Genomic DNA, 57,042 nt, shown 5'->3' with positions numbered 1-57,042 from the left:
CCGGCTCCGAGCCGACCATCATGCTCACCGGCCCCGCCCCGGCCACCCGCAAGGCCCTGGCGAAGGCCGGCCTGACCATCGACGACATCGACCTGATCGAGATCAACGAGGCCTTCGCGGGCGTCGTGCTCCGCTTCGTCAAGGACATGGGCGTCTCGCTGGACAAGGTCAACGTGAACGGCGGCGCCATCGCGCTCGGCCACCCGCTCGGTGCCACCGGCGCGATGATCCTGGGAACCGTCATCGACGAACTGGAGCGCCAGGACAAGCGCTACGGGCTCGTCACCCTGTGCGTCGGCGGCGGCATGGGCGTCGCCACCATCGTCGAACGCCTGTAGCCGTGCGGCGCGGCGAACGCCCGACCCGCTCGTAGCGAACGCCCCCGTAGCGAACGCCCTCGCGGCGAACGCCCGACCCCCGCGTAGCGCCCGGGCCGCCCCCGGCCCCTTCCGCCCGGCCCCGCCGAACGAGACTTCCACGGAGAGACCCACCCATGACCGAGACCCGAACCATCCGCTGGGAACAGGACGAGACCGGCGTCGTCACCCTGATCCTCGACGACCCCGACCAGTCCGCCAACACGATGAACCAGGCCTTCAAGGACTCCATCGCAGCGATCGCCGACCGCGCCGAGGCCGAGAAGGACTCCATCCGCGGCATCATCTACACCTCCGCCAAGAAGACCTTCTTCGCGGGCGGCGACCTCAAGGACATGATCCGGCTGGGCGCCGAGCACGCGCAGCTGGCCTTCGACACCGGCACCGCCATCAAGGCCTCGCTGCGCCGCATCGAGACCCTGGGCAAGCCCGTCGTCGCCGCCATCAACGGCGCAGCCCTGGGCGGCGGTTACGAGATCGCCCTCGCCTCCCACCACCGTGTCGCCCTCGACGCCCCCGGCTCCAAGATCGGCCTGCCCGAGGTCACCCTCGGCCTCCTGCCGGCCGGCGGCGGCGTCACCCGCACCGTGCGCCTGATGGGCATCGCCGACGCGCTGCTCAAGGTGCTGCTGCAGGGGACCCAGTACAACCCGAAGCGCGCTCTGGAGAACGGCCTGGTCCATGAACTGGCCGCCACGCGCGAGGAGATGCTCGACAAAGCCCGCGCCTTCATCGACGCGAACCCCGAGTCGAAGCAGCCGTGGGACGTACCGGGCTACCGGATCCCGGGCGGCACGCCGTCCAGCCCCCGGTTCGCCGCGAACCTGCCGGCCTTCCCGGCCAACCTCAAGAAGCAGCTGAACGGAGCCCCGTACCCGGCCCCGCGCAACATCCTGGCCTGCGCCGTCGAGGGCTCCCAGGTGGACTTCGAGACCGCGCTGACCATCGAGGCCCGCTACTTCACCGAGCTGGTCACCGGGCAGACCGCCAAGAACATGATCCAGGCGTTCTTCTTCGACCTCCAGGCCGTCAACGCCGGCCGCAGCCGCCCCCGGGGCGTCGAGCCGCGCCCGGTCCGCAAGGTCGCCGTCCTCGGCGCGGGCATGATGGGCGCGGGCATCGCGTACTCCTGCGCCCGGGCCGGGATCGAGGTGGTCCTCAAGGACGTCACCGCCGAGGCGGCCGCCAAGGGCAAGGCGTACTCCGAGAAGCTGCTCGACAAGGCCCTCTCGCGCGGCCGCACGACCGAGGCCCAGCGCGCGGAGCTGCTCGGCCGGATCACAGCGACCGCCGACGCCGCCGACCTGGCCGGCTGCGACGCCGTCATCGAGGCGGTCTTCGAGGACACCTCCCTCAAGCACAAGGTGTTCCAGGAGATCCAGGACGTCATCGCGCCCGACGCGCTGCTGTGCTCCAACACCTCCACCCTGCCGATCTCAGGGCTCGCGGAGGGCGTGAAGCGGCCCGCGGACTTCATCGGGCTGCACTTCTTCTCGCCCGTGGACAAGATGCCGCTGGTCGAGATCATCAAGGGGGAGCAGACCGGCGACGAGGCCATCGCCCGCGCCTTCGACCTGGTGCGCCAGATCAACAAGACCCCGATCGTCGTCAACGACTCGCGCGGCTTCTTCACCTCGCGCGTGATCGGCCAGTTCATCAACGAGGGCGTGGCGATGGTCGGCGAGGGCATCGAGCCCGCCTCCGTCGAGCAGGCCGCGGCGCAGGCCGGCTACCCGGCCAAGGTGCTGTCGCTGATGGACGAGCTGACGCTCACCCTGCCGCGCAAGATCCGCAACGAGACCCGCAAGGCCTTCGAGGCCGAGGGGCGCACCTGGGCCGAGCACCCGGCGGACACCGTCATCGACCGGATGGTCGACGAGTTCGGGCGGCCCGGCCGCAGCGGCGGCGGCGGCTTCTACGCGTACGACGAGGCGGGCAAGCGCGCCGGCATCTGGCCGGGCCTGCGCGAGCACTTCACCAAGCCCGGGTACGAGATCCCCTTCGAGGACATGAAGGAGCGGATGCTCTTCTCGGAGGCGCTCGACTCGGTCCGCTGCCTCGACGAGGGCGTGCTGACCTCGGTCGCCGACGCCAACATCGGCTCCATCATGGGCATCGGCTTCCCGGCGTGGACGGGCGGCGTGCTCCAGTACGTCAACGGCTACGAGGGCGGCCTGGCGGGCTTCGTGGCCCGCGCCCGCGAGCTGGAGGCGGCGTACGGCGAGCGCTTCGCCCCGCCCGCGTCGCTGGTGGCGAAGGCCGAGCGCGGCGAGACGTACGCGGACTGAGTGCGCGGGTCCGCGGACCGAGTGCGCCGGTCCGCGGGCCGAGTGCGCGGGCCGGCCCGGGACATGCGGCCGGTCAGCGGCCGCCGTCGCCCCTGGCGGGGCCGTCCGCGTCCCGCAGTACGGCGACGGCTCCGCGCAGCTCGGCGCCGTCCGGGGCGGTCCACCGGGCCAGTACCTGTCCGAGGAGGCCGTCCCCGGCGGCGGGGCCGGGGCGCAGCACCCGGGTGAGGCTCAGCGTCAGGGGGGCGGCGTCGGGGTGCCCGGCCGGGCCGACCGCGAGGACCGTGGCGTCGGCGGTGTCGGCCGCGCCGCCGGGCCGCCGGGTCAGGTCCGCGGGTACGCCCGGCCCCTCGGGGCGGGCCTCGACGGTCGGGTCGGGGACGTTGCTCTCCCGCTGGGCCTGGGCCGCCGTCTTGCCTGCCAGCAGGGCGAGCAACTGCCCGACGAGGACCGGGTCGTGGGCCCCGTCGTAGATCCAGCGCGTGCCCAGGACGCCGTGCTCGCTGGTGCCGATCAGGCCCGCCTCGGCGCCGGCCAGCGGGGCGCCCCGGTAGGTGAGCGGCACCAGGTAGGCGACCGGGGTTCCGCCGGACCCGTCGGTGACGGCCATGAACTCGATGCCCACCTCGCCCTCCGGGTCGTCGATCCGGAACCCGCCCGCCGCGGAGAGCTCCGCCGCGGTGAGCTCCGCCGGCCCCCCGGTTCCCTGGTACCAGGAGCGCAAGGGAAGCCAGGCGGCGAGGAGTTCGTGCTTGGTCGGGGTCATGGTGGTGCGGTGGATGACAGCCATGACGGTGAATCTACCCCGGCCCCGCCGGCCCGGGCGGGCGGCCGCCGCCGTAGGAACGATCAGCCCTCTCCGGAGACGAACGCCGCCCGCAGTTCCTCCCTCAGCGACCGCTGGAAGGCCGTGACCAGGGCCTGCACCACCATCGGCTGCATGTGCGCCGACAGCGCCTTCATCGACTCCACCCGCTCGGGGTCGCTCTCGCCTTCGGTGAAGGGCCCCCACACCTCGTCGCGGAACAGCGCCGTCAACTCGTGCGCCGCCGACCTGGTGTGCTCCACCAGCACCCGCCGGGCCGCCAGGATCGTCTCGTGCGCGATCGGCACGTCGAGCAGCGCGACCCCCAGCCGCAGCAGCCCCACGTCCACCCGGAACCCGTCCCCCGAGACGGCGAGTACGTTCATCGCCGTCAGCCGCCGCAGATCGGCGTCCGACAGGCTGCGTCCGGCCCGCTTCTCCAGCTCCGCCCGCGAGGCCTCCCGGGCCGCGTCCGGAGCCCAACTTGCCACCATCGCCCGGTGGATGGCCAGGTCGTGCGCGCTCAGGTCGTCGGGCAGGGCGTCGAGGTACCGCTCGATGGCGGAGAGGGTCATGCCCTGGTGCTGCAACTCCTCGATCAGCGCGAGCCGCGAGAGGTGCTCCGGGCCGTAGTGGCCCACCCGACGAGGCCCGATCACGGGAGGGGGCAAAAGCCCGCGCGTGCTGTAGAACCGTACGGTGCGGACGGTGACGCCCGCCCGGGCCGCCAGCTCGTCCACGGTGAGCATCGGCTCGGGTGCCTGGTCGGCCATCGTCTGCGCCTCGCTCTCTGCTCCACAGCTTGGGTTCAACAGTATTGCTGTCGCACCAACGATGTGAAACGGCCAGGAGCTGCCCATGACCACGAACCTGCGACTGCCCGGACGACCCGAAGAGATCACCGTCCCCGCCCTGCTCGCCCGCAACGCCGCCGCGCACGGATCCCTCCCCGCGCTCTCGTGGCGCACGGGCCCCGACGCCGCCGAGTGGACGACCCTGACCTGGTCCGAGGTCCGCCTCAAGGTCGCCGTCCTCGCCGCCGGGTACGCCGCCTTCGGAGTCGGGCGCGGCGAACACGTCCTGCTGATGATGGGCAACCGCCCCGAGCACTGGCTCAGCGACCTCGCCCTCGTCCACCTCGGCGCCGTGCCCGTCACCGTGTACGGGACCTCCGCGCCCGAGCAGATCGCCCACATCGCCCGCCACAGCGGGGCCAGGCTCGCCGTCGTCGAGGGCGCCCGCGAGCTCGCCCGGTGGGAGCCGCTGCTGTCCGACGCCGACGTGCCCCTGGAGCGCCTGGTGGTCGCCGAGGCCGCCGAGGCCGGCCCGCACGGCACGTACGCCTCCCTGTACGCGTCCGGCGTCCGGCTGCACCGCGCCGACGCCTTCGACAAGGCCTGGCAGGAGACGCGCCCCGAGGACCCGCTGACCGTCGTCTACACCTCCGGGACCACCGGCGACCCCAAGGGGGTCCGGCTGACCCACCGCAACCTGATGCTCCAGGCGATCCGCCTCGACCGCCACGTGGACCTGCCGGAGCACGCCGAGCACATCTGCTACCTGCCCTTCGCGCACATAGCCGAGCGGGTCCTCGGCATCTACCTGCCGCTGCTGCGCGCCGCGCACGTACGGCTGTGCGCGGACCCCACCGCCGTGGCCGGCGCGGTCCGCGAGCTGCGGCCGGTGCAGTTCTTCGGGGTGCCCCGGGTGTGGGAGAAGCTGGCCGCCTCCGTACGGGCCGTACTCGCCCGGCTCCCCGAGGACCAGCGGGCGGCCATCGAGGCCGCGAACGACCTGGCCCGCGCCCGCGCCGCCCACCGGGAGCGCGGCGAACGGGTCCCGGCCGCGCTCGAAGCCTCGTACGCGGCGGCGAAGGAGCGGGTGCTGGACCCGCTGCTGGGCCTGGCGGGGATGGACCGGCTGGTCTGGACGGCCAGCGCCACGGCGCCGATGCCCATCGACGTGGTCCGGTTCTGGGCGGGCTGGGGCATCACGATCATGGACGCCTGGGGGCTCACCGAGACCTCCGGCGTGTGTACGGTCAACAGCCCGGACGCGTTCCGCCTCGGCTCGGTGGGCCGGCCGATCGAGGGACTGGAGCTGCGGCTCGCCGGGGACGGGGAGATCCTCACCCGCGGCGCGACCGTCTTCGGGGGCTACCTGCGGCCCGACGGCTCGCTGGAGGACGCGGCCGACGCGGAGGGCTGGTTCCCCACGGGAGACATCGGCCGGCTCGACGAGGACGGGTTCCTCTGGCTGACCGACCGCAAGAAGGAACTGATCATCACCTCGAACGGCAAGAACGTCTCGCCGGCGCTGGTGGAGAACACCGTCAAGGAGCACCCGCTGATCGGGCAGGCCCTGGTCCACGGCGACGGCCGCTCCTACCTCGTCGCCCTGCTGGTCCTGGACCCCGACCTGGCGCCCGCCTGGGCCGCCGCCCGGGGCATCGAGGCGGCCTCGCCCGCGGACCTGGCCGCGCACCCGGCCGTACGGGAGGAGGTCGACCGGGCGGTGGCCGCGGCAAACGCCCGGCTCAACCGGACCGAGCAGATCAAGCGCTACCGCCTGCTGACGGAGGAGTGGGGGCCCGAGAGCGGTGAGCTCACCCCCTCCCTCAAGCTCCGCCGCCGGGTGATCCGCGAGAAGTACGGCGCACTGATCGACGGGCTGTACGAGGACCCCGCCCCGGCGCCGTAACCCGAACGGCCCCGGTCCGGTGGGCGGCCGCCCGCCCGCCGGACCAAGGCGGTGGAATGTCGACACACATCGCTACCCACCCGCCCTCCGGGTCAGGCCGGGTGACGGCCGATGGGCGTACTGCGTGACAATCCGGAGTTCGCCCTCGACCCGTTGGACCAGCTCAGGCGATCGGCGATGGCTTGCAGGCCCCGCACTGGACGTTGCGAAGTACACTCGTCGCAGGGTCCACGATCAGAGTGACACCGGCTCCGTGCGGGCAGGTGCGGCGGGGCCGCTTCCCAGGTCGGCGGTCCACCCGGAGCCCATCCCAGCGCATTGCCAGATCGCGGTATCGAGGATCTACCCACAAGCGGGCCTCGCCCGTTTCTTCGCTCACTGCAATCTCTTCCTCACGGCTCGTAGTCAACGACTGTAAGGGACTGGGTGCTCAGGTGGCCGGTGGAGCGGCGCATGCCGATCCGCCCTCCGTGCACTCGCTGTGCATGCAGTCGCCGCCGTGCATCTCCGTATCCGCGAGCGCCCCCCACAGGTACGCGTCCGGCTCGTACCCGGCCTCTCGGATCGCCTCCATGGTCCGGTCCAGCGTGTCGGCCGCCCGGCGCAGCGTGTCCGGTCCTTCCGGCCTGTGGTCGACGAACCGCCCGGTGTGCCGGCACAGCTCCCGGTACATGGCCGTGTGGAGGATCAGGGCGTGCCAGCCGATGTCCACCACCCTGGACGGGCGCAGGTGCCGCCCGGTGGCCTGTCCGGCGGCGGCCACGAACTTGAGGGCCTCGTTTACGATCCGGGTGGCGAGGGCCTCGTCGATGCCGTCATTGTCGCGCTGTACGAGGTGCGCCACGCGGTCGAATCCCTCGTCGGACAGCAGCGCTCGGGCGGATGACTGCAGAGCGGTGGGCGTTGCCACGGTGGACCTCTCCTGTCGGGTGAGACGGATGGGTGGGAGTTCAGGTGCCGTTCACGATCGCGTTGAGCGCGAGGGCTGTGGCGGCGATGAACACGGCGGTGACGATCAGGGCTTGCTTCTGCCAGTCGGTCATCGTTCGACCGGCTCATCCGGCCGACGCCACGGACACCGCGCTTTGTGCAGCGTTGCCCCGCCCTCCGGTCCGCCGATCGGGAGCGCCTCGGCGCCGCAGCCACGACATCGGCGGGATTGGGCAGTCCACCGGCCGGTCGGGTACGTAGGCGTCGTCATGCCATGCCGCCGTCCGGCGGGCAGGAGTAGACGTCGTAGTCCAGGGCGTGCGGGCCGTCGTGTACCAAGGCGATCCCGCGGAGTAGGCGGTCAGTGGACAGCTGCCCCCCGCAGGCGACGCAGGCGACCCCCTTGAGCTGCTCCGTCGAGAGCTGGCTGGTGACCGGGACGGGAACGTCCCGGCAGGCGGCCCCCGTGCGGCGGTCGACCTCCACATCGTCACGTGAGCTGGTCATTTCGGGTCTCCTACCGCAGTTCTTCAGCGCGTCATGTGCGCGTAGATGGATGATGGCCGGACACACAGATGGGCAGATAGGCCATCGCGTGGCCATCGGTGGCCACGTGCCGGCCACGGCCGGAGGCAGACGCGATGACACCTCACACTGGAGCGGTTGGCCACCGAAATGACGCGCTTCGGGCAGCCCGGCTCAGGGCCGGGTGGCGCTCAATGCAGTGCGCAGCAGAAGCCGTCAGTCTCTATGGGCAGCGGCTTTTGGACGACCCGCACTTTCACGTGGCGGCCAGAACCTGGCGTCGCTGGGAGGGTGACGTGGGTCAGCGCGGCTGGCCGCCGGAGGCCACCGCGATCGTCCTTCACGATGCCCTCGGCCGCTGGCCTGAGGAGCTCGGGTTCCAGCCGCCAGTCGGCTGGATCCGACCCGAGGCACACCAAGAGGCAGACGTGAACCGCCCGACCTTCGTCAGCGTCACTGCGGCCGCGCTCGTGCCCGGCCCCACCGCCGCGCAACACGTCGATCCCGCGCTGATCAGCTACTTCCAGGAGCAGTTGGAGGGGCACTACCGGGCCGACATGCTGCTCGGGCCGCACGACCTCATCGGTACCGTATCCGCGCAGTACCAGCTCATCGACAAGCTTGTCCGCTCCGCGCAAGGCGAGACCCGCAGCGGGCTGCTCCGCGTCGGCGCCGCGTATGCCGCGCTCGTCGGCTGGCTCTACCAGGACGCTGGCGACCTGGGCGCGGCCAGCTTCTGGCGGGGGATAACGCAGGAGATCGCGGCCCGCTCCCGGGACCGGCACCTCTTCGGCTACAGCCTCGTCAACCTCGCGCAGGTCCGCACCGACCTCGGCGACGGGTACGGAGTCATCGACCTGTGCGAGGCCGCTCTCGTAGACGACCGGCTGTTCCCCAAGGTGAGGGTGATGGCCATGCAACAGCAGGCTCACGGCGCCAGCCTCGTCGGCGACCGCACCGCTGTCGACCGGCTCATCGACGTGGCCGACGACCTGATCTCCCGAGTCGATGACGACCTGCCCTGGGGCAACGCCTGCCGGCGGACACCCGGCTACCTCGAAGTGCAGCGCGCCACCTGCTACGGCCGGCTTGGCCTGGGGCGTGAGGCGGAGTCCCTGTGGTCGCAGGTCCTTGACGCGGTGCCCGCGACCGCCCGCCGGGATCGCGGCGTGTACCTCGCCCGGCACGCTACCGCCGCTGCCGGTGCCCGGGAGCCGGAGCAGGCCGTCGACATCGCGCGGGCGGCCGTCGAGATCGCCGTCGAGACCGGATCCGCCCGCATGCGCCGCGAACTGGGCATCCTGGAGAAGGCTATGCGGCCATGGCACGATGCCCCGGTAGGCCGGGACCTCGCGGGGATCCTGGCGTCGGTGAACGAGGGGAGCTGACATGGGCGTGCCGACGGTGCTGTCCGAAGAGGAGGTCGCGGAGGGCATGGCCGGGCTGCCGGGGTGGGAACGGAAGGGCGATGAGATCACCCGTACCTATCCGATTCGGTATCACGCGGCGGTGGCCGCGATCGTGACGATCGCCGACCGGTCCCGGCGGGTCCAGCATCACGCCGACCTCGACCTCCGCATTGACAGCCTCCGCGCGTCGATCACGACCCACGACGCCGGGCACCGGCTCACCGCGGCCGACTTCGACCTCGCGCACCGCATCGACGCGATCGTCGCCGCGCACCAGGCGCTTCCGCTCGACTGACCCTGGATGAACGGGTGAGCCCCCTTCCTTCCCCGAAGGGCCGGAAGGGGTATCGGGAGGATGCGCCGGGCGTTGTGGGCGGGCGGTCAGCGGCCGATCAGCGGGTAGTGGTCGGAGAGGTTGGTGTAGGTGTAGGACGTGCCCCAGCTGGAGACGGTCCAGGGCGCGGACTGCTCCTTGACCACGTTGTTCTCCCAGCCCGCCGGGCGCGCGTTGCCCTTGCGGTACAGGACGTAGTCCAGGTCCTCGCGCGGGTCCGTCGGGTAGCGGTAGGACGCGATCGAGTTCAGCGCGGTGTCGAAGGAGTACGGGTGCCCGGTGCGGCTGTCGGAGCCGGCCAGGTCGGCGTTGGCGAGCAGGGACGCGTACTCGGGGGTGTGCGAGTCGACGTTCAGGTCACCGGCGACGATGACCTGCTCGTTCGCCGGGATGTTCTTCCCGTCCAGGAACGCGTCGATCGACCGGAACTGGCGGGCGCGCATCTCCGCCGCCTCACCCGCGCCGCAGCCGGGGTCGGTGGACTGCGCGTGCGTGCCGACCACGTGCACCTTGGCGCCGTTGACGTTCAGGACGACGTAGGCGAAGCCCTTGTTCGACCACCAGTCGGCGCCGCAGGCGTCCTTGTAGACCACCTGCTCCTTGCGCACGATGGGCCACTTGCTCAGGACCGTGACGCCGCCGTCCTCCGGGGTGGTGGAGGAGTACGCGCCCCCGGTGGCGTCCCAGCCGCTCTTGCTGCGGCCGATGACCGGGGTCTGGTACGGGTAGCGCGCGGCCGAGTTGGCCTTGATCGCGTCCGAGGCGGCGTTGTCGAAGGCCTCCTGGAGGACGACGACGTCGTGGCCCTGGTAGAAGTCCGCCTTGGGGATCTCCGCAGCCCGGTGGTCCTGGCCCCAGTTCGGGTAGAGGCTCTTGCTCATCAGGAACACGTTGTACGACAGGACGCTGAGCCGCGGGGCGGCGGCGCTCTCCGCGGCCGTGGCGGCCGGCGCGGTGGTGGCGGCCAGCGCACCGGCGGCTATCGCCGCGACGGCCGCGGCGGCGGCCCGGTGGCGGCGGTGGGAGGTGAGCAGCATGAGGTCTCCATCATTCCTGCGGGGGAAGATCGGCTCCGTCATCCAAGCAGCCACGGTTACTTCGGGGTAACACCCGTGACAAGACTTTCTGTCCACAGCGCGACGACGTGGGGGCGCCGGCGGGACCGGAGCCGATCACTCCTCCGCAGAGGTCCGCGTGAAGGACGCGCGGCCCCCCGGCCCGGCAGTACGGGGGCCCCGGCAGAAGCCGCGCGACCCCCGGCATACTGGAAAGACGGCGAGGTCCAGACCCTGGGGGACGCGATCATGAGTACGACGGAACACCCCGCGAAGGGATCGCCTGGCCGGACGGCCGCCGACCGCCGCGCCGACCCCGAGCCGCCGCCTCCCGGCGGTGTGCTGTGGACCATCGCCGGCGACGTCCGCGCCCTGCTGATGCTCCCCGCCGCCTTCACCATGCAGGTCGCCCACCCCGCCATCGGCGCCGGCGTCGACGAGCACTCCGTCTTCCGTACCGACCCCTGGGGCCGCGGCGAGCGCTCGCTGCGCTCGGTCCAGCTGTGGGTGTACGGCGGGCAGGACGCCGCCGAGGAGGGGCGCCGGGTCCGCCGCCTGCACAAGGAGATCCAGGGCACCGACACCCGGGGCCGGCGCTACCACTCCCTCGACCCCGCCTGCTACGCCTGGGTGCACGCCAGCGGCTTCCCGGTCTACCTGTACGCGGGCCGCTACCTGCTGCGCCGCTTCACCCCCGCCCAGGAGCGACAGCTCTACCGCGAGTGGCTCCAGGTGGGCCGCATCCTCGGCCTCCACGACCGGGACATGCCGCAGGGCATCGAGGAGTTCTGGGTCTACTACCGTCGCATGCTGGCCGAGGAGATCGAGCCGACGAAGGTCGCCCGCGAACTGGTCGCCACCGACGTGCCGCTGCCCCGCCCCGAGGGCGGCCCGCTGCCCGTACGGCTGCTGCTGCGGCTCACCTGGCCGGTGCTGCGGACGGCGTTCCTGCGCCTGCGGGCCTTCGTCACCGTCGGGTACATGCCGCCCGACGCGCGCGCCGCGATCGGCCTGGAGTGGACCCCGGCCCAGGAACGCCGCCTGCGGCGGTTCAGCACCGCCGTGCGGATCCTCGTACCGCTCCTGCCCGAGCGGCTTCGCTACCTGCCCGTCGCGCGGGCGGCCCGGGCCCGATGGCACGCCGCCGCCCGCTGACGGACCTCAGCGACCGTGGTCGTGGACCGTGTTCGTCTCCGCGATCTTCTTCCAGGACTTCGGCTCCACCCTCTCCGCCGGGGCGGCCGGGAGCGAGCGGGCCGAGGGGGACTGCGCGGCCTTGGCGGCGGCCGGGTTCAGGGCGGAGACGTCCGGCTTGCCCGGGGTGTAGAGCCAGGTCTCGAACAACTGGGCCAGCGGCTTCTTCGAGATCTTCTCCGCGTACCGGACGAAGTCGCCGACCTTGGCGTTGCCGTGCGCCCGCTCGGTCGGCCAGCCCTTCAGGATCTGGAAGAACGTCTCGTCACCGACCTCGTTGCGCAGCGCCTGCACGGCGATGGCGCCACGGTCGTAGACGGCGCCGTGGAACTGGTTCTCCGGACCCGGGTCACCCGGCTTGACCTGCCAGAACGGGTCCTCGGCCGGGCGGGTGGCGTACGCCCAGTCGGCGAGCTCCTGCGCGGTGCCCTCGCCCTCCTTCTCCGACCACAGCCACTGGCTGTAGCGGGCGAAGCCCTCGTTGATCCAGATGTCCTTCCAGCCCTCGACGGACACGCTGTCGCCGTACCACTGGTGGGCCAGCTCGTGGACGACCACCGAGACGTTCGCGCCGTTCTGGAACTGCCGCGGCCCGTAGAACGGCCGGGTCTGCGTCTCCAGGGCGAAGCCCGCGGTCACGTTCGGCACGTAGCCGCCCAGCGCGTTGAAGGGGTACGGCCCGAAGACCCCCTCCAGCCACTCCGCGACCTCACCGGTGCGCTCCACGCTGGCGCGCGCCGCGCCCGCGTTGTCGCCGAGGTCCTTGCTGTAGGCGTTGAGGATCGGCAGACCGCTCGCCGTCTTGTCGGTGGTGATGTCGAACTTGCCGACCGCGAGGGTGGCCAGGTACGTGGCCTGCGGCTTGTTGGAGCGCCAGTTGAACCGGGTCCAGCCCAGCCGCGAGGTCTGCGACTGGAGCACGCCGTTGCTGATGGCCTGGGTGCCGTCGGGGACGTTGACGGACACGTCGAAGGTGGCCTTGTCCGTGGGGTGGTCGTTGCTCGGGAACCACCAGACCGCCGAGTCCGGCTCCTGCGCGGCCACACCGCCGTCGGGCGTGCGCTGCCACGCCGACCAGCCGTCCACCTTGAACTCGGAGGGCTTTCCCGCGTACTTGACGACGACGGTGACCGAGGTGTTGCGCGCCAGCGGCTTCGCCGGGGTGACCTCCAGCTCGTGGTCGCCGGACGTGGCGAACTTCGCCTTCGTGCCGTTGACCCGGATCTCGCTGACCTTGAGGCCGAAGTCGAGGTTGAAACGGGAGAGGTCCTGCCTGGTGGTGGCCAGGAGGGTGGCCGTGCCCTCCAGGAGGTCCGTCTTCGGCTGGTACCGCAGGCGCAGGTCGTAGTGCGACACGTCGTATCCGCCATTGCCGCTGGCCGGGTAGTAGGGATCGCCGATACCCGGTGCGCCCGGACCGGAACTCGCCGCCGACGCCGGGATCACCAGCAGGAGGGAAGCGGCGAGCACGCTCGGGGCGATGACTTTGCGGTGCACGAAGGGCTCCAAGTGGTAGGGGAGACAGTGCGGTTCAAGGTCTCGTCGTTCGACCGTATTCACCCCTGCCGTCCCACGTCATGTCCATGGCCCCTGCATTCACACGATCGCCATTCGGCCGTCACGCCGGGGCCCGGCGAGCCGGTGCGGCGGGCCGCGCTGCCCGGTGGTACGGGCCACGTGGCGGGTCGGCGCGGGTGCGGCGGGCCCGGGGGAGCGGCGGCCGGGACGGGGGACCGGTCCGGGACCGGGGCCGGTCCGGCTCCGGCTCGGCTCCGGCCCGGCCCGGAGAACGGCCGGAAACGACCGCCCGCGCGGGGTGTCCCGGGCACCGGCGGCCTCACCTGCCCCGGCGGGGTACCCGACATACTGAGCAGTCGGTAACCTGGCCGCCATGACCGTCTCGACGCTTCCCCCGCTCGCCGCCCGGCACGCCTGGCACGGCGCGATCAACCCGATTCACTCCACCGTGTACTTCTCCCCGGACATCACCAGGGAGTTCGCCGCCCTCGGGGTCAAGGACCCGGTCGCCGTCAACCTGGCCCACCGGTCGGCCGCCATGGGAGCGGTCGGAGCGGGCGCCGTGACCGCCGCGTTCTACAACTACCGCCACGACCTCGTCGCCCGGCACCTCCCGGCCGTCTGGGAGACCGTCACGCCCGCCGAGGCCCTGGCCGCACGCCTGCGCGCCGCCGACGCCACCCTGACCCGCCTCCTCGGCGCCGAGACCGTCGAGTCGCCCGAGCTCGCCGAGGCCGCCGACCTGGCGATGCGCGCCACCGAGGCCTGTACCCGGCACGGCCGCGCCCTCTACTCCGCCCACGCCGACCTCCCCGTGCCCCAGGAGCCCCACCTGCGCCTGTGGCACGCCGCCACCCTGCTGCGCGAGCACCGCGGCGACGGCCACCTCGCCGCCCTGCTCGCGGCGGACCTCGACCCGCTGGAGGCCCTGGTCAGCCACACCGCCACCGGCAAGGGCATGGCCCCGAAGTGGCTCAAGGCCATCCGCGGCTGGGAGCAGTCCGACCTGGACGCCGCCACCGACCGGCTGCGCCGCCGCGGGGTCCTCGACGCCGACGGCGCTCTCACCGCGGAGGGCGCCGCGCTGCGCGAACGGCTGGAGGCGGAGACCGACCGGCTGGACGCCGCCCCGTACGAGCACCTCGGCGCGGCCGGCCTGGCCCGCCTGGCGGAACTCGGCGGCGGCCTCGTGATGAAGGCCGTCACCGCCGGGGCCTTCCCGGCGGACCTCCGCGGCTAGGCCGTCCCTTTCCCGGTCGCGCCGGTTCCGGAGCCGCCGTGTGGCGGGCTTGCCCGCCCTTGCGGCGGCCACCTGCCACACTTGGCAGCCTTCCAGTGCAAACGAAGGCAGGCGGGACCCGATCGTGACGACGTCCATCGAATGCAGGATCGCCGAGGAGCTCGGCGTACGGGAACGGCAGGTCAAGGCCGCCGTAGAGCTGCTCGACGGCGGCTCCACCGTGCCGTTCATCGCGCGCTACCGCAAGGAAGCGACCGAGATGCTCGACGACGCCCAGCTGCGCACCCTCGAGGAGCGGCTGCGCTACCTGCGGGAACTGGAGGACCGGCGCGCCGCGATCCTGGACTCCGTACGGGAGCAGGGCAAGCTCGACGCCGAGCTGGAAGCGCGGATCAACGCCGCCGACACCAAGGCCCGGCTGGAGGACATCTACCTGCCCTTCAAGCCCAAGCGGCGCACGAAGGCGCAGATCGCCCGCGAGGCGGGCCTGGAGCCGCTCGCCGACGGCCTGCTGGCCGACCCGTCCGTCGAACCGGCCGTCGCCGCGGCCGCGTTCGTCGACGGGGACAAGGGGGTCGCCGACGCGGCGGCCGCCCTGGAGGGCGCCCGCGCCATCCTCACCGAGAAGTTCGCCGAGGACGCCGACCTGATCGGCGAACTGCGCGAGCGCATGTGGGGCCGCGGCCGGCTCGCCGCGAAGGTCCGCGACGGCAAGGAGGAGGCGGGCGCCAAGTTCGCCGACTACTTCGACTTCGCCGAGCCGTTCACCGCACTGCCCTCCCACCGGGTGCTCGCCATGCTGCGCGGCGAGAAGGAGGACGTCCTCGTCCTCGACCTGGAGCCGGAGGCCCCCGAGGACGCGGACACCCCCGGGCCCTCCACCTACGAGGGCATGATCGCCCGCCGCGCCGGGGTGAACGACCGCGGCCGGCCCGGCGACAAGTGGCTGGCGGACACCGTCCGCTGGGCCTGGCGCACGAAGATCCAGGTGCACCTCGGCATCGACCTGCGCACGCGCCTGCGTCAGGCCGCCGAGGACGAGGCCGTACGGGTCTTCGCGGCCAACCTGCGCGACCTGCTGCTCGCGGCGCCCGCCGGCACCCGGGCCACGCTCGGCCTCGACCCGGGCTTCCGCACCGGTGTCAAGGTCGCCGTCGTGGACGACACCGGCAAGGTCGTCGCCACGGAGGTGATCTACCCGCACGTCCCCGCCAACAAGTGGGACGACTCCCTCGCCAAGCTGGCCCGCCTCGCCAAGGAGCACGCCGTCGAGCTGGTCGCCATCGGCAACGGCACCGCCTCCCGCGAGACCGACAAGCTGGCCGCGGACCTCATCGCCCGCCACCCCGAGCTGCGGCTCACCAAGGTGATGGTCTCGGAGGCGGGCGCCTCCGTGTACTCGGCCTCGGCCTTCGCCTCGCAGGAACTCCCCGACATGGACGTGTCGTTGCGCGGAGCCGTTTCCATCGCCCGCCGACTCCAGGACCCGCTCGCCGAGCTCGTGAAGATCGACCCGAAGTCGATCGGCGTCGGCCAGTACCAGCACGACCTGGCCGAGGTGAAGCTCTCGCGCTCGCTCGACACGGTCGTCGAGGACTGCGTGAACGGCGTCGGCGTGGACGTCAACACCGCCTCCGCGCCCCTGCTCTCCCGTGTGTCGGGCATCAGCGGCGGGCTCGCCGAGAACATCGTCGCCCACCGCGACGCCAACGGCCCCTTCCGCAGCCGCAAGGGGCTCAAGGACGTCGCCCGCCTCGGCCCGAAGGCGTACGAGCAGTGCGCGGGCTTCCTGCGGATCCGCGACGGGGACGACCCGCTGGACTCCTCGGCCGTGCACCCCGAGGCCTACCCGCTGGTCCGGGCCATGGGCAAGACGGCGGGCGGCGAGGTGGCGGCCCTGATCGGCAACACCGGCGTACTGCGCTCGCTGCGGCCGGAGCAGTTCGTCACCGAGGCCTTCGGCCTGCCCACGGTCACGGACATCCTGCGCGAGCTGGAGAAGCCGGGCCGGGACCCGCGCCCCGCCTTCAAGACGGCCACCTTCAAGGAGGGCGTGGAGAAGATCGGCGACCTGGCCCCGGGGATGATCCTGGAGGGCGTGGTCACCAACGTGGCCGCCTTCGGCGCCTTCATCGACATCGGCGTCCACCAGGACGGCCTGGCGCACGTCTCCGCCCTGTCGAAGACCTTCGTCAAGGACCCGCGTGACGTGGTCAAGCCCGGCGACATCGTCCGGGTCAAGGTCATGGAGGTCGACATCCCGCGCAAGCGGATCTCGCTCACGCTGCGCATCGACGACGAGCCCGGCGCGGAGCGGACCCCCGGCGCGCCCCGGCAGCGCGAAGAGCGGCGGGGCGGTGGCGGCCGGCCCCCGCAACAGCGCGGCCAGGGCGGCCAGGGCCAGGGCGGCGGCCAAGGCCAGCGCGGCCAGGCGCCGGCCGGGCAGGACCAGCGCGGACAGGGCCAGCGGAGCCAGGGCCAGGGCCAGCGCGGCCAAGGCGCCGGTCAGGGCCAGAGCGGTGGCGGCCAGGGCCAGCGCGGCCAGGGCCAGCGCCCCGGCGCCTCCGCCGCGGCCCCGGCGAACAGCGCCATGGCCGACGCCCTGCGCCGTGCCGGGCTCACCGGCCCCGACGAGCGCCGCAAGCGGTAGCCGCGCCGTCCGCGGCGTGCCATTGCAGCCACCGCGGCGCGCGCGGCGTCCGTACGGAATGGCCGAATAGCCTCCCCGTCAGGGGACGTGCCTTGCCAACGCCCGTACAAGATCTGTAGGCATGGTGGAACGCCCGTTCGTCACCCGGCGAACGGGCTTCCGCGTTTCCCCCTCAGGACCGTTTTCCCCGAGGCCGCCTTGAAGGCACAGGACGCCATGCCCATGCCCACGCACGCCTACCGACGCTGCCCGAGAAAGGGTCCGAAGAGGGATCACATGCCCCACCGGCAACTCAGCCTGCGCAAGAGGTGCGAGAACATTCTCGGCCATCTGGATCTGACCCGTCCGTTCTCCCTCGACGCGCTGTGCGACCGGATCGCCGAGCAGCGGGGCCGTCCCATCCGGCTCCACCCGCTGCCCAGGGAAGCCGCGGAATCAGGGGTCTGCGGGCTGTGGGTGGGCACCGCCAGCATCGACTACGTCTTCTACGAGGCGCAGACCACCCCGCTGCACCGCGAGCACATCGTCCTCCACGAGCTCGGTCACATCCTCTTCGGCCACCACTCGCTGGAAGGGCAGGAGGCGCAGGCCGACGGCGGCGCCCCCACCGTGCTGGGACGCACCAACTACACCACCCGTCAGGAGCAGGAGGCGGAGATGCTCGCCAGCATGATCCGCATCCGCACGGTGAACGCGGGCCCTCCGTCGGCCGCCCGGCCCGGGGGCACCCTGGGCCGGCTGGAGTCCGCCATGGGGTACGAGCGGGGGAACGATGGCAGCTGACCTGACCGCGTTCGGCGACTGGCTCGCCGTCCCGAGCGTCGTGTGCCTGTGGATCGCGGTCCTGCTGCGCGCCCCCGGCGCCCTGCGCTCCCCGCACCAGCGCGGCCTGTGGCTCGCCGTCGCCACCGCCGCCGCCGCGATGACGTTGAACCTCCCCGCCGTCGTCACCTACGCGATGGGCCGCGACCCCGGCTACGCGCACACCATCGGCCTCGTCCGCAACCTCATCGGGGTGCTGTCGGCGGGCGCCGTGCTCTACTTCGTCGCCGCCACCACCCGCGGCCGCCGGCTCCAACTCGCCTCCGCGGCCGCCACCGTCGCCTGGCTGGCCACCCTCGTCGCCCTGGACACGGCCGCGCCCGGACACGGCACGCACACCATGCCGCCGGTCGGCGACCCGGTGCCCTCCCTGGCGTACTGGCTGGTCCTGATCTGCGCCCACGTGATCGCCAACACCGTCTGCGTGGCCCTGTGCTGGCGCTACAGCCGCCGCACCGAGAGCCGCGGACTGGCGGCCGGGCTGCGGCTGTTCGGCCTCGGCACGGCCCTCGCCGGACTGTTCTGGCTGGCGTACCTGCTCAAGGCCCTGTCCGGCAGCACCTGGGCGATGCCCGCGCTGCCGCTGCTGATGAACCTGCACGGCCTGCTGCGGGCCGCCGCGATCCTGGTGCCGACCCTGTTCACCTTCCGGCGCACCGCCGCCGACGCCGCCACCGCCTGGCGGCTGTGGCCGCTCTGGCGGGACCTGGTGCAGGCGGTCCCGCACGTGGCGCTGAACAAGCCGCGGGCCGGGCGGGTCGTGGAGCTGCTGTGGCCGCCGGTCCCGCGCAACCTGCTCGTCTACCGCAAGGTCATCGAGACGCGCGACGCGATCCTGATCCTGGGGGAGCACGTCGCCCCGGGCGCCCTGGAACTCGCCCGGACCCACGTCGCCGGAGCCGGGGTCCCCGAGCAGCGGCGCACCGCGGCCGCGCTGGCCCGCGTACTGAAGGAGGCCCGGCAGGCCAAGCTGGCCGGGCTGCCCGGGCAGAGCGGCGAGGCGGCGGCGCTGGAACTGCCCGCCGCGATCCAGACCTCCGAGGACGGCGGGGACCTGGAGGACGAGGCCCGGTTCCTCGTCGACGTGGCCCGGGCGTACGCCTCGCCGGCCACCGCCTCCGCCCTCACCCCGTGAACCGCACCACCGCGAGGAAGTGACACCCCTTGACCACCGTACTGATCACCGGTGCCAGCGCCGGCCTGGGCGAGGCCTTCGCCCGGGGCTTCGCCGCCAAGGGCTGCGCCCTGGTTCTCGTGGCCCGCGACAAGGACCGGCTCGACGCCGTCGCCGAGCGCCTCGGCCGGGAGTACGGCGTACCCGCCGAAGTGCTGCCCGCCGACCTGCTGACGGACGGCGGCCTCACCGCGGTCGCGGAGCGGCTCGCCGACCGGGCGGCGCCCGTGGACATCCTCGTCAACAACGCCGGCTTCGGGCTGCCCGCGCCCTTCCCGTACAGCCCGGTGGAGGACGAGGAGCGGATGCTCGACCTGCTGGTCAAGGTCCCGCTGCGACTCACGCACGCCGTGGCGTCGGGCCTGCGCGAGCGGCGCCGGGGCGCGGTGCTGAACGTCTCCTCGGTAGCGGGCCTGCTGCCGACCGGGACGTACGGCGCGGCGAAGGCCTGGGTCACCGCCTTCAGCGAGTCGCTCCGGGTGGACATGGAGCCGTACGGGGTCCGGGTCCTGGCGGTGGTCCCCGGTTTCACCCGCACCGAGTTCCAGGCGCGGGCCGGGATGGACGTCAGCGCCCTGCGCGACGCGGTCTGGCTGGAGCCGGACGCCGTGGTGGCCAAGGCCCTGAGGGACCTCGCCCTGCGCCGCCCGGTCAGCATCACCGGCCGCCGATACCAGGCGTACGCCCTCGCCGCCCGCCACCTCCCGCGCGGTTTCGTGGCCCGCCGGATGGCCCGCACGCGGCGGCCCCCGGCGGACGCCGCGCACTGACGGGTCGGCTGCGCCGCGGCTACAGCTCGGTGACCTTGCCGTCCGCCACCCGCAGGCGGCGGGTCACCTGGACCGCGTCCAGCATCCGGCGGTCGTGGGTGACCAGGAGCAGCGTGCCCTCGTAGGCCTCCAGGGCGGCCTCCAGCTGCTCGATCGCCGGCAGGTCCAGGTGGTTCGTCGGCTCGTCCAGGACCAGCAGGTTCACCCCGCGGCCCTGGAGCAGTGCCAGCGCCGCCCGGGTGCGCTCGCCGGGCGAGAGGGTGGCCGCCGGACGCAGCACGTGGGCCGCCTTCAGCCCGAACTTGGCCAGCAGCGTACGGACTTCGGCCGGCTCGGTGTCCGGGACCGCCGCGCAGAACGCCTCCAGCAGCGGCTCGCCGCCGAGGAACAGCCCGCGCGCCTGGTCGACCTCGCCGACCAGCACGCCGGAGCCGAGCGTCGCCGCCCCCGAGTCCGGCGCCAGCCGGCCCAGCAGGACGGCGAGGAGCGTGGACTTGCCCGCGCCGTTGGCCCCGGTGATCGCCACCCGGTCCGCCCAGTCGATCTGCAGGCTGGCCGGCCCGAAGGCGAAGTCCCCGCGCGTGACGGACGCCTCGCGCAGGGTGGCCACCACCGAGCCGGAGCGCGGAGCCGTCGCGATCTCCATGCGCAGCTCCCACTCCTTGCGCGGCTCCTCGACGACGTCGAGGCGCTCGATCGCGCGCTGCGTCTGGCGGGCCTTCGCGGCCTGCTTCTCGCTGGACTCGCCGCGCAGGTTCTTGCCGATCTTGTCGTTGTCGCTCGACTTGCGGCGGGCGTTGCGCACGCCCTTGTCCATCCAGTTGCGCTGCATCTGCGCCCGGCCCTCCAGGGCCGACTTCTTGCCCGCGTACTCCTCGAACTCCTCGCGGGCGTGGCCACGGGCCCGATCGCGCTCCTCCAGGTAGGAGTCGTAGCCGCCGCCGTAGAGGTTGATCTCCTGCTGGGCCAGGTCGAGTTCGAGGACCTTGGTGACCGTCCGGGTCAGGAACTCGCGGTCGTGGCTGATGACGACCGTGCCCGCGCGCAGCCCCTTCACGAACTGCTCCAGCCGCTCCAGGCCGTCCAGGTCCAGGTCGTTCGTCGGCTCGTCCAGCAGGAACACGTCGTAGCGGGACAGCAGCAGCGAGGCGAGGCCCGCCCGGGCCGCCTGCCCGCCCGAGAGCGCCGTCATCGGCAGGTCCAGGCCGACCGCCAGCCCGAGCGCGTCCGCGACCTCCTGGGCCCGCTCGTCGAGGTCGGCGCCACCGAGGTTCAGCCACTGGTCCAGCGCCGTGGCGTACGCGTCGTCCGCGCCCGGGGTGCCGTCCACCAGGCCCTGGGTCGCCTCGTCCAGCTCCGCCTGCGCCGTGGCCACGCCCGTACGCCGGGCCAGGAACTCCCGTACGGACTCCTCGGGCCGGCGCTCCGGCTCCTGCGGCAGGTGGCCCACCGCCGCGCTCGGCGGGGAGAGCCGCAGCTCACCGGTCTCGGGAGCGTCCAGTCCGGCGAGCATCCGCAGCAGGGTGGACTTCCCGGCGCCGTTGACGCCGACGAGGCCGATGACGTCGCCGGGCGCGACGACGAGGTCGAGATCGGCGAAGAGGGTGCGCTCACCGTGCGCGGCGGTGAGCTTCTTGGCGACGAGGGTTGCAGTCATGATCTGCCGATCCTATCCGGGCCCGGGACTCGGACTCCGACCAGCCGCAGGCCCGCCCACAGCGCGGTCACGGCGCCGACGAGGGCGGCCGCAGTGGTGACCGGGCCGAGGCGGGTGAACTCCCCGAGGGACACCCGGTCGTCGTGCGCGTGCAGGATCCGCCGCCACAGCAGGGTGGCCGGCGAACCGGCGTAGGTCAGGTTCGGGCCGATGTCACGCCGATCGACAGGGCCGGCACCGGACCGGGTCCGGCGGGGGCGGCCCCGGGCGCATGGCAGGAAAGGTGGGGCACCTGTCATTGCGGCCGCCGGACCGGCGTCACACCATGGGTACATGTCGTCGCGAAACGTGCTCGTCGTCCTCTACGACGGGGTGCAGAGCCTGGACGTCACCGGACCGATCGAGGTGTTCGACGGCGTGGCCCGCTTCCCCGGTCTGGCCGGCTACGCGATCCGCACCGTGTCCCCGGGCGGCGCCCCGGTCCGCACCGGCAGCGGCCTGACGCTGCTGCCCGACGGGGACCTGGAGAGCGCCCGGCCGGGACCCGGCACCACGCTGCTGGTGCCCGGCGGCCGGTACACGGCCGACTTCGAACCGAGGCTCACCGACTGGCTGCGCGCCCAGGCAGGCGGCGCGGAGCGGCTGGTGTCGGTGTGCACGGGAGGGCTGCTGCTGGCCGAGGCCGGGCTGCTCGACGGGCGCCGGGCCACCACCCACTGGAACGCGTGCGAGCGGATGGCCCGGGACTATCCGGCCGTCACCGTCGAGCCCGACCCGATCTACGTCCGGGACGGCCCGGTGGCCACCTCGGCCGGGGTCACGGCCGGGATCGACCTGGCCCTGGCCCTCGTGGAGGAGGACCACGGGCGGGACGTGGCCCTGACGATCGCCCGCCACCTGGTGGTGTTCCTGCGCAGGCCGGGCAACCAGGCCCAGTTCAGCGCGCAGCTCGCGGCCCAGACGGCGCGGCGCGAGCCGCTGCGCGAGGTGCAGCACTGGATCACCGAGCACCCGGGCGGTGACCTGAGCGTGGACGCCCTGGCAGCGCGGGCCCGCCTCTCGCCGCGCCACTTCGCCCGCGCCTTCCAGGCGGAGACGGGGGTCACGCCGGGGCGGTACGTGGAGCGGGTGCGCGTGGAGCACGCGCGCAGGCTCCTGGAGGAGGGCGGCGAGGGCATCGGGCAGATCTCCCGGGCCTGCGGGTACGGAACGCCCGAGGCGCTGCGACGGGCCTTCGTGAAGACCCTGGGCCAGCCCCCGGCCGAATACCGCCGCCGCTTCGGCCCCCCGTGACGCCGCGCGGCCCCGCACCCCCGGCCGCGACACCCACCGCGCGCGGCTTGTGACACCCACCGCGCGCGGCTTGTGACGGCCGCGGCGCGCGACCCGTGACGGCCGCGCCGTGACCGCCGTGCCGGGGCACCCGCCCCGCCCAGCGGCATCCGCGGACCGTCGCCCCCAGCACCCGCCCCCAGCACCCGCCCCCTGTACCGACCCCCGTACCGAGTCCCCGTGCCCAGTCGCCGTATCGAGTCCCGCTCCGGAGGAGCCATGCAGATCGCCGTACTGCTCTACGACCGCTTCACCGCCCTCGACGCCATCGGTCCCTTCGACACCCTCGGCCGGCTTCCCGGCGCCGAGACCGTGTTCGTCGCCGAGCGCCCCGGGCCGGTCCGCACCGACAGCGGAGCGCTCGCGCTCGTCGCCGACAAGGCGCTCGGCGAGGTGACGCGGCCCGACATCGTGATCGTGCCCGGCGGGCCGCACCCGGAGGTGGAGATGGAGAACCCCGCCGTCCTCGACTGGCTCCGGGCCGTCGACGCCACCACCACGTGGACCACGTCGGTCTGCACCGGCTCCCTCCTGCTCGCCGCGGCCGGCCTGCTCGACGGGCGCCGGGCCACCAGCCACTGGCTCTACCTGGACCGGCTGCCCCGCTTCGGGGCCGCGCCCACCGGGGAGCGGGTGGTGTTCGACGGGAAGTACGTCACCGCCGCCGGGGTGTCCTCCGGGATCGACATGGGGCTCACCCTGCTCGGCAGGATCGCCGGGGACGAGGTCGCCCAGACCGTCCAGCTAATGACCGAGTACGACCCCCAGCCGCCGTACGACGCGGGGTCGCCGGACAAGGCCCCGGCCGAGCTCGTGGCGCGCCTGCGGGGGGTCAGCCCGTAGGGGCGCCGGGGTCCGGCGTCCACGTGAAGACGGGCGGGCGGCGGGCGAGGAACGCGGCGACGCCCTCCGCCGTGTCGCCGCTCCCGGCCCCCTGCCCCGCCCAGTACCCGTCCCGGTCCGTGCGCCCGTCCGCGAACTCCTTGGCCGCCGCCTGCGTCAGCCGCGAGCGCGAAACGAGGACGCGGGTGAACTCCGCGACCCGCTTGTCCAACTGCCCGGCCGGCAGCAGCTCGTGGAGGAGGCCTGCGCGCAGCGCCGTCTCCGCGTCGATCAACTCCGCTGAGAAGAGCAGGTACTTGGCCCATGCGGGACCCACCACCGACGCGAGGCGCCGGGTGGACGAGGCCGCGTAGACGATGCCCAGCTTCGCCGGGGTCACCCCGAAGGACGCACCCTCCTCGGCGAACCGCAGGTCGCAGGCGGCGGCGAGCTGGCCGCCACCGCCGACGCAGAATCCGCGGACCGCCGCGAGCGTCGGCTTCGGGAAGGCGGCCAACGTCTCCTCCGCCGCCACCGCCAGGGCCTGCGGGTCGTCGTCCCCGGTCAGGGAGGAGATGTCGGCCCCCGCGCAGAAGGTCGGGCCGTCCCCGGTCAGGACGAGCACCCGTACGGCGGGGTCGGCCGCGAGGCCGTCCAGCAGGCCGGGCAGCGCCCGCCACATGGCGGCGGTCATGGCGTTGCGCTTGGCGGGGTGGGAGATCACGACGGTGGCGACCCCGCCGGCGACCGTGTGCCGGAGGGCCGCGCCGGCGACCGCGTCCGGGCCTGCTGCGTCCATGTGCCGGATGCTATCCCGGGCGGTCGCTCCTATGATCGGGGGAGTCCGTCCCGGGGGGTGCGAGGAGGCACGCTCATGGGCGCAGACCGTACCGAGGCGAAGGGCCGGGAACCGCGGCAGGAGAAGAAGAAGCTGGGCCGCGGCTTCGGACTGCTGGCCGTGCTCGGGGTGATCCTCGTCCTCGCCGGTCTGGTCGGTCTGGTCTACACGAGCGTGGCGACGCTGACCTCGATGTTCCTCTTCGGGTGGCTGTTGCTCATCGGCGGCGTGGTGGGCCTGCTGCAAGCCGTGCAGTCGCGCAAGAGCCACTACTTCTGGCTCGCCGTCATCGTCGCCGCGATCAACATCGCGGCCGGCTTCGTCATCCTGCGCCGCCCCGAGGCGAGCGCCGAGGCGCTCACCATGTTCGCCGCGCTGCTCTTCCTCACCGGCGGACTGTTCCGCCTGGTCGGATCGCTGGTGGTGCGCGGGAGCAACTTCGGGCTCGCCCTCGTCCAGGGTGCCTTCGGGGTCCTGCTGGGCATCCTGATCCTGTCCAACTGGCCCGGGAACAGCCTGTACGTGATCGGAACCTTCTTCTCCCTCGCCCTCCTGTTCGACGGCCTGAGCCTGGTGGCGCTGGGCCTGGGAGCCCGGCGCATCCTGGGGCTGGTCAGGGAAGACGAGGTGTCCGCGGAGGCGGGCGCGATGGGCGGGGCCAGCGGGACGGCCGAGAAGCGACCGGCAGAAGATCAGGAACAGTCGAACAACTGACTCTGACATACGCCGACGGTCAGAAAGTGTCCGAATGCGCTGACTTATGGTCAGTGGTCCGGTCCGGACCAGGCTGGTCCCACTCTTGACGCGTGGAGACGATCGAGCGTGAAGACGGGGGACGGAAGATGGATGTCAGCGGGAGCGTCCCGCCAGCCAGGGAGGGGGAGCCTGAGGGCGCGGCCGACGCCCTCGCGTACGAGGGAGTGTGGCGGTTCACCGCTCCCGCGGTAGAAGAATCCGTTCCGCAGGCGCGCCGCGCGGTCCGGGACCTCCTCGGCCGCCAGGGGGTGCCGGCCCATCAGGACCTGGTGTACTCCCTGCTGCTGATCGTCTCCGAGCTGGTGACGAACTCGGTCCGGCACGCCGCCCTGCTCTCGCCGGAGGTCGCGGTCGAGGTGGCGATCGGCCGGGAGTGGGTACGGGTGGCCGTCGAGGACAACCACCCGTACCGGCCCAAGGCGCTGGAGGCCGATTTCGGCCAGACCGGCGGCCGGGGCCTGCTCCTGGTACGGGAGATCACGCTGGAGGCCGGCGGGGTCTGCGACGTCGAGCACACCTCGACCGGCGGGAAGGTCATCTGGGCGGCCCTCCCGCTGCCCGCTCCGGCCCCGGCGGGCTGACCACCCGGGAGCCGGCGAGCCCGCGGCCTACCAGCCCGCGGCGTCCCCGGTCAGCTCGCGGATCGCCGGCCGCGCCGCGTCGAGCACGGTCATGAACCAGGCGGAGAACGGCACGTCGGCGTGGCGCTTCACCAGCTCGGCGGCGGTGACGAACGCGGTGTCGCCGACCTCCTCCGGATCCGGCCGCGGCACGGCCTGGGCCAGCCCCACGAACAGGTGGTTGAACTCCTGCTCCACCAGGCCCGACGCGGGGTCCGGGTGGTTGTAGCGCACGGTCCCCGCCTCCGCGAGCAGCGAGGGGGACAGGCCCAGCTCCTCGTGGGTCCGCCGGGCGGCCGCCGCGAACGGGGACTCCCCGGGGTAGGGGTGACCGCAGCACGTGTTCGACCAGACACCGGGCGAGTGGTACTTCCCGAGGGCCCGCTGCTGGAGCAGCAGGCGGCCCTGCTCGTCGAAGAGGAACACCGAGAACGCACGGTGCAACAGGCCGGGCGCCTGATGGGCGGACAGCTTCTCCGCCGTGCCGATGGTGTTGCCGGCCTCGTCGACCAGTTCGAGCATGATCGCTTCTTGAGTACCGGTGCCGTTGGACGCGCTGTTCGCGGCGGTGGCTGGTGTGGTCGGCATACCCATCCTTCGCTTCGGACTCCGGCCTTCAGTCTGCCGTACAAAAGAGGCTTGTCCCCACTTCGGAGATCCGCGCATGTCCGCACCCGGTACGTCAGACCCCGAACGGGGCCGGATAGCTGATCGTTCCCGCCGGGACCGGGACGGAATCGTCCAGCACGAGGGCCATCATCGCCTCGTCGGGGACCTCGAAGGGTGCCCGGATCCCGAAGCGCGACGCCGGCACGAACCCGAAGCGCTGGTAGTAGTCCGGGTGCCCGAGGACGAGGACCAGGGACTCCCCGCGCTCCCTGGCCGCCGCGAGCAGCGCCCGTACGACCGAGCTGCCCGCTCCCGAGCGCTGGAGCGCCGGGTCGGCCGCCACCGGCGCGAGCGCCAGCGCACGGGCGCCGTCGACCTTGCAGGCGGTGAGCAGGGCGTGCGCGGCCACCGACCCGTCCGGGCCCTCGGCGACGTACGAGAGCCCGGGGATCCAGGCGTCGTCCGAGCGCAGCGCGTCCACGAGGTCCGCCTCGAGCGGAGTGCCGAACGCCGCCAGGTTGACGCCCCGCACGGCGGCGGTGTCGGCCGCCGTCTCCGGCCGGGCGGGCCAGGCGGGACCGTCCCCGGCGGTGACCGTGCGCAGGACGTAGCCGGTGTAGCCGTACTCGTGCCCGTGGCGGGCCCGTGCGTCGAGCTCCTCGCGGGTGGCGGCCAGCGCGGCCTCCATCGCGGGGGAGCCGGCCATCGCGGGGGATCCGGCCTCGGCGCGGGCGCGGACCCGCTCCGCGAGCGGGCCGTAGTACTCGGCCCAGTCGGAGTCGGGCAGCTGGTGCACGCCGGTCACCCGGTACCCGGCGGCCTGGGCCGCCGCGAGGTTGCGCGCCGTGGTGCGCAGCGCGTACTGGGGATCCCAGAAGGCGCGCGCGCCGGCGGAAGGCTCCTCGACGGTCCATTGGCACTCGGTCAGCACGAGGGTGCCGCCGGGGGCGAGCAGCCGCTTCCACCGCGCGAGCGCGGTGTCGAAGCCGATGGCGTAGGCGGAGCCCTCGGCCCAGACGAGGTCGAAGGAGCCGTCCTCGAAGGGGAGCGTGCCCATGTCCGCCGAAACGGTGCGGACGCGCTCGGCGAGGCCACGGGCCGCGGCGGCCGTACGGAGCTCTTCGAGGAACCCGTCGTGGAGGTCGACGGCGGTCACCTCGGCGCCGTGCCCGCCCGCCTCGGCGGCGAGCAGCAGGGCGCTGCGGCCCGGACCGCAGCCCAGGTCGAGGACGCGCGGCCGCCCGGGCAGCGTTCCGCACAGGGAGAGCAGGTGCCGGGTGGACGCGTCGGAGCCGGGGGCCTGCCGGGGCAGACCGCCGTGGAGGGTGAGGAGCGCTTCGGTGAAGCCGGCCTCGCTGGAGGTGGCCCCGCCGGAGCCGGGCTCGCGAGATCGAGATCTGGAGCCGGAAGGGGTGGTGGAGCGGGTGTTGTCGGTGTCGGTCAACGTGAACCCTTGAACGGGGGCTCCGGCCGACGGGGCCGATCGGTCAGTACGAGATCAGGCCCGGCCGGATGCCCGGAAGGAAGTGGGGATGTACCGGAGTTCGCCGCGCATGGCCGCGACCTTCACGACGGTCATCAACCCACCTCTTTCCCGCTCGGTCACCGTGTGGTGTACAGGACGTACGTACGGAGATCGTACGCGTCGGCGTCCACGCTACCACCGGAGCGGTTTGTGATCCCTCGGCATGATCGTCAATGATGATCCCGCCCGGCCCCGGGGCCCGGGAATATTCGGCTTATCGGGGCGTAAACGGGTGATGAACCCTTGCTTCCATTCATCCGATAGCCTCTGCCGACGTGTCGCCGCCCACGCGGCGCGCGTTCGGATTTCGTTACAAGGAGTGAGTTCGTCTGCCGACCGTCATCCTTACCGGCCCGCCGGTGCCCGGATCACCGCTCGCGGACGAGCTGCGCGCCCTCGGCTTCGACGTCCGTCCCGCCACCGGGCCCGAGGAAGCGGCCGCCGTACTGGCCCGCGTACCCGCCGACCAGCGGGTCGGCGTCGTCGACAGCGGGTTCGTCGGGCACGTCCACGCGCTGCGCCTCGCGCTGACCGACCCCCGCTTCGACGCCTGCGCCGTCACCGGGGCCCTCGCCGTCCAGCCGGGCGCCCGCCCGGCCCTGGACCGGGCGGTTGCCGCCGCGGGTACGGCCGAGGGCGACGCCACCGCCACCACCGCTACCACCGGCGCCACCGCCACGGTCGACGCCACCACCGGCGCCACGGGCAGCGCCACCGTCGGGACCGGCGCCACCGTCGGGACCGGCCCGGTCCTCCGTGACCCGTACGCGGACCGCCTCGCCGACGCGGTCGAGGCCGCCGGCACTGCCGTCCAGCGCCCCGAGCTGGGCACGCTCGTCGCCACCGTGCCCGCGACCCCGGCGGAGCGCGCCGAGGCCGCCGCCGCCGTCGCCTCCGTCGACGACGAGGCCGTACGGCTGCGGACCGCCGTCAAGTCCCGCGACGGCTTCTTCACCACCTTCTGCGTCAGCCCGTACTCGCGCTACATCGCCCGCTGGTGCGCCCGCCGCGGCCTGACCCCGAACCAGGTCACCACCGCCTCGCTGATCACCGCCCTGATCGCGGCGGGCTGCGCCGCCACCGGCGACCGCTGGGGCTACGTCACCGCCGGCGTGCTGCTGCTCGTCTCGTTCGTCCTGGACTGCACCGACGGGCAGCTCGCCCGCTACTCGCTCCAGTACTCGACGATGGGCGCCTGGCTCGACGCCACCTTCGACCGGGCGAAGGAGTACTCCTTCTACGCGGGCCTCGCGCTCGGCGCCGCCCGCAACGGGGACGACGTCTGGGCCCTGGCCCTCGGCGCCATGATCCTCATGACCTGCCGGCACGTCGTCGACTTCGCCTTCAACGAGGCCAACCACGACGCCACCGCGAACACGAGCCCCACGGCCGCGCTGTCCGACAGGCTCGACAGCGTCGGCTGGACCGTCTGGCTCCGCCGGATGATCATCCTTCCGATCGGCGAGCGCTGGGCGATGATCGCGGTCCTGACCGCGCTGACCACCCCCCGCATCGTCTTCTACGCGCTCCTCGTCGGCTGTGCCTTCGGCGCCCTCTACACCACCGCCGGCCGCGTCCTGCGCTCCCTGACGCGCAAGGCCAAGCGGACGGCCCGGGCCGCCCAGGCCCTCGCCGACCTCACCGACTCGGGCCCGCTGGCCGAGCTCGCGGCCCGGCTCGTCGGCCGCATGGCACCCGGCGCCGGGATCGCCGCCGCAGTGATCGGCTCCGCCGCTCTGCTCTGGACCGCCTGGGCCTACGATTTCGGCGGCCGTCAGGTGATCATCGCCGCCGTCTTGTACGTGCTGCTCGCCGGAGCCGCCGTCGCGCGCCCCCTCACAGGCGCCCTCGACTGGCTCGTCCCGCCCGTCTTCCGGGCGGCCGAGTACACCACCGTGCTGATCCTCGCCGCGAAGGCGGACGTCCCCGGAGCGCTTCCGGCGGCATTCGGCCTGATCGCGGCGGTCGCCTACCATCACTACGACACGGTGTACCGGATTCGCGGTGGCACCGGCGCGCCCCCGCACTGGCTGGTGCGGACGGTCGGCGGTCACGAGGGCCGGGTCCTGCTGACCGTGGTCCTGGCCGCCGTCCTCGCCCGCGACGCGTTCCCCGTCGCGCTCACGGCCACTGCCGTGTTCGTGGCCCTCGTGGTGCTCGTGGAGAGCATCCGCTTCTGGGTCTCCTCCGGAGCACCCGCCGTACACGACGAAGGAGAACCAGCATGATCGGCCTTGTCCTCGCTGCCGGTGCCGGACGCCGTCTGCGTCCCTACACCGACACCCTGCCCAAGGCCCTCGTGCCCGTCGGCCCCGAAGGCGACGAGGAGAGCATCACGGTCCTCGACCTGACGCTCGGCAACTTCGCCGCGGTCGGCCTCACCGAGGTCGCCGTCGTCGTCGGCTACCGCAAGGAGGCCGTCTACGAGCGCCGCGAGGCGCTGGAGGCCAAGTACGGCGTCAAGATCACGCTGATCGACAACGACAAGGCCGAGGAGTGGAACAACGCCTACTCCCTGTGGTGCGCGCGTGACGTCCTGGGGCAGGGCGTGATCCTCGCCAACGGCGACACCGTCCACCCGGTCTCCGTCGAGAAGACCCTGCTCGCCGCCCGCGGCGACGGCAAGAAGATCATCCTCGCCCTCGACACGGTCAAGAGCCTGGCCGACGAGGAGATGAAGGTCGTCACCGCCGACGGCGAGGGCGTGCGGAAGATCACCAAGCTGATGGACCCGGCCGACGCGACGGGCGAGTACATCGGCGTCACGCTCATCGAGCCCGAGGCCGCCGAGCAGCTGGCCGAGGCGCTGAAGACCACCTTCGAGCGCGACCCCGACCTCTACTACGAGGACGGCTACCAGCAGCTCGTCAACGACGGTTTCACGATCGACGTGGCCCCCATCGGCGACGTCAAGTGGGTCGAGATCGACAACCACGACGACCTCGCCAAGGGCCGGACGATCGCATGCCAGTACTGACCCGGCTGATCCCCTCGCCGGTCGTCGTCGACATCAGCCGCGGCGCCATGGACGACCTGGCCGGCCTCCTGGCCGACCAGCGGATCTCCGCGTCGGGCAAGCTGGCGATCGCGATCAGCGGCGGCTCCGGCGTGGCGCTGCGCGCCAAGCTGGAGCCCGTGCTGCCGCACGCCGACTGGTACCCGGTCGTCGACGGCACCATCGACTCCGCCGTCAAGCTGGCCGACGACATAAAGGGCCGCCGCTACGACGCCGTCGTGGGCCTGGGCGGCGGCAAGATCATCGACGTGGCCAAGTACGCCGCGGCGCGGGTCGGACTGCCCATGGTGGCCGTCGCCACCAACCTCTCGCACGACGGTATCTGCTCGCCGGTGTCCATCCTGGACAACGACAACGGCCGCGGCTCCTACGGCGTGCCGACGCCGATCGCCATGGTGATCGACCTCGACGTGATCAAGGACGCCCCGGTGCGGTTCATCCGCGCGGGCATCGGCGACGTCATCTCCAACATCTCGGCGATCGCCGACTGGGAGCTCTCGCACCGGCTCAACGACGAGCCCGTCGACGGCCTCGCCGCCGCGATGGCCCGCACCGCCGGCGAGTCCGTGCTGCGCCACCCCGGCGGCTGCGGCGACGACGAGTTCCTCACCGTGCTCTCCGAGGGCCTGGTCCTCTCCGGCATCGCCATGTCGATCAGCGGCGACACCCGCCCGTCGTCCGGCGCCTGCCACGAGATCAGCCACGCCTTCGACCTGCTGTACCCGGGACGCTCCGCGCTGCACGGCGAGCAGGTCGGCCTCGGAGCCGCCTTCGCCATGCACCTGCGCGGCGCCGAACAGCAGTCGGGCCTCTTCGTGGAGGTGCTGCGCCGCCACGGTCTGCCGGTGTCGCCCGAGGAGATCGGCTTCAGCGTCGACGAGTTCGTCGCCGCCGTCGACTACGCCCCCCAGACCCGCCCGGGACGCTTCACGATCCTGGAGCACCTCAACCTGTCCGCCGCCGAGATCAGGGACGCTTACGCCGACTATGCCAAGACCATCCGTAGCTGAACTCCGGCCCGTCGTGCACCCGGCGGGCGTCAAGGACCGGGTCAGCGGCGAGCACTGGGGCGGGCGCCTCTACATGCGCGAGATCTCCCTGCGCATCACCCGCCTCCTGGTCACCACCCGGGTCACGCCGAACCAGCTGACCTACGTGATGACCCTCGCCGGCGTCCTCGCCCTCCCGGCCCTGCTCATCCCCGGTGTCTGGGGCGCGGTCCTCGGCGTGGTGGCGGTGCAGATGTACCTGCTGCTCGACTGCGTCGACGGCGAGGTCGCCCGCTGGAAGAAGCAGTACTCGCTCTCCGGCGTCTACCTGGACCGGGTCGGCGCCTACCTGTGCGACGCCGCGGTCCTCGTCGGCTTCGGCCTGCGCGCCTCCGACCTGTGGGGCAGCGGGCGGATCGACTGGCTGTGGGCCTTCCTGGGCACCCTCGCGGCGCTCGGCGCGATCCTGATCAAGGCCGAGACCGATCTGGTCGGCGTCGCCCGCCACCAGGCCGGGAAGCCCGTGGTCCAGGACGCGGCGGCCGAACCGCGCTCCTCCGGCATGGCGCTCGCCCGCCGGGCCGCGGCCGCGCTGAAGTTCCACCGCCTCGTCCTCGGCATCGAGGCGTCCCTGCTCATCCTGGTGCTGGCCGTCCTGGACCAGATGCGCGGCGACCTGTACTTCTCCCGGCTGGGTGTCGCCGTACTGGCCGGCATCGCTGTGCTGCAGACGGTGCTGCACCTCGTGTCCGTCCTGGCCTCCAGCAGGCTCAAGTGAGCACCCCGATGCGGCTGGGCGCCGTGATCATCACCATGGGCAACCGGCCCGACGACCTCAAGGCGCTCGTCGACTCGGTGGCCCGCCAGGACGGCGCCCCCGTCGAGGTCGTCGTGGTGGGCCAGGGCGTGGAGGTCACCGGGCTGCCCGAGGGCGTCCGTACGGTGGCCCTGCCCGAGAACCTGGGCATTCCGGGCGGCCGCAACGTCGGCATCGAGGCCTTCGGCCCCGGCGGCAGCGACGTGGACGCCCTGCTCTTCCTCGACGACGACGGGCTGCTGGAGCGCACCGACACCGCCGAGCTGTGCCGCCAGGCCTTCACGGAGGATCCGGCGCTCGGCATCGTCAGCTTCCGGATCGCCGATCCGGAGACCGGTGTCACACAGCGCCGGCACGTGCCGCGGCTGCGGGCCTCGGACCCGATGCGCTCCTCGCGCGTGACCACCTTCCTCGGCGGCGCCAACGCGGTCCGCACCTCGGTGTTCGAGCAGGTCGGACCCCTTCCCGGGGAGTTCTTCTACGCGCACGAGGAGACGGACCTGGCCTGGCGGGCGCTCGACGCGGGGTGGCTGATCGACTACCGGGCGGACATGGTGCTGCTGCACCCCACCACGTCCCCCTCCCGGCACGCCGTCTACCACCGTATGGTGGCTCGTAACCGGGTGTGGCTCGCCCGCCGCAACCTGCCTGCCCCGCTGGTCCCCGTCTACCTGGGGGTCTGGCTCCTGCTGACCCTCGTCCGCAGGCCGTCGGCGCCCGCGCTGAAGGCCTGGTTCGGCGGATTCCGCGAGGGGTGGACCACTCCCTGCGGCCCCCGCCGCCCCATGCGATGGCGGACGGTCTGGCGGTTGACCCGGTTGGGCCGACCACCTGTCATCTGACCCGATCGCGTCTGGGACCATGGCGCGATCACGGGTCTCGTGCCACCAGCTGATGCCCATCCTTCCTGCCGCATCTTGAAGACGGAAAGTTTCAACTTGTGAGTGACACAACCCACGACGGCGCCCTCGCCACGAGCAAGCCGCCGTCCGAAGACGCGGGGCTGAGCCCCGCGGAGCTCGCCAGGAAGTACGGCCTGTCCGTGAGCGGCGCCCGCCCCGGCCTGGGCGAGTACGTCCGCCAGCTCTGGGGCCGGCGCCACTTCGTCCTGGCGTTCTCCCGGGCGAAGCTGGTCGCGCAGTACAGCCAGGCGAAGCTCGGCCAGGTCTGGCAGGTGGCGACCCCCCTGCTGAACGCGGCCGTCTACTGGCTGATCTTCGGCCTGATCCTCGGAGCGGGCAAGGAGATGCCCGAGGGCGTCTACGTCCCCTTCCTGATGATGGGCATCTTCGTCTTCACCTTCACCCAGAGCTCGGTGATGGCGGGCGTCCGGGCGATCTCCGGGAACCTCGGGCTGGTACGGGCGCTGCACTTCCCGCGCGCCGCCCTCCCGGTGTCCTTCTCGCTCCAGCAGCTCCAGCAGCTGATGTACTCGATGATCGTCGTCTTCATCATCGCCATCAGCTTCGGCAACTACCCGCGGCTCTCCTGGCTGCTGGTGATCCCGACGCTGGCGCTCCAGTTCGTCTTCAACACCGGCCTCGCCATGATCTTCGCGCGGATGGGCTCCAAGACCCCCGACCTGGCGCAGCTGATGCCGTTCGTGATGCGCACCTGGATGTACGCCTCCGGCGTCATGTTCCCGATCGGGATCTACCTCAAGGACCAGCCGCAGTGGATCAGCGACGTGCTGCTGTGGAACCCGGTGGCGATCTACATGGACCTCATCCGGTTCGCCCTGATCGACGACTACGGCAGCAGCTACCTGCCGCCGCACGTCTGGCTCTTCGCCGTGGGCTGGGCCGCGGTGATCGGCCTCGGGGGCTTCGTGTACTTCTGGAAGGCTGAGGAGCGTTACGGCCGTGGCTGAGCAAACCGAGGGGCGCATCCCCACCGTGATCGCGGACGGCGTGCACATCGTCTACCGCGTCAACACCGGCGGAGTCGGCAAGGGCGCGGCCACCGCCGCGCTCAGCAAGATAGTCCGCCGGGGCAAGGGCAAGGGCGAGGAGCGCGGCGTCCGCCGGGTCCACGCCGTACGAGGGGTCACCTTCACCTCGTACCGCGGCGAGGCCATCGGCCTCATCGGCTCCAACGGATCCGGCAAGTCGACGCTGTTGCGCGCCATCGCGGGGCTGCTGCCCTGCGAGGAGGGCCGGGTCTACACCGACGGCCAGCCGTCGCTGCTCGGTGTCAACGCGGCGCTGATGAACGACCTGACCGGCGAGCGCAACATCGTCCTCGGCGGTCTCGCCATGGGCATGAGCCGCGAGCAGATCAGGGAGCGCTACCAGGGAATCGTCGACTTCTCGGGCATCAACGAGAAGGGCGACTTCATCTCCCTGCCGATGCGCACCTACTCCTCCGGAATGGCGGCGCGCCTGCGCTTCTCCATCGCGGCGGCCAAGGACCACGACGTTCTGATGATCGACGAGGCCCTCGCCACCGGTGACCGCAGCTTCCAGGTGCGCTCCGAGAACCGCATCCGCGAACTGCGGGAGAAGGCCGGCACCGTCTTTCTGGTGAGCCACAACAACAAGTCGATCCGCGACACATGTGACCGCGTGCTGTGGCTGGAGAAGGGCGAGCTCCTCATGGACGGGCCCACGGAGGAAGTCGTCTCGGCGTACGAGAAGGCGACCAACGGCTGATTCCCGCCCCGGGCGGAACGACGAGGCCCCCGCCGCTCAGCGCGGCGGGGGCCTCGTCGTGCCCGGCGTTGTGTCCCGCTCCGTGTCCGGCCGCCGCGGCGTGCGGTATCCGGCGGATTTCCACGCCATTCGACGCTGTTCGACGGCATTCGACGACATTCGTTGGCGGACACGGCGACATTCGGTGGCGGAGCGAATACCCGAGAGGCCTTCGCGGCGTTGTACAGCGTAAGCTGAAGCGGTCCTGAATCGCGGCAAGAGGGGACGATTCACCGCAGGTGAACGGCCTTGAGGTACCCCGGGGAATCCCCGGCGGCGTGTCCGAAATAGGATGCATTGGGTCGGCAGTGTAGAACGGGAGATGTGACGGCAATGGCTACGGGAATTCTCCGGCCCCCAGGCACGACGGCCGTCCCCGCCCCGGGCGGCGGGCGGTGACCCCGGGGCACGACGAACGGCCCGGGTCCGACGCGGACCACGCGCGTGCCACCCTCGGCAAGGCCCGGACGGAGAACTTCCCCGTCGCCCCCGCCTTCCTGCCGCGCGCCTGGCGCGACGGCCTGACGGCGGTCTACGGATACGCCCGCCTCGTCGACGACATCGGCGACGGGGACCTCGCCCCCGGCGGCCGCGACGCCGTGCTCCTCGGCCTCGAGCCGGCCGCCGTCGACGACCGGCTCGCCATGCTCGACGCCTTCGAGGCCGACCTGCACCGGGTGTTCGGCGCCGCCGACGGCGCCCCGCGCCACCCGCTGCTGCGCGCACTGCGGCCCGTCGTGCGCGAGCACGGCCTCACCCCCGAGCCGTTCCTCGGACTCATCGAGGCCAACCGCCAGGACCAGCGCGTCTCCCGCTACGAGACGTACGGCGACCTCCTCGCCTACTGCGAGCTCTCCGCGAACCCGGTGGGCCGCCTCGTGCTGTCCCTCACCGGCACCAGCACCCCCGAGCGGGTCCGCCGCTCCGACGCCGTCTGCACCGCCCTGCAGATCGCCGAACACCTCCAGGACGTCGCCGAGGACCTCGGCCGGGACCGGATCTACCTGCCCGGCGAGGACATGCGGCGCTTCCACGTCACGGAGGCCGACCTCAAGGCCCCGAGCGCCGGCGCGTCCGTACGCGCACTGGTCGCGTTCGAAAGCGAGCGCGCCGCCTCGCTCCTGAATGAAGGCACCCCGCTCGTGGGTAGCGTCCACGGCAGACTCCGGCTGCTGCTCGCGGGCTTCGTGGGAGGGGGCCGCGCGGCCCTGAGAGCCGTCACCGCCGCCGGCTTCGACGTACTTATCGGCCCGCCCAAGCCCACCAAGAGCGGCCTGATCCGCGAGGTGGCCGCCGTCCTGCGCACAGCGCCGAGAAAGGGGTGAGCCCCAACGTGGAGGGCCCCACACAAGCGTCATCACCGGCTGCGCCGTCCGCACCGGTCCTGGCGGCCTACAGCTACTGCGAGGCCGTCACCGGATCGCAGGCGCGGAACTTCGCGTACGGCATCCGGCTGCTGCCCACCGACAAGCGGCAGGCGATGTCCGCGCTGTACGCCTTCTCCCGCCGTGTCGACGACATCGGCGACGGCACGCTCGCGCCCGGCGCGAAGCTGGCCCGGCTGGAGGAGACCCGCGCCCTGCTGGGCCGGATCCGGGCCGAGGAGATCGACGAGGACGACACCGACCCGGTCGCCGTCGCCCTCGCGCACGCCGCGCGCCGGTTCCCGATCCCGCTCGGCGGACTCGACGAACTCATCGACGGTGTCCTGATGGACGTCCGCGGCGAGACCTACGAGACCTGGGACGACCTCAAGGACTACTGCCGGTGTGTCGCCGGCGCCATCGGGCGGCTCTCGCTCGGCGTGTTCGGCACCGTCGGCGCGGGCGGACTCGCAGCGGCCGACGCGGCCCGCGCCGGGGAGTACGCCGACACCCTCGGCCTCGCCCTGCAACTCACCAACATCCTCAGGGACGTTCGCGAGGACGCGGCCAACGGCCGCACCTACCTGCCCGCAGAGGACCTCGCCAAGTTCGGCTGCTCGGACGGGTTCGGCAGCGAGCGGATGCCCGCCGGATCCGACTTTGCCGGTCTCGTCCACCACGAAGTCCGGCGTGCCCGGGCCCTGTTCGTCGAGGGCTACCGGCTGCTGCCCCTGCTCGACCGGCGCAGCGGAGCCTGCGTGGCCGCCATGGCCGGGATCTACCGGCGCCTCCTCGACCGCATCGAGCGGGAGCCGGACGCCGTACTGCGCGGCCGCGTCTCGCTGCCGACGCACGAGAAGGCGTACGTCGCCGTACGCGGGCTCTCCGGCCTCGACGCGCGGACCATCTCCCGCCAGAACACCCGGAGGCGGATCTGATGAACCCGACCCGCTCCGCGCGGCCGGCGCACCCCGGCCGCGCCTCGACCCACCCGGGGGCCCGGCGTCCCGGGCCCCTGCCCGCCCCCGCCGGGCCGGGCAGGACCTCGGCGCCCGCGTCAGCGCACGCAACCCCGTACGCAACCTTCACCCCGCCCGCCGCGTCTCTCCGTTCGGGCCGTACACGGCCGGCCGCCGCGCGGGCGCGACGGGCGACCGCCCCGGAGGGGAACCGCAGCACCCGGGAGGGCGCATGAGCGACAGCGAACGCAACGCCGTCGTCGTCGGCGGCGGACTCGCCGGGGTCACCGCCGCACTCGAACTCGCCGACGCCGGACTGCGGGTCACGCTCCTGGAGGGCCGCCCGCGGCTCGGCGGGCTGGCCTTCTCGTTCAAGCGCGGCGAACTCACCGTCGACAACGGCCAGCACGTGTACCTGCGCTGCTGCACCGCCTACCGGTGGTTCCTCGACCGCGTCGACGGCGCCGCCCTCGCCCCGGTCCAGGACCGGCTCGACGTCCCCGTCCTCGACGTCGCCCACCCCGGCGGCCCGCGCCTGGGCCGGCTGCGCCGCAGCCGCCTGCCCGTGCCCCTGCACCTGGCCGGCTCCCTGGCCCGCTACCCGCACCTCTCCCTTGCCGAGCGGGCGTCCGTCGGGCGGGCCGCCCTCGCGCTGCGCCGGCTCGACCCCGCCGACCCGGTGCTGGACGGCCTGGACTTCGCGACCTGGCTCGGCCGCTACGGCCAGTCCGCCCGTACGATCGAGGCCCTGTGGGACCTCGTCGGCATCGCCACCCTCAACGCGACGGCCGAACAGTCCTCGCTGGGCCTGGCCGCCATGGTCTTCAAGACCGGCCTGCTCTCGGAGAACGGAGCCGCCGACATCGGCTGGGCCCGCGTACCGCTCGGCGACCTGCACGACACCCTCGCCCGCAAGGCGCTCGACGCGGCCGGCGTACGGACCGAGCTGCGCACCCGGGTCACCGCCGTCTCCCGTACGCCCGAAGGGCATTGGCGGGTCGACACCGAAGGGGAGTCCCTCGCCGCGGACACCGTCGTCCTCGCAGTCCCGCAGCGCGAGGCGCACGGACTGCTCCCGGCCGGGGCGCTCGCCGACCCGGACCGGCTCCTGGACATCGGCACCGCGCCGATCCTCAACGTCCACGTCGTCTACGACCGCAAGGTGCTCAAGCAGCCCTTCTTCGCCGCGCTCGGCTCCCCGGTGCAGTGGGTCTTCGACCGCACCGAGGCCTCCGGACTCCCCGACGGCGGCCAGTACCTGGCGCTGTCCCAGTCCGTCGCACAGGACGACATCGAGGAACCCGTCTCGCTCCTGCGCGACAAGTACCTGCCCGAGCTGGAGAAGCTGCTGCCGGCCGCGCGCGGCGCCAAGGTACGGGACTTCTTCGTCACCCGGGAGCGGACGGCCACCTTCGCCCCCACCCCCGGCGTCGGCCGGCTGCGCCCCGGCGCGCGGACCGACACGCCGGGGCTCTACCTGGCCGGTGCGTGGACTGCCACCGGCTGGCCCGCGACCATGGAGAGCGCCGTACGGAGCGGACTGAACGCGGCGCACGCCGCGCTCGCCGCACTCGGCCGCCCCCGCGAACACCCTCTGCAGGAGGCGGCATGACGACGACCACCAGCACGACCGGCACCGCACGTACAGGAACCAGAGGAGAACCAGTGAACCCGGGGAATCCGGCCGTCGAGAACACGGATGCCCGGGTGGGCACCGCCAGCGGGGAGAAGGCGGACACGCTCGCCCTCCTGGAGCGCGGCCGCACGCTGTCGACGCCCGTGCTCCGCGCCGCCGTCGGCCGGCTCGCGGCGCCCATGGACACCGTCGCCGCCTACCACTTCGGCTGGATCGACGCCCAGGGCAACCCCGCGGACGGCGACGGCGGCAAGGCCGTGCGCCCCGCCCTCGCGCTGCTCTCCGCAGAGGCCGCGGGCGCCGCGGCCGAGGTCGGCGTCCCGGGCGCCGTCGCGGTCGAACTCGTCCACAACTTCTCGCTGCTGCACGACGACCTGATGGACGGCGACGAGCAGCGCCGCCACCGCGACACGGTGTGGAAGGTGCACGGACCGGCGCTGGCGATCCTGGTCGGCGACGCGCTCTTCGCCCTCGCCAACGAGGTCCTGCTGGAGCTGGGCACCGTGGAGGCGGGCCGCGCCGCCCGCCGGCTGACCACCGCCAGCCGCAAGCTCATCGACGGCCAGGCCCAGGACATCTCCTACGAGCACCGCGAGCGCGTCAGCGTCGAGGAGTGCCTGGAGATGGAGGGCAACAAGACCGGCGCCCTCCTCGCCTGCGCCGTCTCCATCGGCGCGGTGCTCGGCGGAGCGGACGACCGCACCGCCGACAAGCTGGAGGAGTACGGCTACCACCTGGGCCTCGCCTTCCAGGCCGTCGACGACCTGCTCGGCATCTGGGGCGACCCGGAGGCCACCGGCAAGCAGACCTGGAGCGACCTGCGCCAGCGCAAGAAGTCGCTGCCGGTCGTCGCGGCCCTCGCGGCGGGCGGGCCCGCCTGCGAGGAGCTCGCCGAGCTGCTCGCCGCCGATGCCAAGAGCAACGACTTCGAGAACTTCTCGGAGGAGGAGTTCGCGGCCCGGGCGGCGCTGATCGAGGCGGCCGGCGGCCGCCAGTGGACCGCCGACGAGGCCCGCCGCCAGCACGCCGTCGCGATCCGCGCCCTGGACGACGTGGACATGCCGCAGACGGTGCGCGAGCAGCTGGTGGCCCTCGCCGACTTCGTCGTCGTACGCAAAAGGTGATCGCCGCCGACCAGCTGATATGACGCTACGGTCGCCGGCCGGCGCCGCCCCCCTCCGGGGCGTGCGCCGGTCGACGGCAGACCCCAGCACAGCACAGGCCACTGTTCTAAGGGGAAGCCATGACAGCGACGACCGACGGCGGCGCGGACAGCGCCGGCGCTGGCAGCGGAATCGAAGCCGGCCCCCGGCCGGGACCGGACCCGGCCGTGCCGTCGGTGGGTCCGGCCCGGCCGGAGGCCGCCGTCGCGGACCCGCCCGCACCACCGGATCCCGGGCCGCGGACACCGCACGAGGCGGCGGCGCGCGCGACGCGGCACCTCCTGGAACGCCAGGACCCCGAGGGCTGGTGGAAGGGCGACCTGGAGACCAACGTCACCATGGACGCCGAAGACCTGCTGCTGCGGCAGTTCCTCGGCATCCCGGACGAGGCCGTCACCGCCGCCACCGCCCTCTTCATCCGCGGCGAGCAGCGCTCCGACGGCACCTGGGCCACCTTCCACGGCGGACCCTCCGATCTCTCCGCCACCATCGAGGCGTACGTGGCCCTCCGCCTCGCCGGAGACGCCCCGGACTCCCCGCACATGGCCCGCGCCTCGGCATGGATCCGGGCCCACGGGGGCATCGCCGCCGCCCGGGTCTTCACCCGGATCTGGCTCGCGCTCTTCGGCTGGTGGAACTGGGACCACCTGCCCGAACTCCCCCCGGAGCTGGTGTTCCTGCCGTCCTGGGCCCCGCTGAACATCTACGACTTCGGCTGCTGGGCCCGCCAGACCATCGTCCCGCTCACCGTGGTCTCCGCGCTGCGCCCGGTCCGCCCCGGCCCGTTCGCCCTGGACGAGCTGCACGCCGACGCCCGGGTGCCGAACCCGCTCAAGCGGCTGGCCCCGCTGACCAGTTGGGACGGAGTCTTCCAGCGGATGGACAAGGCGCTGCACGTCTACCGGCGCTTCGCCCCGCGCCGGCTGCGCAAGGCCGCGATGGACACCGCCGGCCGCTGGATCGTCGAACGCCAGGAGAACGACGGCTGCTGGGGCGGCATCCAGCCGCCCGCCGTGTACTCCGTCATCGCCCTGCACCTGCTCGGCTACGACCTGAAGCATCCGGTGATGCGCGCCGGGCTGGAGTCCCTGGACCGGTTCGCGGTGTGGCGCGAGGACGGCGCCCGGATGATCGAGGCCTGCCAGTCGCCGGTCTGGGACACCTGCCTCGCCGCCATCGCACTGGCCGACGCGGGCCTGCCGGCCGACCACCCGGCGCTGGTCAAGGCGGCCGACTGGATGCTGGGCGAGGAGATCGTGCGCAGCGGGGACTGGGCGGTGCGGCGGCCCGGGCTCGCGCCCGGCGGGTGGGCGTTCGAGTTCCACAACGACACCTATCCCGACATCGACGACACCGCCGAGGTCGTCCTCGCCCTGCGCCGCGTCAGGCACCCCGACCCCGCCCGGGTGGAGGGTGCCATCGGCCGCGGGGTGTCCTGGACCCTCGGCATGCAGTCGAAGAACGGAGCCTGGGGCGCCTTCGACGCCGACAACACCAGCCCCTACCCGAACAAGCTGCCCTTCTGCGACTTCGGCGAGGTCATCGACCCGCCCTCGGCGGACGTCACCGCCCACGTCGTGGAGATGCTCGCCTTCGAGGGCCGGGCGGCGGACCCCCGGACCCGGCGCGGCATCACCTGGCTGCTCGCCGAACAGGAGCCGGAGGGAGGCTGGTTCGGCCGCTGGGGCACCAATTACGTCTACGGCACCGGCTCGGTGGTGCCCGCCCTGACCGCCGCCGGCCTCGCCCCGGGACACCCCGCGATCCGGCGGGCGGTGCGCTGGCTGGAGTCCGTACAGAACGAGGACGGCGGGTGGGGCGAGGACCAGCGCTCCTACAAGGACCCCTCGTGGGCCGGGAAGGGCGCCTCCACCGCCTCGCAGACCGCGTGGGCGCTGATGGCCCTGCTGTCGGCCGGCGAGCGCGACGGCGGGTCCGTCGAGCGCGGCATCGCCTACCTCGTGCGGACGCAGGAGGAGGACGGCTCCTGGGACGAGCCGTACTTCACGGGGACCGGGTTCCCCTGGGACTTCTCCATCAACTACCACTTGTACCGGCAGGTGTTCCCGCTCACCGCGCTCGGCCGCTACCTGTACGGGGAGCCCTCCGTCCGCGCCGCGGAGGCCTGATGGCCGGCGGGCCGGAGCACCCCTCCGGCGGCACGTCCCCGCTGCTCGTCGCCTGCGCGCTGCGCATCGAGCGGGCCGCCCTGCGCGGCACGGGCCGGGGGGGCGCCCCCGAGCGGTACGCCGTGCTGCGCACCGGCATGGGTCCGCGCGCGGCCGAGCGGGCCGTCGCCCGGGCCCTGGAACGACCGGGCATGGACCGGGCCGCCGTCCTCGCGACCGGGTTCTGCGCCGGACTCGTCCCCGGGATGCACCCCGGGGACCTGGTGGTGGCCGAGGAGACCCGGGACCCGCACGGTTCCGTCGCCTGCACCGGCACGGCCCTTCTCGCCGAGGCACTGGCCCGGGCCGCGCCCGGCCGTACCGTGCACCTCGGCGCACTGACCGGATCCGACCACGTCGTCCGCGGCCAGGAGCGCGCGCAGCTGCGCGCCACCGGCGCCGTCGCGGTCGACATGGAGTCCGCGGCCACGCTGTGGACCGCAACCCGGGGAGGCGGGGCGGCCGCAGGACGCCCCGTTGCCGCCGTCCGGGTGATCGTGGACGCTCCGGAGCACGAGCTCGTCCGCATCGGCACCGTCCGCGGTGGAATATCGGCCTTCCGTGTATTGCGTGCCGTACTGCCCGCTTTTTATGAATGGCACCGTTCTTCGCTGCTCCCCAGGAGGTGAGCCAGATGGCCATGCCGCTGCGCCAGTCCATCAGGGTCGGGACCTATCTTCTCGAACAGAAGCTCCGCAAGCGGGAGAAGTTCCCGCTGATCGTCGAGCTCGAACCGCTCTACGCCTGCAACCTGGCCTGTGAGGGCTGCGGGAAGATCCAGCACCCGGCGGGGGTGCTCAAGCAGCGCATGCCGGTCGCCCAGGCGGTCGGCGCCGTGCTGGAGTCGGGTGCGCCCATGGTGTCCATCGCGGGCGGCGAGCCCCTGATGCACCCGCAGATCCACGAGATCGTCCGGCAGCTGGTGGCGAAGCGGAAGTATGTATTCCTTTGCACCAACGCGCTGCTGCTGCGCAAGAAGATCGAGAAATTCACACCGTCCCCCTACTTCGCCTTCGCCGTGCACATCGACGGGCTGCGCGAGCGCCACGACGAGTCGGTCGCCAAGGAGGGCGTCTTCGACGAGGCGGTCGCGGCCATCAAGGAGGCGAAGCGCCGAGGTTTCCGGGTCACCACGAACTCGACCTTCTTCAACACCGACACCCCGCAGACGATCATCGAGGTGCTCAACTACCTGAACGACGACCTCCAAGTGGACGAGATGATGATCTCGCCCGCCTACGCCTACGAGAAGGCCCCCGACCAAGAGCACTTCCTGGGCGTCGAGCAGACCCGGGAACTCTTCAAAAAGGCCTTCTCCGGAGGCAACCGGCGCCGCTGGCGGCTCAACCACTCGCCGCTCTTCCTGGATTTCCTGGAAGGCAAGGCGGACTTCCCCTGCACCGCCTGGGCCATTCCGAATTACACGCTCTTCGGCTGGCAGCGCCCCTGTTACCTGATGAGCGACGGCTACGTGCCGACGTACCGCGAGCTCATCAACGACACCGACTGGAGCAAGTACGGCCGCGGCAAGGACCCGCGCTGCGCGAACTGTATGGCGCACTGCGGCTACGAGCCCACGGCCGTCCTCGCCACCATGGGCTCCCTGAAGGAGTCCCTGCGGGCGGCCCGGGAGACGATCGGCGGGAACCGGGGCAAGTCGGCATGAGCGCCGGACCGCGGGAGGAGGGCGGCCGGGGCGGGGGCTTCGACCTCGGCGCCCTGCTGGCCGAGCGCGGCGCGGAGCGGTACGAGCTGCACGCCCGGTACCTCAACCACCAGCTGCCCCGGATGCTGCACACCATCGGCTTCGACAAGGTCTACGAGCGGGCCGAGGGCGCCCACTTCTGGGACGACGAGGGCAACGACTACCTGGACATGCTGGCGGGATTCGGGGTGATGGGCGTGGGCCGCCACCACCCCGTGGTCCGCAAGGCCCTGCACGACGTGCTCGACGCCGGGCTCGCCGACCTGACCCGCTTCGACTGCCAGCCGCTGCCCGGGCTGCTGGCCGAGAAGCTCCTCTCGTACAGCCCGCACCTGGACCGGGTCTTCTTCGGCAACAGCGGCACCGAGGCGGTGGAGACCGCCCTGAAGTTCGCCCGGTACGCCACCGGGCGGCCCAGGGTCCTCTACTGCGACCACGCCTTCCACGGGCTGACCACGGGCGCGCTCTCGGTGAACGGGGAGGGCGGCTTCCGGGACGGCTTCGCGCCGCTGCTGCCCGACACGATGATCGCCCTCGGTGACCTGGCGGCCCTGGAGCGGGAACTGCGGCGCGGGGACGTGGCCGCCCTGGTGGTGGAGCCGATCCAGGGCAAGGGGGTCCTCGCCGCCCCGCCCGGATTCCTGCTCGCCGCTCAGGAGCTGCTGCACCGGTACAAGGCGCTGCTGATCGCCGACGAGGTGCAGACGGGCCTCGGACGGACCGGGGACTTCTACGCGTACCAGCACGAGCCGGGCGTGGAACCGGACCTCGTGTGCGTGGCCAAGGCGCTGTCCGGCGGCTACGTGCCGGTCGGCGCGACCCTGGGCAAGGACTGGATCTTCAGACGCGTCTACTCGTCCATGGACCGGGTGCTCGTCCACTCCGCGAGCTTCGGTTCCAACGCGCAGGCGATGGCGGCCGGGATCGCGGTGCTCTGCGTCATGGAGGACGAGGAGGTCGTCGCGAACGCGCGGGCCATGGGCGACCTGCTCCGCGGGCGGCTCGCGGCCCTCGTGGACGAGTACGAGCTGCTGCACGAGGTGCGGGGGCGCGGGCTGATGATCGGCATCGAGTTCGGCCGGCCGTCGTCGCTGGGGCTGCGCAGCCGGTGGACGATGCTCCAGGCGGCCCGCAAGGGTCTCTTCGCGCAGATGGTCGTGGTGCCGCTGCTGCAGAAGCACCGCATCCTCACCCAGGTGTCCGGTGACCACCTGGAAGTGATCAAGCTCATCCCGCCGCTCGTCGTGGACGAGGCCGACGTCGACCGGTTCGTCGGCGCCTTCCGCGAGGTCATGGACGAGGCCCACGCCGGGTCCGGGCTGATGTGGGACTTCGGCCGGACGCTGGTGAAGCAGGCCGTCGGCAACCGCTGAGCGCCGACGGCCCGCTCCGGCGAGGTCAGTCCAGCAGTCCGGCCCGGAGCCGGGCGAGGGTCTCGGGCGCGAGCCCGAGGCCCTCGGCCAGGTAGGCCTCCACCCCGCCCCAGGTCTCGTCGATGGTGTCGAACGCCGCCGTCAGGTACGCAGCGCGGGCGTCGAACAGCGGGGACAGCAGCTCCATCACCTCGGGGGAGCGGGCCTCGGGGGCGTCGCTGCCGCGGCGCAGCCGGTAGCGGCGGTGCGGGGCGTTGGACTCCAGGTAGTCCGCCACGATCGCCTCGCGCTCGACGCCCAGCGCGAGGAGGGTGACGGCGATCGACAGGCCGGCCCGGTCCTTGCCGGCCGCGCAGTGCATGAGCGCGGGGACGCTGTCCCCGGCGAGCGCGTGCAGGACCAGGCTGTGCTCGGCGGTGCGGTTCGCGATGATCGCGCGGTACGAGTGCGCCATCCGGGCCGCACCCCTCCCGTCGCCCAGGAGCCCGCGGAGCTGCTCCAGATCGCCGTCGCGGACCATCTTCCAGAACTCCCGGCCGTCCGCCGGATCCGAGAGCGGGATGTTGACGTTCCGGACTCCGGGGAGTTCCACGTCCGGCCCTTCCAGGGCGTGGTCGGCGTCGTTGCGGAAGTCGAAGACGGTGTGGAGCCCCAGCGAGTTGAGGAACTCTGTGTCGGTTTCGGTGGCATGTGCGAGATGTCCGCTTCGGAAGAGTCGTCCCGGCCTGACCCTCCGTCCGCCCGAAGCCGGCAATCCGCCCACGTCGCGGAAGTTCCGCACTCCGGTCAGCTCCGGCTCCGGTTGCGGTGCCCCGGTCGGGGTCGGGGGTATCTGCTGGGTCACGTGAACTCCTCCGCGTCGTCGTAGGGTGTCCGAATTGCGCTACTTGGCGACAACTTGCCATATCCGGAGGCGAGATCGGGCGCGTCCCCGTGAGCCAGATCATACGGTGACGGTGAGTGCCTGATCGCGGAAGCCGAATGGCCCAGCCAGACCGGTTGTTGGCGGCCGGGAATGGACGGAGGGTGACGGGAATTCCGTCGATCCCTCACCTCTGTGATTCCGTCAGGTAATTCGCGGCTTGTTCCTTGCGGCCGGACTCGATTACCTTCGCGATCGATCCGGGCGGACCGCCGAATCCTGCCGCCACCCGGAAAACCGCACCCGACTATTCACGCGCGGCAGGAGCGGGGGAACCAGGTAAGCCGCTGTCCCGAGTCTTCATATCGGGACGGCTTGGGGTGAAGCCGTACATGTGCCCATACGTGTGCGGCCGGACATCTCCAGTCCGAACCCGACAGCTCACCTCGCAGGCGACGGAGAGGAAACCGCCATGCCCGCAAAGGGTAAGCACCGCCGTCCCAAGTCCCTTTCCATCTCCCGCGGTTTCGCCGTCGCGGGCACCGGCGGTGCGGCCCTCGCGCTGCCGCTGCTGGGCGCCGCCGGCGCCCAGGCGGCCGGAGCCCCGGCCGCCGCGCCGGTGACGGCGCCCGCCGTGGCCCCTCAGCTGCCGGTCGCGCTGCAGGCGGCTCCCGCCGCGGCCCCGGCGGCCGCTCCGGCCGTGTACACGGTCGTGTCCGGCGACTACCTCTCCAAGATCGCCGCGGAGCGGGACCTGTCCGGCGGCTGGGAGCGGTTGTACGCCGACAACCGCGAGGCCGTCGGCGCCGACCCCTCGATGATCCACCCGGGCCTGAAGCTGACGCTCGGCGCGAAGGGCGCGTCGGCCCCGACCGCCTCCGCCCCGGCTCCGGCTCCGGCGGAGAAGCCGGTCCAGAAGAAGCAGAAGCCGGCCGAGGCCCCGGTCTCCGGCAAGGCCGCCGCCGGGGAGCAGGACGCCCCCGCCGCGAAGCCGCAGCCCAAGGCGAAGCAGAAGGCGCGCGACGCCGAGACCTCCACCGGCGCGGCGGCTCCCTCCGGCGCCGGCTTCGTGGCCCCCGTCGGCGGCGGGGTCTCCACCCAGTACAGGGCGAGCGGCGCCATGTGGTCCTCCGGTTACCACACCGGAGTCGACTTCATCGCGAGCTCCGGCACCACCGTCAAGGCCGTCGGCGCCGGCACCGTCGTCTCCGCCGGCTGGGGCGGCTCGTACGGCAACGAGGTCGTCATCCGGCACGCGGACGGCAAGTACTCCCAGTACGGCCACCTCTCCTCGCTGTCCGTCTCGGCCGGCCAGAGCGTGACCGCCGGCCAGCGCATCGGCCTCTCCGGCTCCACCGGCAACTCCTCCGGCCCGCACCTCCACTTCGAGATCCGCACGGGCCCGTCCTACGGCTCGGACATCAACCCGCTGGCCTACCTCCGCTCGAAGGGCGCCACCGTCTGACGGCATCCGCCGCGGGAGTGAAACGCGCGTCAGGCCGGGACCCGATGGGGGTCCCGGCCTGACGCGTACTTATTCCTTATCCCCCGGGTGGTATAGATCACGGTCCGTCAACCCCTGCTTACGTTGGCGTAGGTTGCCCGCCGCGGTGAAGGATGTTGTTTCGTGGCAGCGACGACGACGACACTCAAGACCATCGGCTCGTACGCGGCGATCGGGGACAGCTTCACCGAGGGTGTGGGGGACCCGGGACCGGGGGGATCGTTTCTCGGCTGGGCGGACCGGCTCGCCGTGCTCCTGGCCGATCGACGCGACGAGCACGACTTCCGATACGCGAACCTGGCCGTGCGCGGCCGGCTCCTCGACCAGATCGTGGCCGAGCAGGTCCCGCGGGCCAAGGCGCTCGCACCGGACCTCGTGACCTTCTGCGCGGGCGGCAACGACATCATCCGGCCCGGCAGCGACCCCGACGACGTGGCGGAGCGGTTCGAGGCCGCGGTGGCCGACCTCGCCGGGTCCGTAGGCCAGGTCATGATCACCACCGGCTTCGACACCCGCGGCGTTCCCGTCCTCAGGCACCTCCGCGGCAAGGTGGCGATGTACAGCGCCCACGTGCGCTCCATCGCCGACCGGTACGACTGCCCGGTGCTCGACCTCTGGTCCCTCAGGTCCGTACAGGACCGGCGGGCCTGGGACGGCGACCGGCTGCACCTGTCGCCCGAGGGGCACACGCGCGTGGCCCTGCGCGCCGCGCAGGTGCTGGGGATCCAGGTGCCGGCCGACCCCGACCAGCCGTGGCCGCCGCAGCGGCCGCGCGGCTCGGTGGACACCACCCGGGACAACATCCAGTGGGCGCGCGAACACCTCGCCCCCTGGATCGGCCGGCGGCTGCGCGGGGAGTCCTCCGGGGACCACGTCGCGGCGAAGCGGCCGGACCTGCTGCCGCTGTAGACGGGCGGGGACGGGAGACGGGGGTTGGGGCTGGGGGTCGGGGGTCGGGGCCGGGTGTCAAGACGCCGGGGCGGTGGCGGCGGGGCGCCCTCGGGGGAAAGGGGAGAGGGGCGGGACGGCCGGGGCGCGTGCGACACGGGGGACCACCCGGCCGGGAGAGGAATCCTTCGGGGCCCGTGTGCGTTGGGATGGGGGTAGACGTCCACGACCCGCGTGACCCATCCTCCCAGGAGGCGCTTTGACCGGCTCCCGTCCCCTGCGTCCACGGCTGCGCGCCCTGCGGCCCGAAGCCTTCGGCGCGGACCCGTCCGGCGCCCGGCTGGAGCGCATCCGCCGCTCGCCGAACTTCGCCGACGGCGTCTTCCAGAACCCGGTCGGCGCCCGGACCAGGCCCTCCGGGTCGATGCGGGAGTTCGCCAAGATCTACTTCCACAAGGAACAGCGGCTGCGCCGCAACCCAGGCGCGCCGATCCCCGTCTACCCGACCACCCTCGCGGAACTGGCCAGGCCGCCCGCGAGCGGGCTGCGCGTGACCTGGATGGGCCATTCCAGCGTGCTCGCCGAGATCGACGGGCGACGCGTGCTGTTCGACCCGGTCTGGGGCGACCGCTGCTCCCCCTTCCCGTTCGCCGGGCCCAAGCGGCTGCATCCGGTGCCGGTACCCCTGGCCTCGCTGGGTGACGTCGACGTCGTGGTGATCTCGCACGACCACTACGACCACCTCGACCTCCCGACGATCAAGAGCCTGGCCGGTACGGACACGGTCTTCGCGGTCCCGCTCGGCGTCGGCGCGCACCTGGAGCGCTGGGGAGTCCCGGCCGACCGGCTGCGCGAGCTCGACTGGAACGAGAGCACCAAGATCGCCGGACTCACCCTCACGGCGACCCCGGCCCGGCACTTCTGCGGGCGCGGCCTGCGCAACCAGCAGCACACCCTGTGGGCGTCCTGGGTGGTAGCGGGCGACGACCACCGGATCTACCACAGCGGCGACACCGGGTACTTCCCCGGCTTCCGCGAGATCGGCGCCGCGCACGGCCCCTTCGACGCCACGATGATCCAGATCGGGGCCTACTCGGAGTACTGGCCCGACATCCACATGACCCCCGAGGAGGGCATGCGCGCCCACCTCGACCTCCAGGGCGGCATCCCGCACGGCACGATGCTGCCGATCCACTGGGGCACCTTCAACCTGGCCCCCCACCCGTGGGACGAGCCGGGCGAGGGCACCGTCGCCGCCGCCGGGGAAAGCGGGGCGGCCATCGCCCTGCCGATTCCGGGCCAGCCCTTCGAACCGGGAACGGCCTCGGTCCCGGCCGCACCGTGGTGGCGCCCGTTCGTGGCGGCCAGGGCGGCGGGCACCGTGCAGACGGCGGAGGCCTTCCCGGCCGCCGGAGAAGCACCGTCGGCGGCGTCCGCGGCGCCGAGTCCCGTGGGGCGCGAGGAGTCCGAGGCCGTCGGGTCGTAGGTGCGCCGAGGGGCCGTCGGGTCGCAGGTGCGCCAAGAGGCCGTCGGCTCGTGGAGGCACCGGCCCGCGGGGGCGGGTCGTCCGGCGCGGGGCCACCGCGGTCCCCGCGCCGGAGGCGCCCCGGCGGATTCGGGCGGTTGTGCGAGCGCTCCACCGGGAGCGGGAAGCACCCTGCCCAACTTCCCCAACTCGCCGTCCGGGGCGGGAGGGTGCGGTCTAGCGTGGGTAACCGGTGATCAACACCGGCCCCGAGAACGCTGGGGGCCGGGCCCCACGTACCGAGGACGCAGATGTCCGGACTTCGCGCCGCCCGCCACTCCCCGTCGAGACACGCCGTCACCGGTCCGGGCCGGCAGATAAGGCCCCAGCTGGTCCGCGCCGCCCTGCTGCCCGCCCTCGCCGCCGGGCTCAGCGGCGCCGCCGCGGTGATCTTCACCCTCCAGCTCGGCGGCGGAGCGGGCGAGCTGGACGCCCGGCTGTGGCCCGTACTGACCGGCTGCGCCCTGCTCGTCGTCGCCGCCCTCGCGGCGGCCCTCCTCGGAGCCCAGCGCTCCGCCAAGGCGGTCCGGGACCGGTGCGAGGCGCTGCGCCGCTCGAGCGTGCGCGGGCGGCAGGAACTGCGGGCCGCCGCCGACCGGCTGGAGCGCGGCGAGGCACCGGCGCGCCCGGTGCGCGGCGGCCCGACCGGACCGCCGCCCGGCGGCGACCCGACGGGCGTGGACGAGTTCTGGCTGCTCTCCCAGGAGCTGCGGGGCGCCCGCGAGCAGGCGTACTCGACCGTCGCGCGGCTGGCCGGCCCGGTCACCCCGTCCGACAGCGAGCGGAAGGTGGAGGTGTTCGTCAACCTCGCCCGCCGGCTGCAGTCGCTCGTCCACCGGGAGATCTCGCTTCTGGACGGCCTGGAGGACACGGTCGAGGACCCGGACCTGCTCAAGGAGCTCTTCCACGTCGACCACCTCGCCACCCGCATCCGCCGCCACGCCGAGAACCTGGCCGTGCTCGGCGGCGCGGCTTCGCGCCGCCAGTGGACCCGGCCCATCGACCTGAGCGAGGTGCTCCGCTCCTCGGTCGCGGAGGTCGAGCAGTACACCCGGGTCAAGGTGGTACCCCCGGCCGGCGGCAGCGTACGCGGCCACGCCGTCGCCGACGTGGTGCACCTGCTGGCCGAACTGGTCGAGAACGCCACCGTGTTCTCCGCCCCCGACACCGATGTGGTGCTGCGGGCCGAGCGGGTCACCGCCGGGATCGCGGTCGAGGTGGAGGACCGGGGACTCGGCATGCCGCCCGCGGAGCAGCACCGGATGAACGCCCTGCTCGGCGACCCCGACCGGATCAGCGTCCGGAACCTGCTCGCCGACGGGCGGATCGGCCTGTTCGTCGTCGCGGCCCTGGCCCGGCGGCACGGGATCGCCGTCGAGCTCAAGTCCAACATCTACGGCGGTGTGCTCGCCGTCCTGGTGCTGCCGCAGGAACTGCTGGGCGCGGAGGCGCCGGGCGCCGCCGACGCGGTGGGCGGCTCCCGGCCGACCTCCTGGGGGACCGGTGCGGGGACGGGGACGCCGCCCCTGGAGCCCGTACGGGTGGGGCCGCCGCGCCAGGAGTCCCCGGACGCGGGACGGGCGGCACCGGCTTGGGGGGCCGCGCCCGCCCGGGAGGCGGAACCGGCATGGGGGACTGAACCGGCTTGGGGCGCCGCGCCGCCGCAGCCGGCGTGGGAGGAGCCGGCCCGCCCGCCGCGGCCCTCACGGGAGTGGGCCGCGAAGGCGGACGGGCTCGAGCGGTCCGACCGGCTCGAGCGGTCCGACCGGTCCGAGCGGGCCGAGTTCGGGGAGCCGGCCGAGGCCGGGCCGTGGGAGCCGGAGCGGACCGGGCCGTGGGGCGCGGTCGGGCCGGAGCTGTGGGGCACGGCCGGGCCGGAGCCGTGGGGCGCGGCCGAGACCCCGCCGTGGGATGCCGTGCCGGGGGTCCCCGGCCCGGCGGACCCCGGCCGGCGGGACGACGCCCGGGACGAGCCCCTCGCCGGGGTCGCGGCCCAAGCCCCCTACGGGCGGGCCGGGGAGGCGCGGGGCCTCGTACCCGTGCCGCTTCCCGAGCGCCCGTACGCCCCCGCCGAGCGGACCGTGCCCGCCGCCCGCGACGGCGGCGACCGGCCCTCGCTGCCCCGGCGCCGCGCCCAGGAGCACCTCGTCCCGCAGCTGCGCGAGGCCCCTGCCCCGCGCCGGGACGACGACACCGGACAACCCCTGCACGACCCCGGCCTGATGGCTGCCTTCCAACGGGGCTTCGGACTGGCCCAGTCGGAGCACCCGGCATGATCCCGACCCCCCACCCCAGCAAGGAGCGCACCCCCATGGAAGGCGAAGTGGCGACGAAGACCGGCGGCCCGCTCTCGGACCTGGACTGGCTGCTCAGCGGCCTGGTCCAGCGAGTGCCGTACACGCGCAGCGCCGTACTCCTCACCGCCGACGGGCTCGTGGGCTGCGTACACGGCCTCGACGCCGACAGCGCCGACCACTTGGCGGCCCTCGCGTCCGGGCTGTACTCGCTGGGCCGCAGCGCCGGTTCCCGCTTCGGGGACGGCGCGGAGGTCCGGCAGGTGGTGGTCGAGCTGGACACCGCGCTCGTGTTCGTCTCGGCGGCCGGGGCCGGAACCTGCCTCGCGGTCCTCGCCGACCGCGAGGCCGACGCCGGGGTGCTCGGCTACGAGATGGCGATGCTGGTCAAGAGCGTACGGCCGTACCTGGCGGTCCCGCCCCGGCGGCCCGCCGCCGATCCGGGGCCGTGAAGACCCGCGCCCCGGGGGCGTGCGCGCCGCAACGTCCGTACGGCAGGGGCACAGGCCGAGGCGGCGGTGCCGGGAGCGGCGTCGGCAGCGGTCCCGGCATCGGGAGCGGCATGGGGAGCGGCATGGGCAGCGGGTGGGACTCGCCCTTGCTCGACGACTCGGCGGGCCGGGTGACGCGCCCGTACACCGCCAGCGGCGGGCGGACCCGGTCCGCCGCCGCGCTCGACCTGCTGTCGCTGGTCACCGCGACCGGTGTACGCCCGCGCGTCCCGCTGGGACCGGAACACACCTCGGCGCTGCGGCTGTGCGCGGGCGCCGCCGCGGTCACGGTCGCCGAGGTGGCCGGACAACTGCGCCTGCCGGCGGGCGTCGTGAAGGTGCTGCTGTCCGACCTCATGGAACACGGGGCCCTCGAGGCGCGCGCCCCGCGCTTCCCGGCCTGCGGCGGCCCGCTCGTCGCCGACGACCGGTCCCTTCTGCTGGCGGTGCTCGATGGCCTGCGCAACCGACTGTGACCTCGGCGCGCCCGCCTGACGAGCACATGTCCACGGCCAGATCATCGTCTTCGGAGTCGGGGGAACCGCCATGACGTACTACGAATCGACCGGACACCTGCTGCTCACGCCGGTGGACCGGGAGGCGCCGGCCCGCGCCGTCCGGCTGCGCGAACTGGGGCTGGGGGAGCGGACGGACGCCGAGCTGGACGCCTTCGCCCGGCGCGTCGCGGAGGTACTGGACGTGCCCTACGCGGGGGTCAACTTCGTCGGTGAGGAACGGCAGTTCTTCGCCGGGCTGCACCACGCGCCCGACGCCCCGCAGAGCGGGTACCCGGCGCGCGTCCTGGCCCGCGACCGGGGCTACTGCCCGCACGTGGTGGTGCGCCGCCGGGCGCTGGTCCTGGAGGACGTACGGGACTTCGCGCGCTTCGCGGGCAACGCGGTGGTCGACGGGAGCGGGGTGCGCACCTACCTCGGCGCGCCGCTGACCGACCGGCGCGGGATCGTGCTCGGCACGGTGTGCGCGGTGGACGCGGTGCCGCGGCGGTGGGGGACCCAGGGGCTGGCCGCCGTCAAGGAGCTGGCGGCCGAGCTGGTCGCGCTGGTGCACGAGCGGGAGGACCGGCGGGCCTGAGGCGCGCGCCGCGGGCGATTGTCAGAGGCGGGGTCTACGGTCGGCGGACCGGGTTCCACCCGATGCCGGACTCCGGCGTCCGCCGTCTGGAGTCCGGCACGGCCGCCCGGCACGGGCCGCCCGGCCCTGGATCTGCGTCTGGAGAGGAGCCGCGGGGATGGCCACGACCGCGCAGCAAGTCCGTTCGATCGCAACTACGCTCCCGGAGAGCACCGAGAAGCTCGCCTGGGGCATGCCCACCTTCCGGGTGCGCGGGAAGATCTTCGCCGCGCTGGCGGACGACGACACCTCGATCGGCGTCAAGTGCCCCAAGGAGGACCGGGCCGAACTGATTGCGGCGGAGCCGGAGAAGTTCTTCATCCGCGAGGGCCACGACGACAACTACGCGTGGCTCCGGGTGCGCCTCGCGGCGGTTGGGGACGAGACCGAGCTGCGGGCGATCCTGACGGACTCCTGGCTCCAGGCCGCCCCGAAACGGCTGGCGGCGGCCCATCCCGAACTGGGCGGGGGCGCCGGCTGACGCCCCGGGGTGATCCCGGGGCCGCCGGGCCCGCGGAAGCCGCACCCCGGTACGCGTACCGCGGTCAGCCCACCGCCCCGGCGGGCAGCAGGAACGCGGTGATCCGCTCCCGCAGGCCGTACGGGTCCAGCCCGTGCGCGGCGGTGTGCTCCCGAACCGTGCCGTAGCGCCGCAGTTCGGCCCGGCCGACGCCCAGCCCCAGCACCCGGTGGGGCACGTCCGCCAGGGCGGCTCCCGCGGCGGCCGCCGAGGTGCCGGCGAGGTAGGGCTCGACGAGGACCACGGCGGGCACGGAGCGCCCGACGGCCTGCCGCAGCGCCGCGTCGTCGAAGGGCCGCACCGTGGCCGCGTACAGGACCGTCAGGTCGAGCCCCTCGGTGGCGGCCAGCACGTTGTCGAGCAGCGGACCCACGGCGACCACCACGCCCGCGCGCCCCTCCCGTACGGTCCGCAGGCGCGGGCCGTCCACCGGGCGGGGCGCAGCGTTCGACTGCTCGGAGAGGCGTACGTACACCTTGTCGTCCCCGGCGGCGTACGCGTGGCGCAGCAGTGCCTCGGCCTCGTCGGGGTGGCCCGGGACGTGGACGGTCCAGCCGTCCAGGGTGTCCAGGAGGGCGATGTCGCCCGGTGCCATGTGGGTGAACCCGCCGGCCGGCCAGTCGTAGCTCGCGCTCGCGCTGACCAGGACGCCGCCCGTGCCCTGGTGGCCGAAGTCCAGCTTGACCTGTTCGAACGGCCGCTCCACGAGGAAGCTGGCGAAGGTGTGCATGACGGGGCGCAGCCCGGTCAGTGCCATCCCGCCGCCGACGCCGACCAGGAGCTGCTCCCGGATGCCGACGTTGACGACCCGGTCGGGGTGGCGCCGCTGGGCCGGCCGGAACCCGTCCATCGAGATCTCGGCCAGCACGAGCGCCAGCCGCGGGTCCTCGTCGAGGAGGCGCGACGTGACCGAGATGAACCGTTCCCGCATGGTGTCCATGGCTGTCCTCACTTCTTCTCGACGCGGGCGACCACGACGTGCGGCCGTCCGGGGTGCGGTGCGGTGAAGGCCGCCCACAGGGCCGCGTGGTCCCGCCCGTCCACCGTCACCGCGGACCAGCCGGACGCCTCGAAGCGGGAGGCGATGCCGCCGGGCCAGCCGTGCGTGGCGGAGTCGTTGTCGATCACCACGGTGTGCAGCCGCTCCAGCCCGGCCGAGCCGGCGTACGCGAGCGCCTCGTGGTTGCTGCCCTCGTCCAGCTCCGCGTCGCCGATCAGCACCCACACCGCCGGTTCGTCGAGCCCCTGCGCGCGCAGCCCGAGCGCGCTGCCCACGGCGAGGGGCAGTCCGTGTCCGAGCGAGCCGCTGCCGATCTCCACGCCGGGGACGAGCGTGCGGTCCGGGTGGTGGCCGAGGGGGGAGTCGTAGGAGCCGAAGCCGCTGAGCCATTCGACGGGGAAGAACCCCTTCGCGGCGAGTACGGCGTAGTACGCCATGGGCCCGTGCCCCTTGGACAGCAGGAACCGGTCCCGCCCGGCGTCCTCGGCGGTCCCGGGGGTCACCCGGAGCACGCGGTCGTAGAGCACCCACAGCACGTCGAGGGTGGAGGTGGCGGCGGGGCCGTGCTTCTCGGCCCCGGTCATGAGCGCGATCAGGCGGCCCAGATCCTCATGGCGGAGCCCTGTGTCCGCGGTTGCCTGTGTCATGCACTGATCGTGCAACCTCAAGTCGGCTTGAGGTCAAGGGCCTGTTTCCCCGGCCCGGGAAACAGAAAGGTGCGCGCGGCCACCCCATGAAGTGCGGTATTGTTCTCCTGCGCGTTCAACCAGGGGAAAACCCCAGGTCAACGGGCATCGGGACGTGGCGCAGCTTGGTAGCGCACTTGACTGGGGGTCAAGGGGTCGCAGGTTCAAATCCTGTCGTCCCGACTCGAAAGAGTCGCAGGTCAGAGGCCGTGTCGGAGAAATCCGACACGGCCTTTTGGCCATTTCTGGGGACCAGATGGGGACCAGCGCACTTGACTGGGTCCGAAGCGCACCTTGACCCGGTCAAGGTG

51 protein-coding genes, 1 tRNA gene, 1 pseudogene and 1 riboswitch (1 of these 54 cut by a window edge) are annotated in these 57,042 nt (G+C 72.9%); of the genes and pseudogenes, 39 read left to right on the top strand and 14 right to left on the bottom strand.

Going from position 1 to position 57,042, the window contains the following annotated elements; genetic code table 11:
• Together OTB16_RS14755 and OTB16_RS14750 are read left to right on the top strand one after the other, a co-directional pair.
• Positions 1-338, top strand: partial view of an acetyl-CoA C-acetyltransferase gene (locus OTB16_RS14755; protein WP_267720602.1) — the 3' end only. 877 nt of this gene lie to the left of the window's left edge; the window shows 338 of its 1,215 coding nt (coding positions 878-1,215); its start codon lies off the left edge, out of view; it ends in the stop codon at positions 336-338.
• A 155-nt stretch (positions 339-493) separates the two neighbouring features.
• Positions 494-2,665, top strand: a complete 2,172-nt coding sequence (locus OTB16_RS14750; RefSeq protein ID WP_267720601.1) for a 3-hydroxyacyl-CoA dehydrogenase NAD-binding domain-containing protein — start codon at positions 494-496, stop codon at positions 2,663-2,665.
• A gap of 73 nt (positions 2,666-2,738) precedes the next feature.
• Here OTB16_RS14750 and OTB16_RS14745 read toward each other — a convergent pair whose 3' ends face one another.
• A complete protein-coding gene (locus OTB16_RS14745; RefSeq protein ID WP_267720600.1) occupies positions 2,739-3,455 on the bottom strand; it encodes a maltokinase N-terminal cap-like domain-containing protein in 717 nt (238 codons plus the stop codon).
• A gap of 59 nt (positions 3,456-3,514) precedes the next feature.
• Complete coding sequence (locus OTB16_RS14740; RefSeq protein ID WP_267720599.1) at positions 3,515-4,243, bottom strand: MerR family transcriptional regulator; 729 nt, start codon at positions 4,241-4,243, stop codon at positions 3,515-3,517.
• A gap of 85 nt (positions 4,244-4,328) precedes the next feature.
• On the opposite strand from OTB16_RS14740, the gene OTB16_RS14735 reads away from it, so the two are divergent.
• Positions 4,329-6,170 carry an AMP-dependent synthetase/ligase gene (locus OTB16_RS14735; RefSeq protein ID WP_267720598.1) on the top strand — a complete coding sequence of 614 codons (1,842 nt, stop codon included), beginning with the start codon at positions 4,329-4,331 and terminating at the stop codon, positions 6,168-6,170.
• A 430-nt stretch (positions 6,171-6,600) separates the two neighbouring features.
• Here OTB16_RS14735 and OTB16_RS14730 read toward each other — a convergent pair whose 3' ends face one another.
• Both OTB16_RS14730 and OTB16_RS14725 read right to left on the bottom strand, forming a co-directional pair.
• On the bottom strand, positions 6,601-7,080 hold the full coding sequence (locus OTB16_RS14730) for a glycine-rich domain-containing protein (protein WP_267720597.1): 480 nt from the start codon (positions 7,078-7,080) through the stop codon (positions 6,601-6,603).
• Positions 7,081-7,367: 287 nt separating this feature from the next.
• Entirely contained in the window at positions 7,368-7,607 is a 240-nt protein-coding gene (locus OTB16_RS14725) for a hypothetical protein (protein WP_267720596.1), read from the bottom strand.
• 446 nt (positions 7,608-8,053) lie between these two features.
• Here OTB16_RS14725 and OTB16_RS14720 point away from each other — a divergent pair, with 446 nt between their 5' ends.
• Positions 8,054-9,013: an NsdA family TPR-like regulatory protein gene (locus OTB16_RS14720; protein WP_267720595.1), complete on the top strand. Its 960-nt coding sequence runs from the start codon at positions 8,054-8,056 to the stop codon at positions 9,011-9,013.
• A 1-nt stretch (position 9,014) separates the two neighbouring features.
• Positions 9,015-9,329, top strand: a complete 315-nt coding sequence (locus tag OTB16_RS14715) for a 4a-hydroxytetrahydrobiopterin dehydratase (RefSeq protein WP_267720594.1) — start codon at positions 9,015-9,017, stop codon at positions 9,327-9,329.
• A gap of 86 nt (positions 9,330-9,415) precedes the next feature.
• On the opposite strand, the gene sph is transcribed toward OTB16_RS14715, so the two are convergent.
• Entirely contained in the window at positions 9,416-10,405 is a 990-nt protein-coding gene (gene sph / locus OTB16_RS14710) for a sphingomyelin phosphodiesterase (RefSeq protein WP_267720593.1), read from the bottom strand.
• Positions 10,406-10,672: 267 nt separating this feature from the next.
• On the opposite strand from sph, the gene OTB16_RS14705 reads away from it, so the two are divergent.
• Entirely contained in the window at positions 10,673-11,578 is a 906-nt protein-coding gene (locus tag OTB16_RS14705; RefSeq protein WP_267720592.1) for an oxygenase MpaB family protein, read from the top strand.
• A 6-nt stretch (positions 11,579-11,584) separates the two neighbouring features.
• Here the strand turns inward: OTB16_RS14705 and OTB16_RS14700 are convergent, their stop codons facing one another.
• The gene (locus tag OTB16_RS14700) at positions 11,585-13,114 is read right to left on the bottom strand and encodes a M1 family metallopeptidase (protein ID WP_267720591.1); all 1,530 of its coding nucleotides are present in this window, start codon (positions 13,112-13,114) and stop codon (positions 11,585-11,587) included.
• 394 nt (positions 13,115-13,508) lie between these two features.
• Here OTB16_RS14700 and OTB16_RS14695 point away from each other — a divergent pair, with 394 nt between their 5' ends.
• The 5 genes from OTB16_RS14695 (at position 13,509) to OTB16_RS14675 (ending at position 19,791) form a co-directional block, all read left to right on the top strand.
• Positions 13,509-14,375 (top strand): SCO6745 family protein, encoded by an 867-nt coding sequence (locus OTB16_RS14695; protein WP_267720590.1) that lies wholly within the window; start codon positions 13,509-13,511, stop codon positions 14,373-14,375.
• 124 nt (positions 14,376-14,499) lie between these two features.
• Positions 14,500-17,025, top strand: a complete 2,526-nt coding sequence (locus tag OTB16_RS14690) for a Tex family protein (RefSeq protein WP_267720589.1) — start codon at positions 14,500-14,502, stop codon at positions 17,023-17,025.
• Between the two features lie 276 nt (positions 17,026-17,301).
• Positions 17,302-17,808: a hypothetical protein gene (locus OTB16_RS14685; RefSeq protein ID WP_267720588.1), complete on the top strand. Its 507-nt coding sequence runs from the start codon at positions 17,302-17,304 to the stop codon at positions 17,806-17,808.
• Entirely contained in the window at positions 17,798-18,982 is a 1,185-nt protein-coding gene (locus OTB16_RS14680; RefSeq protein ID WP_267720587.1) for an MAB_1171c family putative transporter, read from the top strand. Before OTB16_RS14685 ends, OTB16_RS14680 begins: the two co-directional genes overlap by 11 nt.
• Before the next feature lie 29 nt (positions 18,983-19,011).
• Entirely contained in the window at positions 19,012-19,791 is a 780-nt protein-coding gene (locus OTB16_RS14675; RefSeq protein WP_267720586.1) for an SDR family NAD(P)-dependent oxidoreductase, read from the top strand.
• Positions 19,792-19,810: 19 nt separating this feature from the next.
• Here the strand turns inward: OTB16_RS14675 and OTB16_RS14670 are convergent, their stop codons facing one another.
• Positions 19,811-21,448, bottom strand: a complete 1,638-nt coding sequence (locus tag OTB16_RS14670; RefSeq protein ID WP_267720585.1) for an ABC-F family ATP-binding cassette domain-containing protein — start codon at positions 21,446-21,448, stop codon at positions 19,811-19,813.
• Positions 21,445-21,716 (bottom strand): annotated as a pseudogene (locus OTB16_RS14665) (hypothetical protein); the annotation flags it as partial. The pseudogene OTB16_RS14665 and the gene OTB16_RS14670, both read right to left, overlap by 4 nt.
• 65 nt (positions 21,717-21,781) lie before the next feature.
• On the opposite strand from OTB16_RS14665, the gene OTB16_RS14660 reads away from it, so the two are divergent.
• Both OTB16_RS14660 and OTB16_RS14655 read left to right on the top strand, forming a co-directional pair.
• Positions 21,782-22,741, top strand: coding sequence for a GlxA family transcriptional regulator (locus OTB16_RS14660; RefSeq protein ID WP_267720584.1), 960 nt, complete (start codon positions 21,782-21,784; stop codon positions 22,739-22,741).
• Between the two features lie 258 nt (positions 22,742-22,999).
• Positions 23,000-23,623: a DJ-1/PfpI family protein gene (locus OTB16_RS14655; protein ID WP_267720755.1), complete on the top strand. Its 624-nt coding sequence runs from the start codon at positions 23,000-23,002 to the stop codon at positions 23,621-23,623.
• On the opposite strand, the gene OTB16_RS14650 is transcribed toward OTB16_RS14655, so the two are convergent.
• Entirely contained in the window at positions 23,613-24,401 is a 789-nt protein-coding gene (locus tag OTB16_RS14650) for an enoyl-CoA hydratase/isomerase family protein (protein WP_267720583.1), read from the bottom strand. The two genes, OTB16_RS14655 and OTB16_RS14650, sit on opposite strands and share 11 nt — an antisense overlap.
• A gap of 75 nt (positions 24,402-24,476) precedes the next feature.
• On the opposite strand from OTB16_RS14650, the gene OTB16_RS14645 reads away from it, so the two are divergent.
• On the top strand, positions 24,477-25,154 hold the full coding sequence (locus OTB16_RS14645) for an HdeD family acid-resistance protein (RefSeq protein WP_267720582.1): 678 nt from the start codon (positions 24,477-24,479) through the stop codon (positions 25,152-25,154).
• A 128-nt stretch (positions 25,155-25,282) separates the two neighbouring features.
• Complete coding sequence (locus OTB16_RS14640) at positions 25,283-25,777, top strand: ATP-binding protein (protein ID WP_383902139.1); 495 nt, start codon at positions 25,283-25,285, stop codon at positions 25,775-25,777.
• Positions 25,778-25,804: 27 nt separating this feature from the next.
• Here OTB16_RS14640 and idi read toward each other — a convergent pair whose 3' ends face one another.
• Positions 25,805-26,404, bottom strand: coding sequence for an isopentenyl-diphosphate Delta-isomerase (gene idi, locus OTB16_RS14635; protein ID WP_267720580.1), 600 nt, complete (start codon positions 26,402-26,404; stop codon positions 25,805-25,807).
• A gap of 94 nt (positions 26,405-26,498) precedes the next feature.
• Positions 26,499-27,737: a bifunctional class I SAM-dependent methyltransferase/N-acetyltransferase gene (locus tag OTB16_RS14630; RefSeq protein WP_267720754.1), complete on the bottom strand. Its 1,239-nt coding sequence runs from the start codon at positions 27,735-27,737 to the stop codon at positions 26,499-26,501.
• Between the two features lie 542 nt (positions 27,738-28,279).
• Here OTB16_RS14630 and OTB16_RS14625 point away from each other — a divergent pair.
• From OTB16_RS14625 to OTB16_RS14555, 15 genes are all read left to right on the top strand, one after another.
• Positions 28,280-30,178, top strand: a complete 1,899-nt coding sequence (locus OTB16_RS14625; RefSeq protein WP_267720753.1) for a DUF5941 domain-containing protein — start codon at positions 28,280-28,282, stop codon at positions 30,176-30,178.
• Entirely contained in the window at positions 30,175-30,927 is a 753-nt protein-coding gene (locus tag OTB16_RS14620; protein WP_267720579.1) for a phosphocholine cytidylyltransferase family protein, read from the top strand. The genes OTB16_RS14625 and OTB16_RS14620 overlap by 4 nt, the downstream gene beginning before the upstream one ends.
• Positions 30,915-31,976 carry an iron-containing alcohol dehydrogenase family protein gene (locus OTB16_RS14615; RefSeq protein ID WP_267720578.1) on the top strand — a complete coding sequence of 354 codons (1,062 nt, stop codon included), beginning with the start codon at positions 30,915-30,917 and terminating at the stop codon, positions 31,974-31,976. Before OTB16_RS14620 ends, OTB16_RS14615 begins: the two co-directional genes overlap by 13 nt.
• On the top strand, positions 31,954-32,733 hold the full coding sequence (locus OTB16_RS14610) for a CDP-alcohol phosphatidyltransferase family protein (protein ID WP_267720577.1): 780 nt from the start codon (positions 31,954-31,956) through the stop codon (positions 32,731-32,733). Before OTB16_RS14615 ends, OTB16_RS14610 begins: the two co-directional genes overlap by 23 nt.
• A gap of 8 nt (positions 32,734-32,741) precedes the next feature.
• The gene (locus OTB16_RS14605; RefSeq protein ID WP_267720752.1) at positions 32,742-33,614 is read left to right on the top strand and encodes a glycosyltransferase family 2 protein; all 873 of its coding nucleotides are present in this window, start codon (positions 32,742-32,744) and stop codon (positions 33,612-33,614) included.
• A 98-nt stretch (positions 33,615-33,712) separates the two neighbouring features.
• Positions 33,713-34,642 carry an ABC transporter permease gene (locus OTB16_RS14600; RefSeq protein WP_267720576.1) on the top strand — a complete coding sequence of 310 codons (930 nt, stop codon included), beginning with the start codon at positions 33,713-33,715 and terminating at the stop codon, positions 34,640-34,642.
• Positions 34,635-35,423, top strand: a complete 789-nt coding sequence (locus OTB16_RS14595) for an ABC transporter ATP-binding protein (RefSeq protein ID WP_267720575.1) — start codon at positions 34,635-34,637, stop codon at positions 35,421-35,423. Before OTB16_RS14600 ends, OTB16_RS14595 begins: the two co-directional genes overlap by 8 nt.
• A 434-nt stretch (positions 35,424-35,857) precedes the next feature.
• Positions 35,858-36,787, top strand: coding sequence for a squalene synthase HpnC (gene hpnC / locus OTB16_RS14590; protein WP_267720574.1), 930 nt, complete (start codon positions 35,858-35,860; stop codon positions 36,785-36,787).
• Between the two features lie 8 nt (positions 36,788-36,795).
• Positions 36,796-37,764 (top strand): presqualene diphosphate synthase HpnD, encoded by a 969-nt coding sequence (gene hpnD, locus OTB16_RS14585; RefSeq protein ID WP_420717704.1) that lies wholly within the window; start codon positions 36,796-36,798, stop codon positions 37,762-37,764.
• Positions 37,765-38,017: 253 nt separating this feature from the next.
• A complete protein-coding gene (gene hpnE, locus OTB16_RS14580) occupies positions 38,018-39,397 on the top strand; it encodes a hydroxysqualene dehydroxylase HpnE (RefSeq protein WP_267720572.1) in 1,380 nt (459 codons plus the stop codon).
• 53 nt (positions 39,398-39,450) lie between these two features.
• Complete coding sequence (locus OTB16_RS14575; RefSeq protein WP_420717698.1) at positions 39,451-40,545, top strand: polyprenyl synthetase family protein; 1,095 nt, start codon at positions 39,451-39,453, stop codon at positions 40,543-40,545.
• A gap of 119 nt (positions 40,546-40,664) precedes the next feature.
• On the top strand, positions 40,665-42,713 hold the full coding sequence (gene shc, locus OTB16_RS14570; RefSeq protein ID WP_267720570.1) for a squalene--hopene cyclase: 2,049 nt from the start codon (positions 40,665-40,667) through the stop codon (positions 42,711-42,713).
• Positions 42,713-43,381: a phosphorylase family protein gene (locus OTB16_RS14565; protein ID WP_267720569.1), complete on the top strand. Its 669-nt coding sequence runs from the start codon at positions 42,713-42,715 to the stop codon at positions 43,379-43,381. The genes shc and OTB16_RS14565 overlap by 1 nt, the downstream gene beginning before the upstream one ends.
• Positions 43,382-43,386: 5 nt before the next feature.
• Positions 43,387-44,418 carry an adenosyl-hopene transferase HpnH gene (hpnH, locus tag OTB16_RS14560; RefSeq protein ID WP_267720751.1) on the top strand — a complete coding sequence of 344 codons (1,032 nt, stop codon included), beginning with the start codon at positions 43,387-43,389 and terminating at the stop codon, positions 44,416-44,418.
• Positions 44,415-45,830 (top strand): aspartate aminotransferase family protein, encoded by a 1,416-nt coding sequence (locus tag OTB16_RS14555; RefSeq protein WP_267720568.1) that lies wholly within the window; start codon positions 44,415-44,417, stop codon positions 45,828-45,830. Before hpnH ends, OTB16_RS14555 begins: the two co-directional genes overlap by 4 nt.
• 25 nt (positions 45,831-45,855) lie before the next feature.
• On the opposite strand, the gene OTB16_RS14550 is transcribed toward OTB16_RS14555, so the two are convergent.
• Positions 45,856-46,674, bottom strand: coding sequence for a tyrosine-protein phosphatase (locus OTB16_RS14550; RefSeq protein ID WP_267720567.1), 819 nt, complete (start codon positions 46,672-46,674; stop codon positions 45,856-45,858).
• A 312-nt stretch (positions 46,675-46,986) separates the two neighbouring features.
• Positions 46,987-47,162, top strand: a riboswitch (cyclic di-AMP (ydaO/yuaA leader).
• 2 nt (positions 47,163-47,164) lie between these two features.
• Between OTB16_RS14550 and OTB16_RS14545 the strand changes: the two genes are divergently transcribed.
• The 8 genes from OTB16_RS14545 to OTB16_RS14510 all read left to right on the top strand — a co-directional run bounded on the left by OTB16_RS14545 (position 47,165) and on the right by OTB16_RS14510 (position 55,006).
• Positions 47,165-48,157: a LysM peptidoglycan-binding domain-containing M23 family metallopeptidase gene (locus OTB16_RS14545; protein ID WP_267720566.1), complete on the top strand. Its 993-nt coding sequence runs from the start codon at positions 47,165-47,167 to the stop codon at positions 48,155-48,157.
• Positions 48,158-48,319: 162 nt separating this feature from the next.
• Entirely contained in the window at positions 48,320-49,105 is a 786-nt protein-coding gene (locus OTB16_RS14540; protein ID WP_267720565.1) for an SGNH/GDSL hydrolase family protein, read from the top strand.
• Positions 49,106-49,343: 238 nt separating this feature from the next.
• A complete protein-coding gene (locus tag OTB16_RS14535) occupies positions 49,344-50,570 on the top strand; it encodes an MBL fold metallo-hydrolase (protein ID WP_267720564.1) in 1,227 nt (408 codons plus the stop codon).
• A 290-nt stretch (positions 50,571-50,860) separates the two neighbouring features.
• Entirely contained in the window at positions 50,861-52,885 is a 2,025-nt protein-coding gene (locus tag OTB16_RS14530) for a sensor histidine kinase (RefSeq protein ID WP_267720563.1), read from the top strand.
• A gap of 35 nt (positions 52,886-52,920) precedes the next feature.
• Positions 52,921-53,355, top strand: a complete 435-nt coding sequence (locus OTB16_RS14525) for a roadblock/LC7 domain-containing protein (protein ID WP_267720750.1) — start codon at positions 52,921-52,923, stop codon at positions 53,353-53,355.
• A 122-nt stretch (positions 53,356-53,477) separates the two neighbouring features.
• Positions 53,478-53,870 carry a DUF742 domain-containing protein gene (locus tag OTB16_RS14520; RefSeq protein ID WP_267720562.1) on the top strand — a complete coding sequence of 131 codons (393 nt, stop codon included), beginning with the start codon at positions 53,478-53,480 and terminating at the stop codon, positions 53,868-53,870.
• Positions 53,871-53,940: 70 nt separating this feature from the next.
• On the top strand, positions 53,941-54,486 hold the full coding sequence (locus OTB16_RS14515) for a GAF domain-containing protein (RefSeq protein ID WP_267720561.1): 546 nt from the start codon (positions 53,941-53,943) through the stop codon (positions 54,484-54,486).
• A gap of 157 nt (positions 54,487-54,643) precedes the next feature.
• Positions 54,644-55,006, top strand: coding sequence for an MmcQ/YjbR family DNA-binding protein (locus tag OTB16_RS14510; protein WP_267720560.1), 363 nt, complete (start codon positions 54,644-54,646; stop codon positions 55,004-55,006).
• A 64-nt stretch (positions 55,007-55,070) separates the two neighbouring features.
• Here OTB16_RS14510 and OTB16_RS14505 read toward each other — a convergent pair whose 3' ends face one another.
• Together OTB16_RS14505 and OTB16_RS14500 are read right to left on the bottom strand one after the other, a co-directional pair.
• Positions 55,071-55,985 carry a transketolase family protein gene (locus OTB16_RS14505; RefSeq protein ID WP_267720559.1) on the bottom strand — a complete coding sequence of 305 codons (915 nt, stop codon included), beginning with the start codon at positions 55,983-55,985 and terminating at the stop codon, positions 55,071-55,073.
• A gap of 8 nt (positions 55,986-55,993) precedes the next feature.
• On the bottom strand, positions 55,994-56,692 hold the full coding sequence (locus tag OTB16_RS14500) for a thiamine pyrophosphate-dependent enzyme (RefSeq protein ID WP_267720558.1): 699 nt from the start codon (positions 56,690-56,692) through the stop codon (positions 55,994-55,996).
• A gap of 148 nt (positions 56,693-56,840) precedes the next feature.
• Between OTB16_RS14500 and OTB16_RS14495 the strand changes: the two genes are divergently transcribed.
• Positions 56,841-56,914 (top strand) — tRNA-Pro (locus OTB16_RS14495).
• Positions 56,915-57,042 lie beyond the last annotated feature (128 nt).

This window comes from Streptomyces antarcticus, assembly GCF_026627255.1.
In the GTDB taxonomy this organism is placed as follows: domain Bacteria; phylum Actinomycetota; class Actinomycetes; order Streptomycetales; family Streptomycetaceae; genus Streptomyces; species Streptomyces antarcticus.
This window is presented reverse-complemented; position numbering and strand designations above follow the sequence as displayed.

Coding starts and splice junctions, on each gene's coding strand:
- OTB16_RS14555 (WP_267720568.1), top strand. CDS start 44,415: ATGAGCGCCGGACCGCGGGAGGAGGGCGGCCGGGGCGGGGGCTTCGAC.
- sph (WP_267720593.1), bottom strand. CDS start 10,405: ATGCTGCTCACCTCCCACCGCCGCCACCGGGCCGCCGCCGCGGCCGTC.
- OTB16_RS14505 (WP_267720559.1), bottom strand. CDS start 55,985: ATGGACACCATGCGGGAACGGTTCATCTCGGTCACGTCGCGCCTCCTC.
- OTB16_RS14510 (WP_267720560.1), top strand. CDS start 54,644: ATGGCCACGACCGCGCAGCAAGTCCGTTCGATCGCAACTACGCTCCCG.
- hpnE (WP_267720572.1), top strand. CDS start 38,018: ATGAGCGACAGCGAACGCAACGCCGTCGTCGTCGGCGGCGGACTCGCC.
- idi (WP_267720580.1), bottom strand. CDS start 26,404: ATGCCGACCACACCAGCCACCGCCGCGAACAGCGCGTCCAACGGCACC.
- OTB16_RS14750 (WP_267720601.1), top strand. CDS start 494: ATGACCGAGACCCGAACCATCCGCTGGGAACAGGACGAGACCGGCGTC.
- OTB16_RS14735 (WP_267720598.1), top strand. CDS start 4,329: ATGACCACGAACCTGCGACTGCCCGGACGACCCGAAGAGATCACCGTC.
- OTB16_RS14500 (WP_267720558.1), bottom strand. CDS start 56,692: ATGACACAGGCAACCGCGGACACAGGGCTCCGCCATGAGGATCTGGGC.
- OTB16_RS14715 (WP_267720594.1), top strand. CDS start 9,015: ATGGGCGTGCCGACGGTGCTGTCCGAAGAGGAGGTCGCGGAGGGCATG.
- OTB16_RS14705 (WP_267720592.1), top strand. CDS start 10,673: ATGAGTACGACGGAACACCCCGCGAAGGGATCGCCTGGCCGGACGGCC.
- OTB16_RS14605 (WP_267720752.1), top strand. CDS start 32,742: ATGCGGCTGGGCGCCGTGATCATCACCATGGGCAACCGGCCCGACGAC.
- OTB16_RS14645 (WP_267720582.1), top strand. CDS start 24,477: ATGGGCGCAGACCGTACCGAGGCGAAGGGCCGGGAACCGCGGCAGGAG.
- OTB16_RS14695 (WP_267720590.1), top strand. CDS start 13,509: ATGACCGTCTCGACGCTTCCCCCGCTCGCCGCCCGGCACGCCTGGCAC.
- OTB16_RS14515 (WP_267720561.1), top strand. CDS start 53,941: ATGACGTACTACGAATCGACCGGACACCTGCTGCTCACGCCGGTGGAC.
- OTB16_RS14525 (WP_267720750.1), top strand. CDS start 52,921: ATGGAAGGCGAAGTGGCGACGAAGACCGGCGGCCCGCTCTCGGACCTG.
- OTB16_RS14655 (WP_267720755.1), top strand. CDS start 23,000: ATGCAGATCGCCGTACTGCTCTACGACCGCTTCACCGCCCTCGACGCC.
- OTB16_RS14650 (WP_267720583.1), bottom strand. CDS start 24,401: ATGGACGCAGCAGGCCCGGACGCGGTCGCCGGCGCGGCCCTCCGGCAC.
- OTB16_RS14670 (WP_267720585.1), bottom strand. CDS start 21,448: ATGACTGCAACCCTCGTCGCCAAGAAGCTCACCGCCGCGCACGGTGAG.
- OTB16_RS14745 (WP_267720600.1), bottom strand. CDS start 3,455: ATGGCTGTCATCCACCGCACCACCATGACCCCGACCAAGCACGAACTC.
- OTB16_RS14615 (WP_267720578.1), top strand. CDS start 30,915: ATGCCAGTACTGACCCGGCTGATCCCCTCGCCGGTCGTCGTCGACATC.
- OTB16_RS14565 (WP_267720569.1), top strand. CDS start 42,713: ATGGCCGGCGGGCCGGAGCACCCCTCCGGCGGCACGTCCCCGCTGCTC.
- OTB16_RS14660 (WP_267720584.1), top strand. CDS start 21,782: ATGTCGTCGCGAAACGTGCTCGTCGTCCTCTACGACGGGGTGCAGAGC.
- hpnH (WP_267720751.1), top strand. CDS start 43,387: ATGGCCATGCCGCTGCGCCAGTCCATCAGGGTCGGGACCTATCTTCTC.
- OTB16_RS14680 (WP_267720587.1), top strand. CDS start 17,798: ATGGCAGCTGACCTGACCGCGTTCGGCGACTGGCTCGCCGTCCCGAGC.
- OTB16_RS14620 (WP_267720579.1), top strand. CDS start 30,175: ATGATCGGCCTTGTCCTCGCTGCCGGTGCCGGACGCCGTCTGCGTCCC.
- shc (WP_267720570.1), top strand. CDS start 40,665: ATGACAGCGACGACCGACGGCGGCGCGGACAGCGCCGGCGCTGGCAGC.
- OTB16_RS14520 (WP_267720562.1), top strand. CDS start 53,478: ATGGGCAGCGGGTGGGACTCGCCCTTGCTCGACGACTCGGCGGGCCGG.
- OTB16_RS14725 (WP_267720596.1), bottom strand. CDS start 7,607: ATGACCAGCTCACGTGACGATGTGGAGGTCGACCGCCGCACGGGGGCC.
- OTB16_RS14545 (WP_267720566.1), top strand. CDS start 47,165: ATGCCCGCAAAGGGTAAGCACCGCCGTCCCAAGTCCCTTTCCATCTCC.
- OTB16_RS14685 (WP_267720588.1), top strand. CDS start 17,302: ATGCCCCACCGGCAACTCAGCCTGCGCAAGAGGTGCGAGAACATTCTC.
- OTB16_RS14740 (WP_267720599.1), bottom strand. CDS start 4,243: ATGGCCGACCAGGCACCCGAGCCGATGCTCACCGTGGACGAGCTGGCG.
- OTB16_RS14530 (WP_267720563.1), top strand. CDS start 50,861: ATGTCCGGACTTCGCGCCGCCCGCCACTCCCCGTCGAGACACGCCGTC.
- OTB16_RS14610 (WP_267720577.1), top strand. CDS start 31,954: ATGCCAAGACCATCCGTAGCTGAACTCCGGCCCGTCGTGCACCCGGCG.
- OTB16_RS14640 (WP_383902139.1), top strand. CDS start 25,283: ATGGATGTCAGCGGGAGCGTCCCGCCAGCCAGGGAGGGGGAGCCTGAG.